This is a genomic window from Frankia sp. AvcI1 (genome assembly GCF_001420875.1).
Taxonomy (GTDB): domain Bacteria; phylum Actinomycetota; class Actinomycetes; order Frankiales; family Frankiaceae; genus Frankia; species Frankia alni.
This window is the reverse complement of record NZ_LJFZ01000014.1, coordinates 115,344-173,014: the sequence shown is the minus strand read 5'-3', so window position 1 is coordinate 173,014 and position 57,671 is coordinate 115,344. Positions and strand designations below refer to the sequence as shown.

Genomic DNA, 57,671 nt, shown 5'->3' with positions numbered 1-57,671 from the left:
CCTTGACCGACAGGAGAACCTCCCTGCCGTCCATCCGGGGCATGTTGAGGTCCAGCAGGATCAGATCCGGCCGGGGTGCCGCGNCATCGCGCAGGAAACNCATCGCCTCGACGCCGTCGGAGGCCACGTGCAGCTCGTGGTCGAACCCCCGGTCCGTCAGCGCCTCGGTGACCATGAGCGTGTCACCGGGGTCGTCCTCGACGAGCAGGATCCGAAAGGAGCGAACGGCGGTGGCGGACACGGCTTCGCCTCTCCTGGCAGTCGTCGGCGTCCCGGGAGGACGGGCGCGAGGTCAGCGCTCCCGCGCCGTCGCCCACGATATCGCCGGGCGCCCGGTTCGACCGGACCTGTCCGCGGGCCGTTGCCGGCCTGGCCCGGGCGGGCGGCGGGCCGTCCGCCTCCCCGCGTCACGCGGTGTAACAATCCCGCCACGACCTCCGCCGCGCGGAGGGGGCTGGTTCGCGCGGCGGGTGCCTGCCCGGCCGGCGCCGCACCAGTTCGGGCCGGTCGGTCGGGAGGAGCCGCGTTCGATGTCCACGAACCAGCGCGCCACCGCCGTCCTGTTGCTGATCTGCGCGGTGTGCGGCGCGGTCGGCCTCACCGAGTTGCGCCATGCGCTCGACTACCCCGAGGTGCTCAGCGCGCCCCCGGCCGACACCCTCGCGGTCGTGCGGGAGCACTGGCTGGCGATCGGCGTCGGTGTCGTGCTTGCCGGCGTCGCCGCCGGACTGCTGCTGCCGATCACCGTGGGGATCGTCCGGCTGCTGCCGCGCGGCCCGCATCGCCCCCTGCTGACCGTGTTGGGCGCGGCGACCGCCGGCGCGCACCTCACCGGCCTGCTGTTCTGGCTGATCACGGTGCCGGCGCTGGCCCGGCGCGCGGCGATCCCCGCCCAGGCGGACCACGCCTCCGCCGTCTTCGACACCGCACGCACCCTGTTCGGAGTCATGATCGGCGAGGTCCTCGCCTGCCTGCTGACCGCGAGCTGGACGGTCGCCCTGCTGACGCGCGCGGCACGGGCCGGCGTGACCCGGCGGCCCGCTACCCGACCGGCGTTGCCGAGAGTGGCCGGCGTCGTTCTCACGGGTTGGGGCGGCCTCGCCGCGGGGGGTGTGCTCGGGGGGGTCCTGCTGCCGTTCGGGGTGGATGCCGCGGTCACCGGGCGCGTCGTCGGAGAGCTGGTGTGGTACCTGTGGCTCGTCGGGCTGGCGGTCGCCGTCGGGCATCTCGATCCCGGGTGGCTCGCGGCGGACCCGACCGCGGCGGCGGCGGCCGACGGCCCTGCGTTGCCCATCGAACGGGTGGGCGGCGACGCGGCCCTGCCCGCCCCGGCCCTGCCCATGGTGGAGCTCCCCGTCGCAGACCTCCCCGTCGCAGACCTCCCCGTCGCAGATCACCCCGTCCCGGCCCTTCCCGTCGCGGACCCAGCCCCCGCCGGGGACCCACGTCCCGCCGCCGCCGTCGCCGGGCGCGACACCCGACTCCGCGAGCCGCAGTCGGCCGACGACGGCTTCTTCGACGCTGCCACCGAGATTTTCTGGGAGGATCCGACCGCCGGTGGTGGCGGGGCCCGTTCGGGCGGGCCGGGCCGTGGAAGCACCCACCGGCAGGAGCCCGACGGCTCCGGCCCGGCTGATCCCGCGCTCGCCGACGCCAGCACCGATCCCGACCGCCGACCACTGCGCGCCGCCGCCCAGCCGGCGGGTCGGCTGCTCGGCGACGACGCACCCACCGACCCGGTGATCGACGTGCCCGCCGGCGAGCGCCCCGACCGGGCCACCGGACCAGCGCCGCGCGATGGCCCGACCTGAGTCGGCGACACGCGCACCGCCCGCGGGAAGGAGACGGATCCGGTAGCCGTCAGTCCGGNCACAGCGCGTCGACGACGGTGCGCGTGTCCGCCCCCGAGGCGGCGGCCCGCGCCCGGCCGGCCTCCCTCGCACCGGGCCCCCACTGCGGGGGGCGCGGCGGCAGGACCTGCTGGGTCCNCCCCGCCTGGTGCACGTTCCAGCCGTCCCGATCGCAACCGGTCACGGTCCACGGCACCGGTCCGGCCGGCCCCACCCCCCGGTCGGCTGGGCCCGTCCCCCCGTCGGGCGGGGCCATCCCCTGGTCGGGCGGGGCAGCCACCCAGGCGGCCACGTCCCGCATGGCGACGTCGAGCAGATGGNCGCCGCCGCGGAGCACGGAGGCGGCCACGGCCACCGCGGCGAACAGACCGGTGAGCGGGTCGGCGATGGCGTCGCCGCAGAACACCGGACTCACGGCGTCCCCGCCGGAGCGGTCCCACGCGACGAGACCACCCGCCACCGCGGCATCGTCGCCGAACGCGACGGGGTCCGGGCCCGGATGGGTGTCGACATAGGCCCGCCCGTAGCCGGTGATGCTCACCCAGGTACGCCCCGGTCGGGCGGCGACGAGCTCCCCGGCGTCGAGCCCGAGCTGGGCCAGTGCCCGCGGCCGCGACGACTCGATGACGACGTCGGCGCGCTCCACCAGGCGCCGCAGCAGGGCCCGGNCGCCCGGGGTGGCGAAGTCCAGGGCGACGCTTTCGTGGCCGGCGTGCAGCCAGTCGTAGAACTCCGGGTCGCCGCCACGTGCCCCGTCCGGTCTGTGCACGCTTTCGACCTTCACCACCCGCATCCCGGCCTCGCCGAGCAGGTGCGCGCACAGCGGACCCGCCCACATGGCGGACAGGTCGACGACCAGCAGTGGTTCGGCGCCGACACCTGCCGCGGCACCCGCGGCACCGATCCGGGGCGATGCCGGTGCCGACGGCGTGGGCCGGGCGGCCCGATGCGGCCGCGAAGCCTCGATCGACCGGCACAGCACTGTCCGAACCGGCCTGGGTCGGCGGGGCCCGCCCAGCTCACCGGCCGGGATGGCGAGCAGCCGGGCGACGTCGACCACGTCCGCGGCCGGCCGGGCGGCCACCGCCACGCTCAGCGCCGTCCACGCCTGCTCGACGGGATGCAGGCACGGGTCGGCCGACACGAGCCCGAGCTGGTCCCCGAGTGCGCCGACGAGGGCGTCCACGGCGTCCACGTCGTGGGGCCGCGCGAGGTTCACGGCGATCCAGCCGTCCGCGGCCGGCAGCAGCCGGCAGCTTCCGTTCGCCGACCAGGTGCCCCGGCGATGCAGTCCCAGCAACGCGGCCCGGCCGCCCAACAGCGTGGCCACATCGGGCCACACAGCCCGGCCGAGCTGGCGGGACAGCTCCCCGAACAGCCGGGCCGCCGCCTCGGCGCGGCCGAGCACCGGCCCGTCGGGAACCAGCGGGGCCCGTCCGGGCGGACCCGTGAGCCACATCAGCCCACTGGCCGCCCACCTCAGCGCGGCCGGCAACCCGGCCGTCCCCTCGGCTCGGGCCGCGTTCGGCGCCGACGGGTCGGCGGCGACCGGCAACCCCTGGCCGGCGAGCATCGACCGCAGCTCGTCGAGCAGCACGTCGGGCCCAGGCTCGACGGAGCCCGCCGGGCGTGTACCCCGCGCGGGCCCTCCGGCTTGTCCGGCCAGGGCGGCATCCGCCGGAGGCGTTGCTGGCGACGACATCTCGGCTCCCTGCACGATCGCGGTTCCCTGCGCGCCGGTCCCTACTCGGCGGTGCATGCACGGCGATGCGTCGCGATGGTCTGTGCGCGGCGCGTACGCGATGGTGCGTGCACGGTTGGTACATGCGCGGTGGTACGTGCGCGGTGGCGCGGACAGGCGGGTCAGTGCCTTTCCTGGGTCGTGCCGGCCGCCGGAGTCTCGCCGCACTGGACGACGACGAAGCCCCCCCGACCGGAGTACTCGATCTGCGCGAGCTCCCCGGAGCTACGCCCCACCAGGTTGCCCATCTTGAAGGTGGACACGACCCGGGTGCGCACGCCCGCCGTCCAGGCGACGGCCGCGTCCCGGTCGACACACACCGGCTCGTCCGTCGGAAGCACCAGCGGGGAGCCCAGGCAGAGNACGGCCACCCCACCCGTGCCCGAGACCTCGGTGTTGAACACCCCACCGGCGATCATCGCGCCGAGGCCACCGGAGGTCGTGGTCACCTTGTAACGCACCCCGGACTCGAGCGCGAGCAGGCTGCGGCCGTTGACCGTCAGGCTGTCGTGGTCGAGGGTGAAGATCGAGATGTGGCTGCCCGACTCGGCGAACCAGACGGTCCCGCGGCCGGTGACCTTCATCAGGTCCTGGCCCTCGCCGGTCACCGCCCGCCGCAGGAAGCCNCCCACGCCCTGGCCCTTGTAAGCGAAGTCGAGCCGCCCCCGGTAGGCCACCATCGACCCCTGCTTGGCGTAGGTCTGCCCACCGTCGAGACGGACCCGCAGCATCCGGTCGCCCTCCTCGAGGGCGAACGGTGGGCCCGCGGGCTGTCCGTTCGCGAAATGTCCCAGCGGGTGTGTCATGCCTCCATTGAACGCCCCGCCACCCCTCCGTTCGGGCGGTACGTCCCGACGCCGGAGGGCTGTGCCGCCGCGGCCGGCCGGAATGCCGCGTCCGTCCCAGGACCCGGACCAGGGTCGCGTTCTCCCTTCGGGCGGCCACGAGTGCGCCCCGCGTCGGAAGGAGGCCTCGGCCCNGCAAGCCGGCAGGACGGCGTCCCCGGNTCCGCGTCGACGGCACCGCACGCGATGGCACGGCACGCGATGGCACCGCACGCGACGAAATCAGTCGCGCGGTGGTGTGTACATCCCGGAACGAGGGGAGAAACGGGATATTGAGTTCCTGCGATGAAACGGTGTGCTATGCGAGCTCTGGGTGCGGTAACCGCGTTCTGTGCCGTCCTGCTCGTCGGGGCCGGCGTCGTCGGCCGGCAGACCGCGGACGGTCGGTGGGGTTACGTGGTGGTGATCGTCCTCGCCGCGTTGGCGGCCGTTCTCGCCGCGCGCCTGATTCCCGGTCGCCACCATGGCGCGGTCGAGCTGGACTGCCCGCGCTGCCGCGGCGAGGGGCAGGCCTTCTACGGCCGGGGCCGCGAGACCTACCGGCGCCGCTGCCGCGTCTGCCACGGCCGGGGCTCGGTGCGACACGGCCAGGCGAGTGCGATCCGTTGGCCGGTTCCGGAGACGGCCGGGGACCCGCCCACCCTGCCGCTGGCGGAACCGGAGATGAGCACGTCGGCACGCTGAGCGCTCAGGACGCCCTCAGACCAGCATGAGCAGCATCCCGCAGGCCATGATCAGCCGAGACGCGGCGGGGGTGATCGGGGCGGGGGCGACGTCCCAGGCCGGCCGAACCCGGCGCAGCAGCGGGCCGCCGACGGCCGCGACCGCCGCGACGGAGAAGACGACGGCGAACCAGCCGGACAGGTCACCGAGGTCACCGAGGTCGCCCACCGGCCACCGGCCCGCGCGGGCCATGCACGCCATCGCCAGCGCCTCGACGACGAGCATCGAACAGCACGACCAGCGAGCCGGCTCGCAGCAGGCGGGGTTCGTCAGGACGAGGACGAGGAACACCCCGGCGAGGGCGAGATAGGTCAGCGCGAACGCCCCCGAGGACGCCACCCCGGAGGGACCGACGAACATGATCGCCATTCCCGCCGCGACGATCGTGTGGCCGATCTCGACCGGCACGAACGCGGCCGCCCGACCCCGCNGCACCTGGCGGACGAACGCGGGGACGTGGTGCGCCCGGCCCTCGTCGGTGACGATCCGGGTGGCGTGGAACAACGCGACGATGCCCATGGCGACGGCGGCGACGAGCGCCACGGCCGTCGGAAGCTGTTGCGGGGACAGCGCCGCGGAGTGGTGGTGCGTCACCGCGGCGGTTGGCAGGTGCCGGACGCCCGGCCGCACGCCCGGACGGTGNCCCCGCCCGCGACCCACCCGCTCCCCCTGCGGAGCAGGCCGCCGGGCATCTCAGCCCACGCCCAGGGCGAGTTCCGCGTCGACGAGCTCGGTGATGCGGCCGGCGCGCNCCTCGTCGACGATGACCTGCAGCTGCTCGACGCTCATCTGGATCCGCTGGCCGAAGTCGTCGGTCANCACGATGCGGCGCTCGGCGGGCGCGGCGTGGTCGACGAACAGTTCCGGACAGCCGCAGCTGCACTTTCCGCAGAAGGTCAGGACGTGGCGGGAGTTCTCGGCTGCGGGCATGTCGACTCCTGGATCGGAGGAGGGAGCGATGGCGCCAGTTTAGAGATCCACAGATCCCGTTGTCCCTACGTTCATCAGGTTTCCGGCAGTTGTCGTTTTGTTCACTAACGTTTGCTCATGGACAGCCGCCGCGCGTGTCAGCAGGCGGATCCGCACCGTCCGAGCCGTCCGAGCCGTCCGAGCCGGGAGCGCGGCCCACGCCGCCACCACCGCCAGTACCCGCCCCACCAGCACCCGCCCCACCCGCCGCCGCCACGCGGCCGGCCGCCCGGGCCGTCGCCACGAGACCCGAGGCGACACCGCCGCCGCCCATGTGCGGGTGATCGTGCACGACCGGCGGGCACAGGTTCTCCTTGACCACCCGGGAGCTGACCCAGCGCAGGAGGTTCTGGGCGGAGCCGGCCTTGTCGTCGGTCCCGGAGCGGCGCGCCCCGCCGAACGGCTGGCGCCCGACGACCGCCCCGGTCGGTTTGTCGTTGATGTAGAAGTTGCCGGCGGCGAAGCGCAGCACGTCCTCGGCGCGGGCGATCGCGGCGCGGTCGGTGGCGATGACCGCGCCGGTCAGCGCGTAGGGGGACGTGGCGTCGACCAGGTGCAGGACGTCGTCCCAGGCGCCCGGCCGGGAGTCGTCGTAGACGTGGACCGACAGGATCGGGCCGAACAGCTCGCGGGTGAACCACTCCCGGCCGGGGTCGGTGCCGACGAGGATCGTCGGGCGCACGAACCAGCCGACCGCGTCGTCNCACCGGGCACCCGCGAGCACGGTGACGGTGGCGTCGCTGGCGGCGCGGGTGCAGGCGGCGGCGAGCCGGGTGTAGGCCCGGGCGTCGATGACGGCGCCGGTGAAGTGGTCGAAGTCGTTGACGTCGCCGACGGACAGGGCCTCGGTGGCCGCAGCGAGCTCGGCGTCCATCCGCCGCCACAGGCTCGCCGGCACGTACGCCCGCGACGCCGCCGAGCACTTCTGCCCGCTGTACTCGAACGCGCCGCGGACCAGCGCCGTGCGCAGCACGTCGACGTCGGCCGAGGGATGCGCGACGACGAAGTCCTTGCCGCCGGTCTCCCCCACGATCCGCGGGTAGGACCGGTAGCCGTCGAGGTTGTCCGCGACGGCCCGCCACAGCCGGGTGAATACGGCGGCGGAGCCGGTGAAGTGCACGCCGGCGAGGTCGGGGTCGGAGAACACGACGTCGCTGACCGGCTCCCCAGAGCCGCCGACGAGGTTGATGACCCCGGGCGGCAGGCCGGCCGCCTCCAGCAGCCGCATGAGGAAGTGCGCGGCGAGCGCCTGGGTCGGCGCCGGCTTCCAGACGACGGTGTTGCCCATGAGCGCGGGCGCGGTCGGCAGGTTCCCGGCGATGGCGGTGAAGTTGAACGGCGTGACCGCGTAGACGAACCCCTCCAGCGGACGCAGGTCGAGCCGGTTCCACTCGCCGGCGGCGCTGCGCGGCTGGGCCTCGTGCAGTTCGGCTGCGAACATCACGTTGAACCGCCAGAAGTCGATCAGCTCGCAGGCGGCGTCGATCTCGGCCTGCTGGCAGGTCTTCGACTGGCCGAGCATGGTGGCGGCGTTCAGGGTGTCGCGCCAGGGGCCGGCGAGCGCGTCGGCGGCGCGCAGGAACACCGCGGCCCGGCCGGTGAAGCCCAGGTCGCGCCAGGGCCCCGCGGCCTGTTTCGCCGCGGCGACGGCGGCGGCCGCGTCGGCGTGGGTGCTCTCCCGCAGCGTGCCGAGCACCCGGCGGTACGCGTGCGGCTGGACGACGTCACGCGGCGCCCCGCCACCCGGGCGGCTGTGCCCTCCGATGGTGTTGGTCAGGTCGAGGTGGTCACCACCCAGCCGGAGCAGGGCCCGGCGTAGCCCGGCGCGCTGCGCCGAGCCGGGGGCATAGGTGCGGACCGGTTCGTTGTCGGCCACGGGCACCGACCCTGCGACCACTCCTGCCGCCACGGCTGCCCCTCCTCCCTCCCCGCGCCTGCCGTGCACGGGCCTGTGAACGGTGCCCGGCCGGACGCGGGCCTCACGAACCATGCCCGGCCGGGCGCGGCCTTCAGCAACCGTGCCGGCCACCCAGCGCCCGCACGGCCAGCAGCAGGTTGGCGGGCTTCTCCACGAGCCGCCGCGTCAGGTAGGGCACGCTGTCCGGCCCGTACGGCAGGTACACCCGCACCGTCGCCCCACCCGCCGCGAGCCGCCGCTGCTCGCCCGGCCGCACCCCGTGCAGGAGCTGGTACTCGTACGTCGTCGGCGCCCGCCGCAGCTCGGCGGCCAGCCGACCGGCCACGCCGATCAGCGCCGGGTCATGGGTGGCGATCATCGGGTATCCCGGCCCGGCGAGCAGGATGCCCAGGCAACGCGCGTAGGCGGCGCGGACGGACGGCCGGCCGCGGTGCACGATGTCGGCCGGCTCCCGGTAGGCCCCCTTGCACAGCCGCACCCGCGAACCGGCCCGGGCCAGGTCGCGGCAGTCGCCCTCGGTGCGCAGGAGCTGGGCCTGCAGCACCGCGCCGACCGAGGGGAAGTCCCGGCGCAGCTCGACCACCGTGTCCAGCGTCGCATCGGTGGTGGTGTGGTCCTCCATGTCAACGGTGACGGTGGCGTTCACCGCCGCCGCCCGGGCGCAGACTTCCGCGGCGTTCTCGTAGGACANCTTGCGTCCGTCGCGCGGCACGGCCTGGCCGAGGGCGGACAGCTTGACCGACACGTCGAGCCCCGCGGCGATGCCCGCCCGGTCGGCCAGGTCGAGCAGGCGCAGGTAGGCCAGGACCGTGGCGAGCGCATCGTCCGGCCGGGTCACCCCCTCGCCGAGCAGGTCCACCGACGCCCGCAGGCCGAGATCGGCAAGCCGCGCGGTCGCGGCGACGGCGTCGGCATCCGTAGGGCCGGCGACGAACCGGTCGATGATGCCGGCGGCGAACGGACCGTGGGCGAGTACGGCGCGCACGGGCGGGCTGCCGACCAGACGGGGGGCGAGGCGGCGGATCACCGAGTCCCCTCGCGCGACAGCAGGCAACGATCCAGGCACACCCAGTAGCGTCACGTAGTCGACGAGTCCTGTCNAGCCCGGCACCGCACCGGCACCGGCACCGGCACCGGCACGAGGTTCAGACGACNGAGTCGTAGCCGAATCTCCGCAACGCGGCGAGGATCGTGTCGTCGGACACGCCGGACAGATCCTCAACTCTGCAGAAGAGCAGCACGCCCGCGTCGTCGATCTGCGGCGGCTCCGAGCGACCCCGATAGCGCGCCGCGCCGGTCGGATCCGACAGGACGACCTCGATGCGGCCGGCGTGGACGCGGACGCCGCTGACCTGCTGGTGGGGTAGGACGTGTTCCTCGGCCCCACGGCGGTACCGCAACGACGTCTCGTCGAGCACGAGCACGTCGGGTCGGCAGAGAAGACAGACAAAGGCGGCGGCCCAACATCCGAAGAAACTGGACCAGAGGACGGCCGGTACGTAGGCCCAGGTGGGAAGACCGATGGCCGGTCCGAGGATCCAGGGGATGACGGCAGCCGCGAGNGCGCAGGCCGAGAGAACGCCGCCGACGGCCCGGCGCAGCGGAGCCTCGCGATACCGGATCGACCCCGTCGCCTCGACCGAGTCCGGCTGCACCGNCCGAGCCACCCACGGCTCCCCCGGCCGGTCGTGCACCCCGATGCCCGTCGCGTCGGTCGCCGGCTTTTCCACCTGCGCACGGACGGCGCCGTCCGGTGCTGCGGACGCGCGGGGTGTCGACGGNCCGTCGGTTGTCGACGCGGCGTCGGACTCCTGCGGCGACTGCCGGAGTTCGGTTTCCGCGGCCCGCAGGGCCGCCAACCCCGCATCGTCGGTCAGGCGGCGCTCCGGATCCTTGTTCAGAAATCCCAGGATGGCGCTGGCCAGCGGTTCGGGAGCCCGCACGAGGCGGGGATGTTCGGCGAGAACAGCCTGGATCGTGGCGGCTTCGGTCGAGCGGGAGAACGCTGAGAATCCCTCGACCGCGTAGTAGAGGGTCGCCCCTAGTGAGAAAAGGTCACTCGCCGGCAGCATCCGGGTACCCGCGAACTGTTCCGGCGCCATGTAGGCCAGCGTCCCGATCGGCCCCTCCGTGATGGTCGGTTCGGAGGCATGGACGGCGACCCCGAAATCGACCAGCACCACGCGACCGCCCTCGTCGACCAGAATGTTCGCAGGTTTGACGTCTCGATGGGTGATCCCTGCCTGGTGGGCGGCGACGAGNGCGGCCAGCACCGCGACCCCGATCCGGGCGGCCTCGCCGGGCGGTAATGCGCCGCGTAGGCGGATCGCCTCCGCCAGTGAGACGGACGGAACGAACTCCATGATTATCCAGGGCAGGCCCTCGTGCCGAACCACGTCCAGCACGGTGACGACGTTCGGATGGTCGCGAAGTTTCGCGACCATCCTCGCCTCCCGCTCGACCCTGGCCAGTATGCGCGCCGTGTTTTCACGGGAAGCAGCCGGAGACAGGCGCACCTCCTTGGCCGCCACGGTGACACCGAGAATCTCATCGAATGCCTGCCAGACCGTTCCGTAGGCACCGGCGCCGAGTTGCGCGACGAGCCGATACCNCCCAGCCACCCTGCGGTCGACGGTATCGCCGATACCTGCGGTCACACGCCTTCCCTTCACCACGGTGCTCGGCAGCCCTGGCAGAGCTTTCCACTATAGGCGAGCATCAGCGGAAAGCAGCGGTCGGCCCAGTGGCGATGCAAACAACAGATCCGTGATGCTAGGGTTCCCCGAGGTGCGCGTTCTCGCTTTCACCGGTTCAGGGAAGGGGGCGCGGTGGGAACAGGCAGATCACCGGGCGCACCGAACCTCGCTGGCCGGACGTTGCGCGAGTGCAGGTCCTGGCTACGAAACGGCGCGCGGACCTTGGCGGCGGTGCTCGGCCCGGGCATTCGGCCGTGGCTGACCGGCCTGACGTTGCTGGCCATCACCGCCGCGACCGGGCTGTGGGCAGCGGCCGGCGGCATGGCCGGGTCCGACCGCGCAGGAGGAGCCGCCAGCAAGCCGGCCGGGTCCCGGACGAGCGTCATGCAACACTTCGCACCGTCCACCACACCGTCGTCGTCCCACTCGGCCACGCCCTCGCCGTCCCAGGCTCCGCCGACCGCCTCGGTACCCGTGGCACCGTCGCGCCTCACCGCCACCGGCGGACAGGGCATGGTAAGGCTGTGCTGGACCGCGTCGTCAGGCGCCGACGCCCACACCCTCTACTACCGCGACACGACCGCCGGCCAGGGCTGGGCCGCATGCCATACCCGATCACCGGCACCTGCTACACCGCCGAACAACTGACCGACGGCCACACCTACGAATTCCGCATCACCGGAAGCAACAGCACCGGCGAGTCGGACTCCTCGAACACGGCCGTTGCTACACCGCACGGCTGAGACGCGAGGATCCGCGGCGCCGGGTTTGNATGCGTCTGCCTCCGTCTGCCCGGGCCCACTGGCGTCCCGACGGTTCGACATCGGCTGCTTTCGGCTAGTACGGCACTAATACTAGAGTCGGCGAAGGTTTGTCAGGACGCGGTCGAGCAGCGCCAGCTCGGGCGCGCCGGTGGGCATCGTGAGCTGGGAGATGTCGACGAGGCGGTCGGCCGCCGCGTCGGCGACGAGGACCCGGACGACACCCACCGGTAGGCGCAGCGCCGCAGCGATCTCGATCACCGACTGCGGCTGCACGCACATCGCGACGATCGACTTCTGTTCCAGAAGCAGCGCGGGCAGCCGCGCCCGGCCGAACGGCGTCGTGGTCACCATGGCCTCGAGCGCCAGCAGGCGGGACGGCCGCGCCCGGCCGCGGGTCGCCGTGTACGGCCGGACGAGTTCCCCCGACGGCTCCACCGCGTCCCCGTTCATCCGTTCACCGCCTTTCCCGAGGCCATGGCTGTCATCGACGGACGGTCGGCGTCAGACGCTCTCGCGCGCGTCGGCCCGCCGCGCCGGGGTCAGCGCCTCCCGGGTGCGGGCGACGAGCACCGTCATCTCGTACCCGACCAACCCGATGTCGCAGGTACTCGTGGCGAGCACCGCCAGACAGGAGCCCTCACCGACGGCCATGAGCAGCAACGACCCCTGCACCATCTCGACAACCGTCTGGGTCACCGAACCGCCCTCGACGAAGTCCGCGGCCGCCAACGTCAGGCTGAACAGTCCCGAGGCGATGGAACCGAGCTGCACCGCCCGCTCGCGGGGGAAGCCGCTGCACACCGCGAGCAGGTGACCGTCCGAGGACGCGACGATCGCGTTCGCCACTCCGGGCACGAAGTCGACGAAGTTGTTGACAAGCCAGTCGAGTGAGGGGTTGTCCGGCTCCGCGTCGGTCACGGCTGTCCTCCAGGCTGCGGGTTCGGGGGCAGGGGGAATCGGGGGCAGGGGGAATCGGGGTCGGGGTTCGTTCGGATGGGGCTTCGGCTGTGCTCAGCCGCCTCCTTCGTCGTCCTCGACGGCGGCGGGTCTGGTTCCCCGGGCGTGGTGGACGCCTTCGTAGAGCCTGCTCAGCCGCCCGCGGATCCGCTCGGGTGCGAAGCCCGGGTCCGGCGTCGTCGACGACGGGGAGGCGGAGCCGAGGAACACGCTCGGACCGGTCCCGCCGCCGGCCTGCTCGGTCGGCGGACCGAGCGGGATCCGCCCGGGGATGGGCACGGTCTTCGGGGTGCGGATCGGCAGCCCGGACGCTGTGGTGGTCCGCCGCGGCCCGGCGACCGACCCCGCACCGGATCCTGTCCCGGCACGGCGAGACGACGACCCAGGCGACGAAGGCCCGGGCTTCGACGCGGCGAACGGCCCCGTCCCGGCGGCCTGCTCGGGTGTCGCGACGGGGAACCGCCCCCGATTCGGGGCCGGCGTCGCGTCCGACTCTGACGCCGCGACCGGTCCAGGCACCACCACCCGTCCAGGCACCGCCACCGGTCCGGGTTCCGCGAACGGATCGGCGGCCACGGCCGAGCCGGCCAGCGGCTCGGAGCCGGCATGCGGCCCGGCTGCGTCGAACGCACGGGGCGCGGCGAACGGCTGGGAGGCCCACCGCTCGACTCCGTCCACCCGGGCAGCGGGCGGGATCGCCTGGCCGGGCGCCACNGCAAGCTCGTCCCGGACGAACCAGTTGAACGGCTCAGCCGACTCACCGAAGGGCGGCGGCTGCACCCCGGGGGCAACGGCGAGCTGCGCCCACACCCCGGCGAAGGGCGATCCCGCGGCCGACGTCGCGGCCGCCGCCGTCGCCGTCGCCGCCGAGGGTGCGGGCGCTGCGGCCACGGCCCAGGCCGGATGGTGTGCCGGGGCCGGGAAGGCCGACAGGAGGGTGGGGGGCACGGCGAGGTCGACGTCCACGTCGGAGGTGTCCGTGGTGGACGAATCGGTGCTGGACGAAACGGTGCTGGACGAAACGGTGGGCTCCGCCGCGGCGGGCACGTCGGCGGGGGCGACGGCGGTCGCCCGGATCGGCTCGACCGCGGGCGTCGCGTCCTCGGCGGCGCCCGGGTCGGGCTGCGCCGCGTCGGCACGTGCGCGGCGAGCGGCCCGTGCGCGTCGCCGGTCGAGCGCGGCGACGGCCTGGGCGATCGAGGGCAGCCCCGCCGCCTCCCCGGCCGCGGCCTGGGATGGTGCGGCAGAGCTCGCCTTCGAGCTGCCGGTGGGTCGGTCGACGCCGTCGCGGTCGGCGAGATCCACAGGGTCCGCGAGATCCACAGGGTCCGCGGGATCGGCGGGGTCCGCGGGATCGGCGAGGTCGTCGAGGTCGTCGTCGGTGAGATCGACGCCCCGTGGCCGGAACCATTCGCCGGTCGGCGTGTACGGCGCGAAGCCATCCGACGCGGGCTGCTCGCCGGGCGCGGGCTGCTCGCCGGACGCGGAGACGTGACCGAAGCCGGGGCCAGCACGGAGCGAAGACAAGTCGCCGTGCGAGGACACGTCGCCGAGGGAGGACGGGCCACCGAAGGTGGTGCCGTGGCCGTCGCCGTCGGTGCGGACAGCGCGCCGCGGCAGCGGCTCGGCGGAGCCGTCGGTCATCGTGGCGTCGATCAGCGGGACGCCCGGGTGAGACGCCGGCGCGGCGACGGGACTGCGCCGGGCCGCGACCGGCGGGAGGTCGGCGAGCGGTGCCGCCGGCGCACCGGGCAGGCCGGTACGGGTCAGCTCCGCGCTGGACAGCGCCAACCCGGACGGCGCCGACCCGGGTATCGCCGCCCCGGGTGTCGCCGCCCCGGGTGTCGCAGCCCCGGGTAGCTGCCCGCGCCGCACCGGCGCGGGCGGGCGGGCGGCGGGGGTGGAGCCGGGTGCCACGAGAAGCGCCGCGGGCAGCCGCACGCAGGCCCGCACCCCGCCGGCGTCCGAGCGGCTCAGCCGCACCTCGATGTCGTGGCGGTCGGCCAGGCGGGCGACGACGAACAGGCCCAGGCGCTGGGCGATGGAGAAGTCGAACAGGGGCGGGTCGGCGAGACGCTGGTTGACCGCGGCGAGCTCGCGCTCGGACATCCCGAGCCCGCCGTCGTCGATGGTGATGAGCACCCCGCCGTCGTCGAGGGCGGCCGCGAGGTCGACGGACAGGTACGGCGGCGAGAACTGCGCGGCGTTCTCCAGCAGTTCGGCCACCAGGTGGACGACGTGGTTGACGGAGTCGGCGGCGATCCGCGCGTCCGGCACGTCGACGATCTGGATCCGCTCGTACTGCTCGATCTCGCCGAGGGCGGCCTGCAGCACGTCACCGAGAGGCACCGGCCCGGCGCGGCGCCGCCCCGGCCCGGTGCCGGCGAGGACCAGCAGGTTCTCGCTGTTGCGGCGCATCCGCGTCGCGAGATGGTCGAGCCGGAACAGGTTCTCGAGCTGCAGCGGGTTCTCCTCGGCGGCCTCCAGCCGATCGATGAGGGCGATCTGCCGCTCGATGAGGCTCTGGCTGCGCCGGGAGAGGCTGAGGAACAGGCTGTTGACGTTGCGGCGCAGGCTCGCCTGCTCCGCGGCGAGGCGCACCGCCTCCCGCTGCAGTTCGTCGAAGGTCCGCGCGACCTCGCCGATCTCGTCGCGGGAGTCGATCCCGATCGACCGGATCGTCGTGTCGACCTGCTCTGGGTTCGCCGACTGCAGCTCGGAGATCAGGTGCGGCAGGCGCACCTGGGCGACGTCGAGGGCGCCGCTGCGCAGGCGACGCAGCGGGACCGTCATCGTCCGCGCGATCAGCAACGTCCACACGATCGCGCCGACGGTGATCACGAGAAGAAGCGCACCGATCATGGCGGTGCGCCGCCAGGCGTCGGAACGCAGGTGCCCGGCCGAGTGGCTGACGTTGTCGAGCAGCTCGGACTCGACGGTGCGCAGCAGCTCGATGTGGGTCGTGCTGGCCGCGAACCACTGCTCGGGATCGATGTCGAGGTCGGTCAGCCGCTGACGCTGGACGGCCCGTTCGGAGATGCGCTTGACCGTCAGCACCGCCTGACCGTTGACGATCTGGTCGAAGCGGGCGCGGTCGTCGGGGCGGGCGGCGGCGCGGAAGCCGTCCTGCGCCGCCTGCTCCTGGGCGATCAGCCCGGCGAGCCGGTCGGAGGCGCCGAAGGCGAATCGCTGCGCGAAGCTCGTGGCGAACAGCTCGCCGCGGATCTCGGAGTCGATCTCCTTCAGCGCCGACACGTCGTTGAGGACGGTCGCGGCGTACCGCAGGTCCTCGTCGTCGCGGTCCTGCCCGATGCGGTCGTCGAGGCCGAGCAGGTCGGTGATCGTGGTCGAGTACTGACGGAAGATCGCGTCCGTGGACAGGCCGCCGGTCTGCACGGACCGGCGCAGCGCGGGCAGGCCGGCGAGGTCGCCCTCGGCCCGGTCGGCCACCCGCCCGGTGCCGGTGCCGAGATCGCCGACGGAGGTGCGCAGGGTGCCGCGGAGCCTGCCCATGGCCGCGTCGACAGCCCGCTGCTGGCCGTCGAGCCGACCGGTGAGCGAGGTCTGCGGGTTCGCACCGCGGCCGCTGCTGATGAACCCGACCGCGAGGTCACGTTCCAGCTGGAGCTCGTGCACCGTCGCCGTGACGTCGCGGCCGAGCCTCGCCGCGGTCACGTCGCGGCCGTAGCTGGCGGCGTTGGACAGCCAGGTCGCGCCCGCGAGGATCCCGAGCGCCAGGAACGCCGCCGTGGGCACGGCCAGCGCGGCGAAGAGCTTCCCGCGTACGGGCAGGTCGCGCAGGCTCATCCGCCGGCGCCGGCGCGGCCGGGCGCGTCGGCCACCCGTCCCCGGACCGCCGGAGGCGACCGGCGGCGGCGTGGAGCGAGCCGGGCCCCGACCCCCGTCGAGGCCCCGACCGGCGCCGCGGCCCCGACCTCCACCGCGGCCCTGCCTCGCGCCGAGATCCCGACCCCCGTCGGGGACCCCTCGGGCGGTGTCCGGCGGCTCGCCCGTCACGTCCCGCCCCTTTCTGGCTCGATCACGCGCCCCGTACCTCTCCGCCTCTCGAACGCCCGAATCCCGGCCCCGGAACCCCGGGCGGCGCCTGGTGAGCGCCACCGCCGCACGGGGCCCAGCGCACCCGACCGCGCGACGCCTCGGCATCGCCGCGGTTGACGAACCAAAAGGCTATTTGCGCACCGGACGCGACTGCCAGCGGGGTCACTTGACGAACGGGCGGGCAATCGTCCGGGATGAGCCAACCCCGCTGCGACTGACCGGCGTCAAACCACTAGTGTCGTCGCGGTCGCAGTAGCTTTCACTCCTCACTCCAGCCGGGCGCACGGGGAGCGTGATGATCCACGGTTTTCGAAGGGCGGGCGCGGCGGGTGTCGCGCTGCTCTGCCTCGCCGCACTCGCGGGCTGCGGCGGTGGCGACAATCCCGGGCCGCCGGTGGTTTCCGGCGAGGTCAAGATCGGCCTTCTCGCCCCGTTGACGGGCGGGAACACGGAAGCCGGCCGCGACGCCCAACGGGGAGCGGAACTCGCCAGCCGGCTCATCAACACCGGAGAAGGCTGGTCCGGATACTCGCCCGAGCGAATCTGGGGACTCACCGGTCACGCCCGACTATCGATTGTGACGTTGGACACGAAAAGCGATCGCCAACGCGCGGCGGACGGTGCGTCAACACTGGTGAACGGCAACGGCGTGGCCGGCATCGTCGGAGCGTTCGGCGCCGAGGCCACTCTGGACGCCAGCCAGCGGGCCGAACGGCTGCAGACGCCGTTCCTCAGCGGCGACGCCGCGAACACGGCCCTCACCGAGCGCGGGCTGAGTTGGTTCTTCCGTGCCGGACCCGANGCCGCGGACTACGGCGGCGCCTTCCTGTCCCTGCTACGAAACGCCGAACTGCCTGGTCAGGAGCGTAGACGGGTGGCCGTGCTGTACAGCAACGACGCGACCGGCACCGACCTGAACTCGATCATCGCCGAGTACGGGGAGGAGGCCGGGTACCAGATCGTGGCGAGCGCGCCCTACGAACCAGGCGACGCCGATCCCGCCGCCGCGGTGGGGGCCATCCAGGCCGCGGCGCCCGACGTCGTCCTGCTGGCCACGGCCGCCGGCGCCGGGGAAAGGCTCGGAAACGCGTTCCGGACCAGCGGGTATACGCCGCCCGCCGTCGTCGTTTACGGCGCCCCCGCGGAGGCCGCCCGGCTCGCCGCAATACCCGGGTTCGCGGGCCGGGTGAGCAGGCAGGTCTCGTGGTCGCTACCCATCACCCGCGCCAACCCGCTCGCCGCGGCCGTCACCGAACGTTATCAGCACGACTTCGGGGTGGCGATGACGGCCGAGGCGGCGACCGCCTTCACCGCGGTGACAATCTATGCCCGGGCAATCGAGGACGCGGGCAGTTCGGCCCGGGAACGGATACGCTCCGCGCTTGTCGCGATCGACCTCCCGGGGTCCGCGACCATCATGCCGTGGAACGGCGTCCGTTTCGACGGAACCCACCAGAACACTCTTTCCGCAACGGCCGTCGAACAGGACACCGACGGGAGCTTCGCCACCGTCTATCCACGCGACCTGGCCACAACTTCGGTCAATTGGCCGCCGCCGGGAAGCGCCGCCCCAGCCACCGCCCTGTCCTCGGCCGGATCGGGAACACGGGCGGCATCCACCGGAGCACGGAACGGTTAGGCCCACGGGTCATGCGCCATCCCATTTGGACATACGGCAACGAATCGTGCGAGGCCGGCGCTGTCGGGGAGGCCGGCACCGTCGGACAGACCGTTCAAACCGGGCAGGCCGGGCAGGCCGGGGAGGGGAACGCACCGGCGGACGGCCCCCCGCCGACGCTGGTGACGTTCACCGGCGTCGAGAAGCGCTACCCGGACGGCACCCAGGCCCTCGCCCCGGTCGATCTGGCGGTTCGTGACGGCGAGTTCGTGAGCATCGTCGGCGCCTCCGGCTGCGGCAAGAGCACCCTGCTGCGGCTGGCGTCCGGGCTGACCACGGCCACCGCCGGCGCCGTGTCGCCGGCGACCGGCCGGATCAGCTACGTCTTCCAGGATCCGACCCTGCTGCCCTGGCGCAGCGTGCGGCGCAACGTGGAGACCCTGGCCGAGCTGACCGGGGTGCCCCGCGCCGAGTACCGGCCGCGGGCCGCCGAGGTCATCGACCTGGTGGGGCTCGGCGGGTTCGAGCGGCACCGGCCCCGCTCGCTGTCCGGCGGGATGCGGATGCGGGTGTCGCTGGCCCGCTCGCTGGTGCTCTCCCCCGACCTGTTCCTGCTGGACGAGCCGTTCGGCGCCCTCGACGAGATCTCCCGGGAGCGCCTCGGCGGCGAGCTGCTGCGGCTGTTCGAGCTGCGCCGCTTCGGCGCCGCCCTGTTCGTCACCCACTCCGTCGCGGAGGCGGTGTTCCTCTCGACCCGGGTCCTGGTGATGTCGCCGCGCCCGGGGCGGGTGGTGGCCGAGTTCGCCGTCCCGTTCGGCTACCCGCGTCCGGCGGAGCTGCGCTTCCGGGAGGACTTCACCCGGTTGACCGCCGCGGTCTCGCGCCGCCTGCGCGACGGGGAGGCCGGGTGAGCGTGCCGGGGGGCGTGGGCGGGCGTGCGAGGCCCGGGCAGGGAGGCGGACCCGTGCCCGCACCCGGCGGGCGGCGCGGCGCGGGCCGGATGACGGCCCTGGTCCGCGCCGCGAACCGGGCGTTGCGCACCGGGCGGCCGCGGGCGAGCTGGCGCGACCGCCTCGCCCCGCTTGTCCTGTTCGCGATCCTCATCGGCGTCTGGTACTTCGTCAGCCTCGTGGTCCTCGACCCCGACCGCCGGTTCCTGCTGCCGAGTCCCGACTCGGTCGTGCGCGTCGCCTTCCTCGACGGCGACAACCTCGCGCAGCTGCTGCGGGCGCTGTGGCTGTCGACGTCGGTGGCGCTCATCGGCCTCGGGGTGTCGATCGTGCTGGGGATGGCCGTGGCGATCGCGATGAGCCAGGCCAGGTGGGTCGAGAAGTCGGTGTACCCGTACGCGGTGATCCTGCAGACCATCCCCACCCTGGCGCTGGTACCGCTGATCGGCTTCTGGTTCGACTACGGCTTCCTCAGCCGAGTGATCGTCNGCGTCCTCATCGCCCTGTTCCCGGTGATCAGCAGCACGCTGTTCGGCCTGCAGTCGGTCGACCAGGGCATGCTCGACCTGTTCCGGCTGCACCGGATCCCCCGCTGGCGCCGGCTGGTGTCGTTGCAGCTGCCGGCCGCGATGCCGGCGACGTTCGCCGGATTCCAGGTCTCCGCNGGGCTGTCCGTCGTGGGGGCGGTCGTCGGCGACTTCTTCTTCAAGCAGGGCAGGCCNGGCATCGGCGTCCTGATCGATCTCTACCGGGCGCGGCTGCTCTCCCAACAGCTCTTCGGCGCGGTCCTCCTCGCCTCGCTGCTGGGCGTCGTCGTGTTCACGTTCTTCGGCTGGCTGAGCCGGCTGGTCACCGGCCGCTGGTACGGCGCCGAGACCCCCTGACGGCCGCGGGTGGCCGCGCCCACCGCTCACGGTGGCGCCGGCCGGCCCGCGGGGCTGTGTCACACCCGGGCCGCGGAGGTTCCACGGCCCCGGGGTCTTCACGAGAGGGAGCACCATGGGACGTTTCCGACGAGGAGCCGCCGTCGCCTTCGGCACGGCGCTCGCCCTGACCCTGTCGGCGTGCAGCGGGGACTCCGGCGGGGGGTCCGCCGCCGGATCCCCCGGCGGGGGGTCCACCTCCGCGGCGCCGGCCGTCGCGTCCGGCGGCGCACTCGACCTGACCGGCGCCTGCCCCGCCACCGTCGTGGTCCAGACCGACTGGTTCGCCGAATCCGAGTACGGATTCCTGTACAACCTGCTCGGGCCGGACGCGAAGGTCGACACCGGCAAGAAGCGGATCACCGGCTCCCTCGTCTCCGGCGGCAAGGACACCGGGGTGAACATCGAGGTCCGGTTCGGCGGNCCGGCCATCGGCTCCGAGCAGGTCAGCGCCCAGATGTACCTGGACAAGTCGATCAACCTGGGGATCGTCTCCACGGACGAGGCCATCCAGAACTCGGCCTCCCAGCCGACCAGAGCGGTGTTCGCGCCGTTCGAGGTCAGCCCAGGAATGATCATGTGGGAAAAGAGCAAGCACCCGAACTTCACGACGCTGGTCGACATCGGCCAGACCGACACCAAGGTCCTGTACTACGAGACCGACGCCTACATGCAGTACCTGCTCGGCGCCGGCATCCTGCGCCGGGGCCAGGTCGACGGCAGCTACGACGGCTCGCCGTCACGCTGGGTCGCCGAGGACGGCAANGTCGCCGAGGCCGGCTTCGCCACCTCGGAGCCCTACATCTACAAGAACGAGCTCGGTGACGGGNACAGCTACGACGTCGACCTCCAGCTNGTCAACGACACCGGCTACCCGGTGTACGGCCAGGCGCTGTCGGTCCGTACGGGCGACGAGGCGAAGCTCGCCCCGTGCCTGAAGAAGCTGGTCCCGATCGTCCAGCGCTCACAGGTCGACTTCCTCGCCCACCCGCAGGCGGCGAACGGGCTCATCATCAGGGCGGTCAAGGCGGACAAGGCGTCGGTGTGGAACTACTCGCCGGGGCTCGCCGCGTTCGCCGTCCAGACGATGAAGGACCGCGCGCTGGTCTCCAACGGCTCGAACGCGACGATCGGCGACATGGAGCAGAGCCGTGTCGCGCGGATGATCCAGATTCTGACCCCGATCTACGCCGGCCAGAAGAAGCCGGTGCGCAGCGGCCTCACCCCCGCCAACCTGTTCACCAACCAGTACATCGACAAGAGCATTGGACTTAGGTGACCGATCCCGCCGCCGTCGCCGCACCCGCTCCCGGCGTCCACGGCACCACCGCCACCGCGGCCACCACCGCCATCACCACCACGGCCGCCACCACCGCCACCACGGCCGATCCGACGAGCGCCGGGAGTCCGGCGAGTTTCGTGCTCCGGGCCCGGCATGTGCTGACCATGGGCGCGGNCGGCCATGTGCGCGACGGCGCTGTCGCGGTGGTCGACGGGCGCATCGCCGCGGTGGACGGGTACGCCGCGATCGCGGCGCGGTTCCCGGGCCTGCCGGTCCTCGGCGACGGCGGCGGGATCATCACCCCCGGCTTCGTGAGCTGCCACGGGCACTTCTCGGAGGGCCTGGTCACCGGCATCGGGGAGACCCACACGCTGTGGGAGTGGTTCGTCCACGTGGTCGAGCCGATCGAGGCGCACCTGACCCGCGAGATGGCCTACGTGGGCACCGTGCTGAAGGCGACCGAGATGGCCCTGTCGGGGGTGACGACGGTCGGCGACATGTTCTGCTCCGCGCCGGGCCGCTCGCCGGTCACCCCCGGGATCGTCGACGCACTCGACGTCGTCGGGGTGCGCGGGGACGTCTCGTTCGGCCCGGCGGACGTCCCGCACGACCGCTCGATCGACGCGATCGTCGCCGAACATCACGCGCTGGCGCAGGCCGCGGCGGCCTCGCGGCGCACCCGGTTCCGGGTGGGCCTGGCCACCATCCCGGCCAGCAGCGACGCGCTGCTCGCGGCCACCCGGTCGCTGCTGGCCGAGACGGACCGGCTGCACGTCCACCTGCACGAGGTCCGGGAGGAGGTGACGGCGTCGCGCACGAGCCGCGGGGCCAGCTCCATCGAGGTCNCCGCCCGCCTCGGCCTGCTCGACGCGCAGACGGTCGCCGCGCACTGCGTCTGGCTCTCCGACGACGACGTCGCGCTGCTGCGCCGGCATGCGGTCGCGGTGGCGCACTGCCCGGTGTCGAACATGATCCTGGCCAGCGGGGTGTGCCAGGTGCCGCGGCTGCTGNGGGACGCGGTGCCCGTCGGCCTCGGGGTGGACGGCGCGGCCAGCAACGACAGCCAGAACATGCTCGAGACCGTCAAGGCCGCGGCGCTGCTACAGAAGGTGCACCACCAGCAGGCCGACGTCCTGACCGCGCCGGCGGTGCTGCGGATGGCGACCCTCGGCGGCGCCCGCGCCCTCGGCCTCGACGACACCGTCGGCAGCCTGGACGTGGGCAAGGCCGCCGACCTGGTGCTGTTCGCCGAGGCGAGCCCGTCGATGGCGTTCGTGCACGACCCCTACCAGGCCGTCGTGTACTGCGCGGGCACCCGGGACATCGCCGGGGTCTGGGTCGACGGCGAACGGATCGTCGCCGACGCCCGCATCCTCACCNCCGACCTCCCGGCGATCCTGCCCCGGGCCCGCGAGCTCGCCGTCGAACTCGCCACCCGCGCCGGCCTCGCCTCGGAACTGGCCATCACCTAGATCGTGTATCCGATTGTGATCTGACGGCCTGTCTGTGCCACGAGATCCGGGCCCGTCGAGCGTGGATGCGGGAACACGTCGTGATCATGAAAACCATGATTACCGGAGTTGAGGCTCGTACGGAAGCATTCCCCGCACCCCACCGATCACGCACAGATACGAACATCGGTCACGGTCGTCTCCGTCACCCCGCAGCCANCAGATGCAGGAGGTTTTGGGCNCCGGCGGCGGCGAAGACCGTCACCAACCTCCTGCAATTGCCAACGCAACCACGACCGGCACCAGTCACGGCGCCTTCCACCCACCACCCCATGACCGAAAGTGGGTACGCGCCCTGGTGCTGCGAGGGGTCTCGGAGACGGTCGATCAGGGGATGGGACCTGCAGGCAGATCCTCTCCAGTTGCCACCTTCGCGGTGAAGGCGTTGACGGCATCGATCCGGTTGGTAACACCGAGCTTGCCNTAGATCGACCCCAGGTGCTTTTCCACCGTGCGGTGCGACCTATTCAGCCGGATGCCTATCTGACGACTGGTCAAGCCATCCCGGACCAGGTGCATGATCCTTCCCTCGGTGATTGTCAGTGGGGTTGGCCTCTGCTGCTGGAGTCGCCTCGCCTTGCCATCCATGGCGATCAGAAGCGGGTGGAGAGCGAGTATCAACTCCCGCTCCTGGTCCGTGAACGGGCCATCGTCCCGCCCCAGGGCGAAAGAACGCATCGTACCCGGAGGCGAGTCCAGGGGGATCGCGATGTGATCGTAGAAGTTGACCGCGGCNTAGATATCCGAGCCNGCCTCCGATGATTTCCATTCCCGTAGGGAGATCCAATCCGTCACCGTCAGCGGCCGACGGTCGGAGGTTTTCACGTAGTGTCGGATCAGCGGGTGNCGTCGCATATTGCGCAAGGTAACCGCGGTGATCTCGGATGCATCGATTCGAGTTGTCGGCCAGCCAACACCAAGCGCGCCATCTTTCGACATACCCACCTCGGAGAATACGCACACAGGGCACTCCAGAACGTCCTGCAGGACCTGCGCCATCACCCCGTAGTCGATCTCCGCCGGATGGCGACTGTAGAGCTCGCGAGCAAGATCGAGAACCTGGTGGTACCTGCGAGGACTGATCATCGTGCATCCCCGATCGCTACGTAGTTCTACTCATTCCGTTTTAGCTGGGCGGGACCTAGTGTCNCACCTGAGGCCATGCCTGGCGNCCAGTTTTCCCGGGCCGCTCTCGACTGCGCGCAGCNGTGAACCAACGGACCGGAGCACCCGAGGGACCACGACGGACTGCAACCTCGCGCAGGACTAGGTCCGCTTCTGACGCCGATCAACCGCTGCGCCGACTCCACCAGGCACTCGACGAACCCAGGAGTGAGAGTTGACAAGACTCGGAAGACAGGCGGGGGCCGCGGCAATGCCTCGTCGACCACGGAAACGGATTCCGACCGCATTCGGCCAGGCGGGGTCAGCGGCTCCCCGTCGGTTTCGCGCTACGTCCGGTCCCGCTTCAAGGCTGATAGCTGTCGCCGGGGTCCTGACGGTCGCCCTGCTTGGCGTCGCGGCGGTACCGGCCGGCGCGGCCACCTCGTCTCCGCCTCAGCGACTGCCTGGCAATGCGGACAGCTTCGAGCGGACCTTCCAGCCGGCATACGACTATGACAGCGACGGCTGCTATCCCACCCCTGCGATCGGCCCCACCGGAGTGCTGAACAGCGGGCTCAAGCCAACAGGCTCGCTCGGTGGCAGCTGCCACGACCGCAGTGACCTCGACAACACCAACGGATACTCCCGCCATTACTGCAGCAATGGCTGGTGCGCAATCCTCTACGGGCTCTACTTCGAAAAAGACCAGTTCACCTTTGCCGGAGGCGGCCACTGGCACGACTGGGAACACGTCGTCGTCTGGGTACAGAACAACCAGGCGAAATATGTCGCAACCTCGGCACATGGAGAATTCGACACCTACCCGGCCAGCGCGATCCGCTGGACCGGCACCCATCCGAAGATTGTTTACCACAAGGACGGCGCGTCAACCCACAGCTTCCGTCCCGCAAGATCTGGTGACGAGCCGCCGGAGAACGCCTATCACACGTGGCGCTTCCCGGACCTCGTCGGCTGGAACGGATATCCCGCCGGACTACGCGAGAGACTGTCCGCAGCCGACTGGGGAAAAGCTACCTTCGGNCTGAAGAACGGCGAGTTCTTGAAGAATCTCCTGACAGCCAAGCCGAAAGCCGTCACCTTCAACCCCTTCAGCTCCTGCTCCATATATCAAAACTTTGCCACTATTCTGAAATGCCTGGCGGCAACTGAAACGCGGTCCTGATTCTCCTGGCGATGACCGTCGATGTCAGTGATAGTGGGTCGATCTCAGCCTCGGGGGGTGAGGTCGGCGACGAGGACGGGGTCGAGGCCGCCGGGGGTGCCGTCCGGCTCGGTCTTCGACACGGTCAGCCGGGCGGCGCGGCCGTCGAGCTCCAGCACGGCGAGCTGGCTGTCGAACCAGGGGCCGTCGGTCACCTTCCAGCGCAGCGCCCGCCGCGGCACGCCGGCCAGTCGCGCGACCGCGCCCGAGGCGACGGCGAACGGGGCTCGGCGGGACAACGCGTCGATCCGACGGATCCCGGGGCCGAGCGGGTTGCGGAACGGCGAGCAGACCGCCTGCCAGACCGGCACGCCCGCGCCGCCCGGACTACGCGGATTGGCCGGACCGACCTTCGACAGGTCCGCGCGGGCGAGGTAGGCGTGGTGAACGTCGCCGGACAGCACGACGACGCTGGCCGGGGCGGGGCCGTGCTCGCCGGCGCTGACGGCGCGCAGCAGCTCCGTCATCGCGTCGAAGGACGCGCCGAACGCCGCCCAGTGTTCGAGGTCCAGCGCCTGGCGCAGCCGCTCGGCCGCGGCGGCCGCGCGGTGGCCCCACCGACCCGCCGCGATCTGCTCGTTGGCCGCCTCGACGTTGTGGATCAGTGGGCTGAGCAGGTACGGNACCGACGTGCCGAGCAGCAGGTGGTCGACCTCGCCGGTGTGCTCGGTCTGCCGGCGCACCCAGGCCCACTCGGCGGCGTCGACCATCGCCCGCGTGCCGTCCGCCGCGACGACCCGCGTCGCCCGCGAATCGATCACGACCAGCCGGGTGCGGCCCAGGTCCCAGCGGAAACTCCACCGCACCGCCCGGTCGGCGTCGACGTCCGCCTGGTCGGGGCGGGGCCGGTCGGCGTCGGCGTCCGATCGCCGGGCGAAGGCGCGCAGCAGGTCCTCCGCGGACGGGCCGGGGCCGGCGGTGCCCGTCGGGCCGGTCGGGCCCGGCGTGCCGGCGGCGACGACGGCACGGTGGACCGGGTCCCGGTCACGCTCCCGCGGGCTCAGGTTGCCCAGGTGCTGGTACAGCCAGTAGGCCATGATCCCGCCGGTGATCCGCGCGTCCCACCAGGGCTCGGTCCTGATCCGGGCGCGCCACGCCGCGGAGATGTTCCAGTCGTCGCGCACGTCGTGGTCGTCGAAGATCATGGCCGTGGGGACCGTGGACAGCAGCCAGNGGATCTCCGGCTGCGACCAGGCCTCCTGGTAGAGCCAGGTGTACTCCTCGAAGTCGGCGATCTCCTCCCCCGGCGCGGTGGCGACGTCGCGTCGCCCCCGGATCCGCGCGGCGGTCCGCGGGGAGACGTGGTCGGCGTAGACCTGGTCGCCGAGCAGCAGCAGGGCGCCCGGCCAGCTGGCGGGGTCGCGCGTGGGCAGCTCCAGCGCGAGGGCGTGCAGGGCGTCCGTGCCCAGGCCCTGGCTGTCGTCGTCGGCGTTGAGGGTGAACGGCGGCTCCTGCGGCGCGGTGACGCGGCACGAGCCGAAGACGATCCGCACCGGCGCGTCGCCGCCGACGGGCCGCAGCAGGCTCGGCGGCGCCCCGGGCTCGGGCCAGACCCGCACGGGCGCCGGCTGCGTGGTCCCCGTCAGCCACACCTCGTACGCGACCCGCTCCCCGGGCGCGAGCCCCTCGGCGACGATCAGGCCGTAGTGGTGCCCGGCCACCTCGAACGTCGACGCGCGGCCCGCGACCCGTCCCACGAGGGCCTCGCCCNCCGCGTCGTGGACGGTCTCGCCCCCGCCCTGCGAGGGGATGGCGAGCAGGATCTCGCAGGCGGCATCGGTCTCCACCCAGACGGTGACACCGGAGCCGTCCGGGTGGCGCTGGATGGGACCGAGGACGAGACGAGTCATTCGTCTACTCTCACCCTTCCCACCCCCCGTCCGTCACCCGCCTCGACCGCACGCCCGCCCCCAGGCGTCCGGATCACGGGTGCGCCGGGCAGGTGTGTTTCACCGATGCGACCGGGGGGCGAACGGGGGGCGACCGGGGGGCCGGCGGGCGCAGACAACGGCGCGTCGCGCTGCTAGCGTCGTCAACCGTGAGGTCACACGTCGGACATCCGCNACGGTTTCGCGCCGCCGTGCGATGTTCCGTGGGATGCCCGAACTCCGGCGTCCAGGCCGTCCGGTGGCCGCGCGGCGCCGCCCGCCTCGTGGCGTTCTCCGGTCGCTGACCGGGCTGTTTCGTCGCGACCGTTCGTCGGCATCCCGCCCACCGACCCCGGGCGCGCCGGCGCCGGTGACCGGCCCGGCCGACGTCCCGCCACGGGCCGCGGCACGCTCAGGCCACGTCCGCGTCACAACCACGTCACGTCCCTTGGTGGTGGACGGCGGCCCGGCGAGCCCGGCATCCTGCCGCCCGCACCCGCAACTGTCGCCCCATCACAGCGCAGCCCTCACCACAGCGCAGCCCTCACCACGGCGCAGCCACACCACAGCGCAGCCCTCACCACAGCGCAGCCACACCACACCGACACGGGGAGAGTCACCCACAATGAGTGCCGAGAGCTGGTCGTTCGAAACCCAGCAGATCCACGCGGGCGCGCAGCCCGACCCGGCGACCGGCGCCAGGGCGGTGCCGATCTACCAGACGACGAGCTACGTCTTCCGCGACACCGACCACGCGGCCGCCCTGTTCGCGCTCGGCGAGCCCGGCAACATCTACACCCGGATCATGAACCCGACGCAGGACGTGTTCGAGCAGCGCATCTCCACGCTGGAGGGCGGCGTCGGGGCGCTGGCGACCGCGTCCGGACAGGCCGCCGAGACGCTGGCGATCCTCAACCTCGCCGAGTCCGGCGACCACGTGGTGTCCTCGTCCAGTCTGTACGGCGGGACGTACAACCTGTTCCACTACACGCTGCCGAAGCTCGGCATCGAGGTCACCTTCGTCGCGGACCCGGACGATCTGGAGCAGTGGCGCGACGCCGTCCGCCCGAACACGAAGGCGTTCTACGGCGAGACGATCGGCAACCCGCGCGGCGACATCCTCGACACCGCCGGGGTGTCCGAGGTCGCCCACGCCCACGGCATCCCGCTCATCGTCGACAACACGCTGGCCACCCCGTACCTGTACCGCCCCCTGGAGCACGGCGCGGACATCGTCGTGCACTCGGCGACGAAGTTCATCGGCGGCCACGGCACGGCGATCGGCGGTGTCATCGTCGACGGCGGCCGGTTCGACTTCGGCGCGTCCGGCCGCTTCGCGAACTTCACCACGCCCGACCCGAGCTACCACGGGCTGGTCTACTGGGAGGCGCTCGGCCACGGTTCCTACATCGCCAAGGCCCGCGTGCAGCTCCTGCGCGACATCGGCGCCTCGATCTCGCCGTTCAACTCGTTCCTGCTGCTGCAGGGGCTGGAGACGCTGTCGCTGCGGGTCGAGCGGCACACCGCGAACGCCCAGCGGGTGGCCGAGTGGCTCGAGGCGCGCGACGAGGTGAGCTGGGTGGCCTACCCCGGGCTGCCGTCGTCGAAGTGGTACGACCGGGCGCAGCGGGTGCTGCCCCGCGGCGCGGGGGCCATCCTGTCGTTCGGCATCGCCGGCGGGGCCGCGGCCGGGCGGAAGTTCGTCGAGGGGGTCGAGCTGTTCAGCCACCTGGCCAACGTCGGCGACGCGCGCTCACTGATCATCCATCCGGCGACGACGACGCACTCCCAGCTCACCGAGGCCGAGCAGGCCGCGACCGGGGTCACCCCCGACCTGATCCGGCTGTCGGTCGNCATCGAGGGGATCGACGACATCCTCGCCGACCTCGACGCGGGGTTCCGTGCGGCCAAGAGCTGAGCCGACAGGCGCCGGTCCGGCCGCCGCGCCGACCGGACCGGCGTCGCAGACGGCCTCCCCCGACGGGGCGACCCTCGACCCCCGTGGCGGGACGCCGCAGGACGACCGGATGCTGGCCGTGTCCGGCGCGTGGCGGGCGGGGGTCGACCCGGTCGGGCGGCGCCGCTTCGCCGAGTTGCCCGGCCCGCTGCGCCTGGAGCGCGGCGGCGCGCTGGCGGGCGTGCGGGTGGCGTACGAGACCTGGGGCCGCCTGGACGCCGACGCCGGCAACGCGGTGCTCGTGCTGCACGCCCTCACCGGGGACAGCCACGCGGCCGGTCCCGCCGAACCGGGCCATCCGAGCGCGGGCTGGTGGGATGGGCTGATCGGGCCGGGCCGCGCGCTCGACACCGACCGGCTGTTCGTCGTCAGCCCCAACGTCCTGGGCGGCTGCCAGGGCACGACCGGTCCGGCCACGACCGCGCCGGACGGCCGCCCCTGGGGCGGGCGCTGGCCCGAGATCACCATCGCCGACCAGGTCGCCGCCGAGGTGGCGGTCGCCGACGCCCTGGGCGTGCGGCGCTGGGCGGCCGTCGTCGGCGGGTCGATGGGCGGGATGCGGGCGCTGGAGTGGGCCGTCGGCCATCCGGACCGGGTCGGGCGGGTCGTGGTGCTGGCCTGCGGCGCCACCGCGACGGCGGAACAGATCGGGCTGTACGCGGTGCAGGTTCGCGCGATCACCGATGATCCGGGCTGGCACGGCGGCGACTACTACCGCCTGCCGACGGGGCAGAGACTGACCGCGGAAACGGGGAGAGGGCCGGACGCGGGGACGGGGCCCGCCGCGGGGATGGGCCTGGCCCGCCGGATGGCCCAGATCAGCTACCGCAGCGAGGAGGAGCTGGAGGATCGCTTCGCCGCCCGGACCCGCGCGGANGGCCAGTTCGAGGTGGCCTCCTACCTCGACCACCACGCCGGAAAGCTGGCCCGCCGGTTCGATGCCGGCAGCTACGTCACCCTGACCCGGGCGATGATGACGCAGGACGTCGGGCGGGGCCGCGGGGGGTTCGCCGCGGCGCTGCGCGCCTGCCCGGTGCCGTTCACCGTCGCGGGCGTCGACTCCGACCGGCTCTACCCGCTGCGGCTGCAGCAGGACATCGCCACGCTCACCGGCGTCCCGCTGCGCGTCGTGCACTCCCGCAGCGGCCACGACGGCTTCCTCACCGAGACCGACCAGGTCGCCGCGCTCGTCCACGAGGCCCTCGGCGCGATCTGAACCGGCAGCCCGGGAGGGTCACCCGGCTCGTCACCTTCAGCGTGTAAGACCTCCATCATGGCGACTCCCTTCACCGGGCCGGCCGGTGCAGTCCGTCCGGGCGGGCTGTTCGCGGCCATCCGCGCAACGCTGCCGAGCCTCGTGCCGAGCGAGCAGCGGGTGGCCGAGGTGTGTCTGGCCCGTCCGGGGGAGGTGGTGGAGTGGTCCGCGGCCCAGCTCGCGGAGGCGGCGGGGACCTCGGCGGCCACCGTGGTCCGGGCCTGCCAGTCGCTGGGCTTCCGCGGGTTCCAGCACTTCCGGGTGGAGCTGGCCCGGGAGGCGGGGGCGGCGGCGCTGCGCGGCGAGGTCGGCCGCGCCGGCGCCGGGGATCCGGTCGAGCGCCTGGTCGACACCGTGTTCGAGGCGGCTGCGAAGGTGCTCGCCGACGCGTTGGGGCCGCTGGACCGCGCCAGCCTCACCCCGGCGGTCGACCTGCTGGACTCCGCCGGGCGGCTGCTCATCGTCGGCAACGGCGGCTCGGGACCCGTCGCCCAGGACGCGGCGCTGCGCTTCCTCAGCATCGGCCGCCCCGCGGAGGCGCCGGGTGACTCGATCATCCAGGAGATTGCGGCCCGACTGCTCGCGCCCACCGACGTCTGCCTGGTCATCACCTCCTCCGGCGCGAACGAGCCGACGCTGCGCGCCGCCGAGGCCGCCCGCAGCGCCGGCGCCCCGGTCATCGGGATCACCAGCTACACGTCGGGCCCGCTGGCCGAGATCGCCGACATCACCCTCGTCATCGGCACGCCCGACTGGCCGGTCGGCACGGACACGATCGCCAGCCGGCTGGCGTCCCTGCTGCTGCTCAACGCGCTGCAACTCGCCGTCGGGCTGCGCCGGGAGAACGACCCGCAACGAGCGTCGTCCCTGGTCCCGGACGTCCTCGGCCACTCGGTGCGGGCCGAGCCGGCAGGTCCGCCGGAGCCGTAGGGGGCCGAGCACGGCGACGGGCTCAGGCAGCGATGGACACCTGGCCGCAGGTACACATTCCACCGATCTTCTCACTGTCCGTAGCAGGCAAGGGTGGCACCGTCAGCGCCGTGACCAGGTCGAATCGTGCCCCTCTCGCCAGACGCCAGGCCGAACCGTTGCGATAAGTGACCANCGTCCGTTTCCCGTCCGTCGAANACCGTTCATCTCGGTGTTCGACGCTGCCCAGGTAACAGGAAACCGGGAGCTGTCCTGCTTCCGGAACGGACGTTACCTGGAGTGCTGGTGGNAGAGATCCGGATCGAGGGCCTGACGAGGACCTTCGGCGATGTCCGCGCCGTGGATGACATCNCCCTCGAGGTGGCCGACGGCGACTTCCTCGTGCTGCTGGGCCCGAGCGGGTGCGGGAAGACGACGCTGCTGCGGATGATCGCGGGCCTGCTGGAGCCGAGCGAGGGCCGCATCCTGCTCGGCGAGCGCGACATCACCCACCTGCCGGCCCGCCAGCGTGACCTCGCGATGGTCTTCCAGAGCTACGCGCTCTACCCGCACCTGTCCGTCGAACGCAACATCGGTTTCCCGCTGCGGGCCGCCCGCGTGCCCCGGGCCGAGATCCGCCGCCGCGTCCGCGAGGTCGCCGGGCAGCTCGAACTCGACCACCTGCTCGCCCGCCGACCCCGCGAGCTGTCCGGCGGTCAGCGCCAGCGGGTCGCCCTCGGCCGCGCGCTGGTCCGCGACCCGCAGGCGTTCCTCATGGACGAGCCGCTGTCCAACCTCGACGCCAAGCTGCGCACCGCCACCCGCACCGAGCTCACCGCCCTGCACCGCCGNCTCGGGCGCACCTTCGTCTACGTCACCCACGACCAGGTGGAGGCGATGTCGATGGCCACCCGGGTGGCGCTGCTCAGCGGCGGCCGGGTGGAGCAGGTCGGCACGCCGACGGAGGTGTACGACACCCCGGCGTCCGTGTTCGTCGCGGGCTTCCTCGGCGCGCCGCCGATGAACCTGCTGGCGGCCCGCATCGAGGCGGCCGGCCCGATGCTGACGGTGCAGGCCCCGGGCCTGCGCCTCCCGCTGTGGCCGGGCACGGCGCCGCAGCGCGAGGTGACCCTCGGCATCCGCCCGGAAAGCCTGCGTCGGATCCCGGCCGGCAACCCCACCGCCGAGCACCACCCGGACGCGGAGATCGACGGTGTCGTCACCGCGATCGAGAACCTGGGCAGCGAGGAGGTGGCCTGGTGCGACGTGCACGGGCAGGCGTTGGCGCTGCGCGGGCCGCGGCCGATCGGACTCGCGATCGGTGACCGGACCCGCCTCGGCGTCGACCCGGCCCGCGTCCACCTGTTCGACCGGGCCAGCGGGCGTCGCCTGACCTGGCAGCAGCCGACCGACCAGCCGACGGTGACGGCCGCCGTCGCCGCCGGGACGCCGGTACTCCCCGATCCGACCACCGCGACTCCGGCCGCCGCCGGCGTCTGACCCGCCGCATCCGAGCCACCCGCCACACCCGCCACACCCGAGCCACCCGCCACACCCGAGCCAGGACCCAATCGATCCCCCAGGGAGCATGACCGTGGCCCGACCACGCCTGCTGCGTGCCGCAGCCGGCCTCGTGCTGATCGCCGCGCTGGCCTCCGCGTGCGCGACCTCCTCGTCGACGCCGTCCAGCGCGAACGCCGGTGCCGGCGCGACCGCGACGATCCCCGAACTCGCCGCCGACCAGAAGGTCTCCATCGTCTTCGAGAGCTACAACCTCACCAGCACGGGCACCTGGAAGCCGATCATCGAGGGGCTGCTGCGCGACTTCCAGGCCGCGCATCCCAACATCACCGTCAAGGGCCAGCCGCCGCAGAGCACCACGAACGGCGACTACGTCACCAGCGTCAAGAACCAGGTGCTCGCGGGCAGCCCGCCCGACGTCGCCCAGGTCACGTTCGACGCGCTGCGGTTCGCCGCCGGCAGCCTCGGCGCCCAGCCCCTGGACACCCTGGTCGGACGGGACGCCGTGCAGGCCAACTTCGGCGGCGCCCACCCGTTCGCCCCCACCGCGCGCACCCTCGGCGACGTCAACGGCAGGACCTACGCGGTGCCCTACGTCTTCTCCACCCCGGTGCTCTGGCTGAACAGGACGCTGTTCACCCAGGCCGGGCTGGATCCGGCCAACCCGCCGAAGACCTGGGCCGACGTCAGGACCGCCGCCCTGGCCATCAAGGCCAGGACCGGCAGGGACGGCATCGTCGTCGACTGCCTGACGAAGGCCGCCGTCTGGTGCTTCCAGAGCCTGGTCCGATCCTCGGGGGGTCGGGTGATGTCCGCGGACGGCCGGACCCTGTCGTTCGGCGACGCGCCGGCCGTCGCGGCCGTGTCGACCGCGGCCGACCTGGCCCACAGCGGCGCCATGCCCAACCTGGACCAGCAGCAGGCGTTCAAGGCGTTCAGCGGCGGGCANCTCGGGATGATCCTGGAGACCAGCGCCGTGCAGGGGCTGTTCATGGCCGGGGCCAGGGCGAACAACTGGGAGCTCGGTGCCTCGCAGGAGCCGTCGTTCGGGTCGAAGCCGGTCGTCCCCACCAACTCGGGCTCCGGCCTGGCCGTCTTCAGCAAGGACCCGGCCAAGCAGCGCGCCGCCTGGGAACTGATCAAGTTCCTCACCAGCGACCACGCCTACACCCAGATCTCCTCGAAGATCGGCTACCTGCCGCTGNGCACCGGGCTCATCGACGACCCGAACGGCCTGCAGGCGTGGGCGAAGGCGAACCCGCTCATCAAGCCCAACCTCGACCAGCTCACCCGGCTGCAGCCNTGGGAGTCCTTCCCCGGCGNCAACTACCTGCAGATCAGCGACACGATGATGTCCGCGGTCGAGGGCGCCGTCTTCGGCGGCAAGGACCCCGCCGCCACGATGGCCGCCGCGCAGAAGCAGGCCACCNCCCTCCTGCCGCCCAAGTGACCCCGACGGACATGCTCGCCACGTCCGCGGAAGGGACGCCCGTGCTCTCCCTGCCCGCCTCGAACGCCCCCACGCCCACCCACACCCTGATCCAGATCAGCGACACCCACATCGTCCGACCGGGCGAGCTGCTGTACGACAAGGTCGACACCCACGCCGTGCTGGCGGCCGTCCTCGCCCAGCTCGAGGCGTCCCCGCTGCGGATCGGCGTCCTGCTGCTCACCGGCGACCTCGCCGACAGCGGCGATCCGCTGGCCTACCGGCGGCTGCGGGAGCTGGTCGAGCCGGTCGCCGCCCGGATGGGGGTGCCGGTCCTCTACGGGATGGGCAACCACGACGCGCGGGGCCCGTTCCGGGCGGGGCTGCTCGGCGTGGAGCCGACCACCGAGCCGCACGACTACACGCGCTGGGTCGGCGACCTGCGGGTCGTCGTGCTCGACAGCACCGAGCCGGGCCAGCACGGCGGTCTCCTCAGCACCGCCCAACTGGACTGGCTCGCCGACGAGCTGGCCACCCCGGCGCCCGCCGGGACGGTGCTCGCCCTGCACCACCCGCCCGTGCCCTCCCCGATCGCCGCGGTGAACACGCTGCTGCTCGCCGAGCCGGAACGCCTCGCGGCCGTCCTCGCCGGCAGCGACGTGAAGATCGTGCTGACCGGGCATGCTCATCACGCGTCGGCGGGCGTGCTCGGCGGGGTCCCGGTGTGGGTGGCGGGTGCCACCGCCTACCGGGCCCAGGTGGTGGGGCCCGCCGACCGGATGACGGGGCTGGTGGGCGGCGAGTACACCCGGGTCGACGTCTACCCGACCGGCGCGGTGGCCACCACGGTGCCGATCGGCCCCGCCGACGTGCTCTACGACATGAGCCTGGACGATCTCACCCGCCACGCCGCCGAGTACACCGCCCACGCGGCCCAGGCCACCCACGCCGCCCTCTAACAGCCCAGCGAGAACAGCCCAGCGAGCGCGCGGGAGCGCGTAGCCCCGTGCGTGGCCCGGTCGGGCCCCNCACGGGGGTGGCGTCCGTCTGCCGGAGAGGAAGTTCCAGACCGTGTTTGTCGAAGTCGCGCCGTCCGGCGCCGCGAGGATCTCCGGCGGCGGTGGGGCCGCGGTGGCGCTCCCGGCCCGGCGGATCCAGGCGGCCCGCCCGCCGCTCGCCCGGCGGGCGCTCGGCGCCCTGCCGCCCTATCTCTACCTGCTGCCGGGCCTGGCCTGCCTGGTGCTGTGGACGTACAAACCGATCGTCGAGGCCGTCCAGCTCTCCTTCTACCACTGGAACCTGCTGCCCACCTCGCCGCGGACCTACGTCGGGCTCGAGAACTACCGGCGGGTGTTCACCCTCCCCCAGTTGCGCGGCGCCGCCACGAACACGCTCTGGTACATGCTCGGCCTGATCCCCTTCTCGATCATCCTGCCCACCGCCGTCGCCCTGGGAATCCGGAACCTGGGCGGCCGCTCGCGGTCGACGTACCGTGCACTGATCTTCCTGCCGATGCTCATGGCGCCGGTCNCCACGGCCGCGGTGTGGCGCTGGCTGCTGGACCCCAAGGGAATCGTCAACCACGCGCTCGGACTCGGCTCCTACAACTGGCTGCGGGAGGAGCGGACGGCGCTGCTTTCCATCCTCGCCATCTGTGCCTGGCAGATCCTCGGTTTCGCCACCCTCGTCGTCTCGGCCGGCCTGACCGGCATCAGCGCCGACTACGCCGAGGCGGCCGAGATGGACGGCGCCTCCCGCTGGCAGGTGACCCGCTGGGTGACGTTGCCGCTGCTGCGCTCGACGCTGCTGTTCATGCTGCTCATGACGGTGCTGCTGNCCGGCCAGTGGACGTTTCCGCTCCTCGACGTGCTCACCCAGGGCGGGCCCGCGGACTCCTCCACGAACGTCTACTACCTGCTCTGGGAGTACGGCTTCCGCAGCCTCGACTCCGGGCTCGCCTCGGCCGCCGGCATCGCGTTCTTCGCCATCTTCGCCGTCGTCGCCGCAATTCTGGTGAAACTCGCCGACCGCTACAGCTTCGCCGACAACTGAGCGGCGCCGCGCCGCCCCGACCAACGCCCGTCCGCCGCCCCGACCGACACCCGTCTGCCCCGCCGAGCCGAGGACACGAACACGATGAGCAGCGTGCGGACATCCCGCCTGCGGGCCGCGACCAGCCATTCCATGCTCGCCCTGGTGAGCCTGATCAGCCTCTTCCCGGTGTACTGGATGTTCGCGAGCTCGTTCCGCCGCCGCGGCGACACCTTCGACCAGTCGTTGCTGCCCTGGCCGCTGAGCCTCGGTAACTACCGGCAGGTCTTCGACAGCCTGGACGTCGTGGGCCTGCTCGGCAACACCCTCGTCATCGCCGTCGTCACCGCCGCCGGCCAGCTCGTCGTCTGCCTGCTCGCCGGGTACGCCTTCGCCGCCTGGGAGTTTCGCGGCCGGACGGTGCTGTTCATGGCGTTCGTGGCGACGTGGCTCATCCCGTTCCAGGTGACGATGATCTCCAACTATCTGGTGCTGTCGAACCTGGGCCTGCTGAACACGCTCGCGGGCGTCATCGTGCCGAACCTGTGCTCGGCGCTGGCCGTGCTCATGCTCCGCCAGCACATGCAGGCGTTTCCGCGGGAGCTGCTCGACGCGGCCCGCATCGACGGACGCGGGTCGTGGACGACGCTGTGGACGGTGGTCGTGCCGAACCTCCGCCCGGCGTTGGCGTCGCTGTCGATCCTGCTGTTCATCTCCGCCTGGAACGAGTACTTCTGGCCCGCGCTCGTNCTTCAGCGCGCGAACTCGGTGATCCAGCTCGGCATCCGCGGCTTCCTCACCCAGGAGGGCGACGACTGGGGCGCGGTGATGGCCGCCTCGGGCCTGGCCTGCCTGCCGGTGTTCGCGCTGTACCTCGCCATGCAGCGCCAGGTCATCGACGCCTTCGTCCGCTCCGGGCTGCGCTGAGAACGCCCGGGATCCGCAACGCCCGAAGACCGGAACGCTCGAAAACCTGTGGTGGGCCCGGACGGACTACCGCCATGCTGGCGCCATGCCTGGCACACCCCCCGACTGGACCATGCCGACACTTGCCGGCGGCAGCGTGCGGCTGGAACCGATGCACGCCGGCCACGTCGACGGTCTGGTCCGCGCCGCCACCGAGAACCGGCGGACCTACGGCTTCACCGACGTCCCGGCGACCCCGGAGGCGATGGCCCGGTACGTGGCGACGGCCATCGCGGAACGCGAGCGCGGCCTGGCGGTCCCGTTCGTGCTCCGGGAGCGGCCCGCCGGCCCCGGCACCGCGGGTACCGGCGGCGCCGATTCCGGCAGCGCTGATTCCGGCAGCGCTGATTCCGGCAGCGCTGATTCCGGTAGCGCTGATTCCGGTAGCGCCGGCCGGATCGTGGGCGCCACCCGTTTCCTCGACCTCGGCTTCTGGCGGCCGGCGACGAACCCTGCCGGCGCGAACCCGGCCGGCGCGGACCCGACCGACGGGGCGGAGCGAACGACCTCGTTCCACTGGGCGACGACCTCGGACGGAACCACGGCCGCCCACACCTCGATCACCACCACGACCACCACGACCACCACGACGACGACCGTCACGTCGACGACCCCGGCCGGCGGCGCGGCTGCGGCGAGACCCGCCGGGGCGCCGCCGTCGTCGGACGAGCTGCCGTCGGTGGCGGAGATCGGCTGGACGTGGCTGGCGGCGTCGGCGCAACGCACCGCGGTCAACACCGAGGCGAAGCTGCTGCTTCTCGGCCACGCCTTCGACGCGTGGGCCGCGCTGCGGGTGTGCCTGAAGACCGACGCACGCAACGCCCGCTCNCGCGCGGCGATCGAACGGCTCGGCGCCCGCTTCGAGGGCATCCGCCGCGCCCACGTACTCGCCTCCGACGGCACGGCCCGCGACTCGGCCTACTACTCGATCGTCCGCGCCGAGTGGCCCGTCGTACGAGCCGCCCTGATCGCCCGGCTGACACGCCCCTGATCCCGCAACCCCGNCACCCACCCTTACTGGGGACTACCGAGTGTAGTCAATATCCCACGGAAGGACCGCCTCCCTCCCCGGGGAGGGAGGCGGTTGGACCGGTGCTGTCAGCAGATCGCCACCAGTCGTGTGCACCATCGACGGCCGGCCAGCACTCGGTCCACACAAAGATCGAGGATGCCGCCGAGCAGGAGTTTCCGCGATCCTCGAGCCCCGAGGCGCCCCTCGAATCCCGGTATTCCTCCCGCAGATCCACACAGCCGGCCGGCGCCCGACCCGATGGGCGTGAATGCTTCACGTCCAATGGCGACCGGAGTTACGCAACGGAGTCGCCACCGAGTCTTTGAAGATCGACGACTACGAAGATGACGGTATCGGTTTCTCCGTGCCGCCAAAAGAGTTATGGTCTCCCGGTTGCATCAATGGGCTGATGCTTGCCCCGGGGGAAATGCATGACACTTCCATACTCGGCCAGACCGCCGCGATGACTCCCGCCGAGATCCACCGCGCCGAAAACGCCGCTGAACAGGTAGAGACGGGCGACGCGCCACGTACCCGCGACCAGGACAGGCGCCTGCAGCTCGACCGCAAACTCAGCCTCCTCGATCCGGCTCGTGCGGCCGCTCGTCCAGCCGGTGACGGGCAGCCTGACCAGGCCGCCGCACCAGAGGAGACAACGGAGCGCGGCAATCGAACGCCCGGCGGCGAAAAGCGGCCGCCCGGCAAACATTCAACCGGCGAGAATGCGGACATCGAATCCCGCGGCGGGGCGCCCCCCGCCCAGAGAGACTCGTCCGGCCGCGGAGAGTACTCCGGGACCGCAGCGTCGACCCACACCGATGCCCGTGCCGACACCACACCCCGGGCGCCGACCGAGAGAGCGACGGCCCCGGATGCCCGATCAGCGGTGCGATGGGCGGCACGAGAGGCACCACCAGCACTGGAGCGCGACGATCCGCGCCTGACGCCGCGGGACACCGACAACAGTCCGGAACGCCTCGCACTGCGACAGAAGATCGTGACGGATCTCCTGGGCGACGTCCAGCCCCCGGAACGGGGTCGGCCCGCCCTCTACCTGCTGGGTGGCGGTGGAGGATCCGGNAAGAGCCGGTTGGCCGCGGGACTCACCGAGAAGACCATCCTGCCGGCGGAGAACGTGGTGCGCCTGGACCCCGACGACGTCAAGAGGCGCATTCCGGAGTTCGAGGAGATCAGAAAGCTGCGTGATCCGCGCGCTGCGGACGTCGTCCACGAGGAGAGCAGCACGCTCACCAGGCAGGCATTCGCCGAGGCGCTGGACCGCGGGGTCGACATCATCTTCGACAGCGTTCTCGCCGACGCGGAGAAGGGGATCGCCCGTATCGACGCCGCGAAGGCGCGCGGATACCAGGTTCACCTCTATGGCGCGATCGCGGACGTGGAGACCGCCATCCAACGCGCGATGGCCCGAGGCGAGGAGACCGGCCGGTACGTACCGGTCGACCGGCTCCTCGCGGCGCACCGCGGATTCGCGGAGGCCTTCGACCGGTACATCGACCGCGTGGACACCGCCGTCCTCTTCGACACGAACGGCGACGAGAAGGTCATCGCAGTGAAGGAGCTCGGCGGGGAGTTCACGATCGTCGATCAGACCGGCTGGCAGAACTTTCTTCGCAAGCGGGACATCAACCCGGCCGCCACCGGTCCAGCCTCGTTGTACGGCGACGCCGGTCCGCACTCCACGGCAGCTCATGACCAGCCGCCCCGGGACATCGCAGTCGCGGAACCGAAGACCGTCGTGGAAGGAGATGACCATGCCTGACGAGGAGACCGACGAAGAGTACCAGGCCCGCCTGGACCGTGAGCACAACGAGAAAATTCGGGGATTCACGAAGTTCTCGCCGGAGACCGTCGAGAAGATCCGGGAGCAGGAACGCCAGCAGGACGAGGACGAGCGGCGGCGGCTCTTCGGCGACGACGAACCGGCGGTGTGGATCGACCGTTACATCGACCCGTGACGGGCCCCGCCGGGCGCGGGCCCGACTCCCGCGCGGCCAGCGGACGGGCGCGCCTGCACGGTGATGCACCATCCCGTTCGTCGACCACCCGGTTCGCAGCAGATCCCCACGTCGCCCGGCGTGCCCGTGAGGCGCCGGTGGTGCAAGGTGGAGATGCCGCGTGAGCGGGGACGTTCAGGGTGAACGCGTCGAAGGGATGTGCAGGTGCGCATGGCGTGGATCAACGATGACACGATCGCGGGACCGTCGACGGTGGCCGCATGACCGCCCAGGGTTCCACGGGTCGGCTGCTGGCCAGGCTCGTGTCGTCGGTACCGGCCACCATCAGCCCGGCGGACGCTCGTGCGCGGATCGCCGCGTACTACGCCAGCTACGCGGCGGGTGACGTCGCGGGCCGCGAGGCGCTGTTCAGCGACGACTGCCTCGTGGAGGATCCGGCCGGGTACGTCGTCGCCCGCGGTGCCGACGCCCTGCACCGGTTCTTCGTCGAGGGCATCCCCCCGGACTGGTCGGTCTCGTTCCGGCTCGACCGCGTCGCGGTGGTCGGCAACGAGGCGGTGGCCACGACGCTGTCGGTGATCGACGCCGGCGCCCGAGGCGGGCTCGAGAACGTCGTGACGACGCACTTCGTGTTCGACGACGCCGGTCTCATCCGCAGCCTGCGCACCTTCTTCGACGCCGACTCGATGAACGATCCCCCGACGAGCGGCCTCTCGGGGAGCGTCCCCTCGGCGAACTGACCCCGCACGCGGCGAGGCCGGGCCCGCGGTGCGGACCCGGCCCCATGCCGATCTGGTCAGGCCACGCCGACGGGGGCGCGGCTGTGGGCGACCTGCTCGCCGGCCACGTAGGCCATGGTCATGCCCGTCCACAGCGTGGTGCCGCCGCCGGGGTAGCCCCAGNCGAGCGGGCTCGCCGCGGCGTTGCCCGCCGCGTACAGGCCCTCGATGACCCCGCCGCGCGCGCGGCGGACCTGGCCGTTGACGTCCGTGCGCAGGCCGCCGTTGGTGCCCAGCGTTCCCGGGTAGATGCGCACGGCGTAGTACGGGGCGCGGTCGACGGGACGGATCTTGGAGCCGGTCATGCCGCGCGGCCGGTCGAAGCGCGGGTCGACGCCGTCGGCCGCGTACTTGTTGAACTCGGCGACGGTCTCGGTGAGGTGGTCGGCGTCGATGNCCAGCTTCTCGCCGAGTTCGGCGATGGTCTCGCCGGTGACGACCCAGTCGGGGATGGGGTCGCCGGGCTTGAACGACAGGATCTGCTTGCGCGAGCGGACACCCTCGTCGAAGACCATCCACGCGATCTCGTTCGGGAAGTCGATGGTCGTCGCGTCGAACTCGCCGAAGGCGTGGGCGAAGTCGTGGTACGGCTGGGCCTCGTTGACGAACCGGTCGCCGTGCGAGTTGACGATGATGGTGCCGCCGGCCGCCCGGGCGTCGTCGAAGGTCGGCAGCGGGACGCCAAGNGTGAGGTCGGTCGGGTCCATCATCGCGCCGGAACCCCAGAACGAGTGCATGTTGCCGAGCAGCGCCCCGGCCTCCATGCCCATGATCTGCCCGTCACCGGTCGCGTGCTGGGGGCTGATCGGGTAGAGCTCGAAGCCGATGAACGCGGACACGAGCTCGCGGTTCCACTCGAACCCGCCGCTGGCGAGCACGACGCCGCGCCTGGTCTCGATGGTGGAGGTCGTGCCGTCCGCGGCGGTGACCCGGATCCCGCGCACGACGCCGTCCTCGCCGAGGAGCTGCTCGGCGCGGGTCTGCATGCGCACCTCGACGCCGCGATCGAGGACCCCGCGCAGCAGGCCCGCGACGATGGCGCTGCCCTTCGTGCGGACGTCCTCGCGGTTGCGCCGCTCCAGCTCCTCCGGGGTGCGCTCGCGCTGCCCGATGTCCTCGGCGAGCATGTTGCGGGCCACCTGACCACGCACGGCCACCTTGGTCTGGATGCGGGCGGCCCAGTCCGGGAGCAGCTCACCCACGGGGAAGGGCAGCGGCTCACACGAGCGCCCGCCGTACTTCTTCCCCGGGATGTCGTAGGCGGCGTAGTAGTCGGGGTACTTCGCCATGGTCGTCATCTTCAGCGGGGTGTGCGTCTCGATGTACTCGAGCATCTCCGCGCCCCGGTCCACGCACAGCTCGAGCAGCTCGGGGTCGGCCACCCGGCCGGAGAGGCGGCGGATGTAGGCGAGCGCCTCCTCCCGGGTGTCGGAGATGTCGAACTCGGCCTGGTGGGAGTTCAGCGGCACCCACACGATCCCCGCCGAGACCGACGTGCTGCCCCCGACGACGCCGGTCTTCTCCAGCACCAGCACGCGCGCCCCGGCGTCGGCGGCGCGGACCGCCGCGGTGAGCCCGGCGGCGCCGGTGCCCACCACGACGACATCGGTGGTCTCGTCCCAGGAGGTGGGGGTCGTGTCCATGTAGCTCCTNGTCATCGCGGCTCTGCGTCAGCGTCCTCGTGCGGCGGCGGCGCCGTCGCCGCCCCGTGGCACGCGGATCGTCAGAGGCCCACGAAGGTCCTCGGAGGCACGCAGCCCGGGGNCGGCCGGCGGGGTACGCCCCCGTCGGGGAGAGGAATAGAGCATCCTGAACATAACCGCGCTGTCAGAAGCGGGCAACCCGCGACGACCCAGGCACGTCCGGTCTGCGTGCCGCTGGCGTCGAGTGCCCAGGTGATCAGCGGAGGGCGCGACTCCCCGTGCGTGGCTCGAATGTCAGAAACAGATGACCGGCCTGGCCCGGGCCGGTTCAGGTGGAGCCGGCGGGACGGGAGTTCCACGCCTCACCCGCGAGCGCGACCGCGGCCCGTGGAAGGCGGCGCGCTNATCGCTGCGACGGCCCCCCGGCCACGCAGCAGCCCTGNCCTTCCAGAGGGTTTCATGTCCGATTCGTCCCTCTGGACAGGCAAGGACGTCGGAGGCTACTCGAAGTGGGGGGGCTGGCCGGTGGCTTCGAGGACGGACATCCACAGGTCGCCGGCGGGGTCGACCTGGTTACGCTGGCTGACGGCGAGGGCGATCGGAATGTGGATGAAGCGGCGGCGCCAGCGGCCGACGACCATCTCGGTGCGCCCGGACATCGCGGCGTGCACGGCGGCATGAGCGAGCCGGATCGTGTAGACGTTGTCGTACGGGTTGGCCGGGACGCTGCGGATCAGGTAGCTGGGGTCGATGTACTTCAGGTTCAGCTCGACGCCCTCGTTGGCGAAGTGTTCGGTGATCCGGCGGGAGAGCACCGGACCGACGTCGTGCAGCTTGCGGTTGCCCGACGCGTCGGAGCCCTCGGGCTGGTCGGTGATGAGCTCCTGGCCGGCGCCCTCCGCGACGACGACGACCGCGTGCCCGCGCTCGACCACGCGGCGGCGCAGGTAGTTCAGCAGGCCGCCCTCGCCCTCCAGCTTGAACGGCAGCTCCGGGATGAGCACGACGTCGGCGTTGCTCTTCGCCAGGGTCGCGTAACAGGCGATGAAGCCGGAATGCCGGCCCATCAGGCGGACCACGCCCATGCCACCGGGAGCGGACGTCGCCTCGGCATGCGCAACACGGATCGACTCGGCCGCCTTGCCGAAGGCGGTCTGAAAGCCAAAGCTCTGATCGATGTAGGGGATATCGTTGTCGATCGTCTTCGGGATGCCGACGACGGCGATCTTCTCGCCGCGTTCGGTGGCCACACGGGAGATTTCCTTGGCGCCCCGCAGGGTGCCGTCCCCGCCGATGACGAACAGAATGTTGATGTTCATGCGGGAGAGACAGTCGACGATCTCGCCGGGGTCCTGCTGGCCGCGGGAGCTGCCGAGAATCGTCCCGCCGTCGTCGTCGATGTTCGCGACGCTCTCCGGGGTCAGATCGACGACGTCGTGGCCGTAGCGGGCGATGAAGCCCTGGTATCCGTTGCGGAATCCGAAGATCCGCCGGACGCGGTAGTGCGAGGTCAGCTCCAGCACCAGCCCGCGGATGACGTTGTTCAGCCCGGGNCACAGACCGCCGCAGGTGACGATGCCGACCCGGGTCTTGGACGGGTCGAAGTAGATCTTCCGGCGCGGGCCGGCCGGCTCGAACCCCGGTAGCTCGGCGAGGTCGACCTCCCGGGCGGCGATCATCGACGTGGTGTCGTCGTAGAGGACCTTGTCCGCCTCGTCGATGTAATGCTGTGTCGTCGGCCGTTCCCCCAACAGGGGCATAAGAGGAGAATCTATCCGGCAGGCCCCCAGGGTCTTCACCGACAGATCGGCATTATCCACAAGCAGTGGCGCACCCACCGTTGCCCGGCCCTCACGTCTCACTCGGCGCTTCGTCTCTTGGCGACTTCGCTCCATACATACCCCGGGCGGCCCGGCGACGGACGCCGCCGATCAACCCAGTTCTGCCAGACCGAGACTACCGGGCCAAACCAGCCGTCACGGGGGCATCGCCGGGTCAACCCGGCCACCAGCGGACCGAAACATGCGCTTCATCGCCCGGAAACCGGCGAAACGCCCGCCGAACCCACCCCGTACTTGTCCCCGGCGGACACCTCTGTGCCCGCCTGCGAGCCGGCCGCCCGAGCCGGCGCCGACGGCCGTCCCCCACGGGTGCGAGGGCCGTCCGAGTGGCCGGACCTGCGCGAACCCGGCCCGGCCCCGCGCGCAGGTCGGAGCGCGATCGCCCTGCTCGCGGTGCCCGCCGGGCAGTCGGAGCCGGCGCCACCAGCATCGGCGCAGAACAGCTCGGGCCCGCCTGTCACCCCGTCCGCGGGCCGTCCCGTCTGCCGACTGGCCCGTTCTCCGACCGCCCCGTCGGTGGACCTTCCTGCCCTGCCACCGTTTCGTCCGTCCGATCGGGCCGTACCCGGAATGCCGTGTCTCGAGACCATTCGCTGCAATAGTTGTCTGATTCGCGGTCCGCCGGGCGTCACCGAGGCATGTCAGGAAGATGACGGCGACGACCCGTGGCGATCCGGCTGGCATCTGCCGGACACGGGCGTTCTCCTCGGCCGGCCGCGCCCCCCGTTCCACCGAGCCGCCCGGATCACACCCCACGGTGTCGTCGCCTCACCACCCGTCCGGGCAGCGTCGTCGCCGGACATCAGCACGACAGTCGGACCTCAGAGCGAGGGTCGGACGGCAGAGCGACGTCGCCGAGGAACGGGGTGGTCCCGCTCGGCGACGGGACGTCGGACCCCTCCGCGGGGGTCGATCGGACCGGTGTGGCGGCGGCCTTTCGGCGCCCTGGATGCGGTCCGGTCGCCCCTGCCCCACCGCCGGCCGATCCGGGAAGCTCAAACCACGCTCACGCCGACCACGGGGGCGCCACAGGCTGACACCGGACTCGGGATCGTCGCACCACCGTCGGTCCGCCACGGACCAGCGGTCAAGGATGCGGCGTCACCCGACGCAGACGGCTGCGACCCGCGGAGGGATCGGGTCGGAGCCAACCAGGCACGGCGCGGCGGCCACCGACGCGATGGCGAGCGTGTCGGTGGGGACCGACCGCCGCGCCGTGCCCGGACCTCATCTCGCGAAGAGCGGCGGGCAGGGAACTACTCCGCCTTTCCACCGCCCTCGGCGCCGCCTCCTCCCACGCCGCGACATGTAGTGGATCATGGTGTTCCGCGGAACCAGCACGACCTCGATCCCAACAATCCTGGCGTGTCCAAGGCCCGCAGCCGGGCCCTCAGCCCGGTCCATCGAGACGCCACAGACGCAGGCCGCCCTGGCCAAACGTCCACACACTGCGCACCCCGGACTCGCCGAGCCAGCCGCAGGCATCGACCCGCCCCTGGACTCGCAGGGCGGCGACCCACTCGGCCGAGCGCAGATCGAACACCCGCACCACGTTCGCCCCGTCCACGGACGCGAGCATCGTCTGATCACCACTGACCGCNAACGCCGTCACCCCGCCCNCATGCCCGTCGAACGACCCCGTCCNCGCCCCGCTCCGCAGATCCCAGACCGTGATGGACGCCAGCGGGCTCTCGTCGCCGGGCTCGCGATCCCCGATGGTGAGCAGTCCCAGAATCGGACCTCCCCGATCGCGCTCCCCAGAAATCCGAGCCCGGACGCGTGGTGCAGTGTTCCGCGGAAAACCTGGATCATTGAGGCCGGGACCGACGTGCTCGTCCAGGACGACCGTCTCACCGGGAGTCGGCCCGCTCGGCGAAACACGAGGTCGGCCTGGGAATCGCAGCGGTACGGCGGGAGGTGATGCCGCCTCGGCGATCGGGAAACCGGCGGTGTTGTCGGACGCAGGCCGTAGTGTCGCCTCAGGCGGAGGCACAGACCTACAGCCGGCCCGTGGCCGCCGCGCCCTGACCCCGCTTGTCCGCCCGAGGAGCCGATGTCCGTTGTCCGCCCGTGACCAGGTGCGCAGCCGGTCGCTTCGGCTGTTGGACTATCTTGCCGCGCTCGCCGCCGAACGGCGTGGCGCCCCCCGCCGCCAGCTCGCCGACTACTCCCCCGCCCCGATCGGCCCGGCCGCCGTGCCCACGCACGCGGACGTCCGCCTCGGCCCGACGGCCCGGCGCGACTCCTGGCTGGACATCGACCGGACGGCGCCGCCCCGGCCACCGGCCTGGCCACGCGCGCTCGACGCCATCCTCACGTCCACCGGGGTGAATCCGGACGCGCCACCCACGCTCCCCTCCCCCGCTCCCCCCGCCAGGCCCAGCAGGCCCGACGGCACCGGCCCGAACGTCGCGACCGGCGTCGATACAGGCGCCGGTGTCCCGGTGCAGGCGGCGGTGCTCGCGGAGCCGGCCACGCGGCACGGCGATGCCGCGGCCTCGCTGACGGATCCGACGCCCGAATCTGAGCCGCCCGATCCGCGGGCCGCGTTGCTGGACGCCTGGGTGCGTGACGTCTGGCGGCCCTGGGCGCCGGGGGCGCGGGCGGCGCGGGATGCCCGCGCGCTCTACCAGCGCCTGTTCGACCTGCGGCTGGCCCTGCAGCGCGACGACGCCACCACCGAGCTCGTGTGGGGGCACGGCGTGCTGTGCTGGCGGGTCGGCGACGCCGTGATCAGCCATCCGCTGCTCGTCACGCGGATGGTGGCGACGCTCGATCCCGACTCCGGCGTCATCCGCCTGCATCCCGACGGGCCGACGAGCCTGGAGACCGAGCCGCTGCACGGCCTCGGGCTGCCCGGCCTCGACGAACTCTCCGCCCTGCGCGACCGGCTGCGCGGCGCGCCGGTGGATCCATGGGACGCCCCCGGCCGCGCGGAGGTGTTCCGCCAGATCATCGCGCCGCTCGGGCTGGACGCCCGCCTCGTCGAGGGGCCGGTCCTGCCGTCGCCCGGTGCGGCGCCCGTCCTCGTCGACACCTGGGTGCTGTACGCGCGGCCGCGGCCCGCCCTGCAGGCGCAGTTCTACGGTGACCTGCGCACCGCCCTCACCGAACGCGACGTCATTCCCGAGGCGATCGCGGCGGTCGTCGCCGAGGAGGCGCTCGTCGCCGAGGCCCTCGGCGGCGACGGCGCTGGCGCTGGTGACGGGCCACCGTCCGGCCCGGGTCGCTGGGACCGCGGCGGTCCGGGCGCGGCGCCGGGCCTCGGTGTCGACGCCTCCGGTGGCCTGGGCGAGCGGCTGCTCATGCCGCTGACGGCCAACGCCGACCAGGAACGGATCGCCCGCCAGCTCGCGGTTTCCCGCGGCGTGACCGTGCAGGGCCCGCCGGGCACCGGCAAGAGCCACACCATCGCGAACCTGATCTGCCATCTCGTCGCGCACGGGCAGCGCGTGCTCGTCACCGCGCAGGACGAGCAGGCCCTCGGCGTCCTGCGCGCCAAGATTCCGCCGGAGCTGCGCGACCTGAGCGTCGCCGTGCTGGGGTCAAGCCGCGCCGACCTCGACGAGCTGCGTGCCGCCGTGGTGGAGATCTCCGGGGCGCTCAGCGACGTCGACCCCGCGCGGGAGACCGCGGCCGTCAAGGCGCTCGCCGAGGAGCTCGACGCGGCCCGCGCCCACGCCCGCACTCTCGAACTGCGCATGATCGACCTGCTGGCGGCCCAGGCCCGCGAGTTCGAGCTGCCGCACGGGCGGGAACGGGCCCCCGCGGTGGCGGCGTGGCTCGCCGAGCGGGACGGCGAACTGTCGTTCATCCCCGACCGGCTCGACCCGACCCGGGCGCTGCCGCTGGACCCGGCGGAGCTCGCGCTGCTCTACCGCACGGCGCGCGAGATCGGCCCCGCCGACGCCCGCGCGCTCGCCCAGGAGCAGCCCGACGCCGCCGCGCTGCCGGACGCGGTCGCCCTGGCGCGGCTGTATGCCGAACTCGACGAGGTCCGCGACGGCCTCGCCGACCTGGAGCTGGCGGGCCTGTCGGTCACCGCACTCGACGCCCTCGGCGACGCCGGGGCGCAGGCGCTGGTGGACGACGCCCGCGATGGCGCCGAGCGGGCGCGGCGGCTTTCGGCCGGCTGGCTCACCGCCGCGCGGGCGCAGTGCGCCGACTCCGACGCGCAGGCCGAGTTCTGGGCCGCGCAGGCCGCGGAGCTGGCGGCCGAGGTCACGCGGCTGCGCGGGCTCACCGCGCGGACCTTCGGCCGCCCGGTCGAGGTGCCCGACGGCGACCCGCGGGTGCACCTGCGCCTGCTCGGGGAGCTGCGCGAGCGTTACGCCGCCGGGCGCGGGGTGCCGCGGCTCGGCGGGCGGGAGCTGCGGGAGCTGCGCGACGCGGTCCGCGTCGACGGGCTCGTCCCGCACACCGCGGACGACGTGGCCGTCGCCGAAGCCGAGGTGCGCCGCCGTCAGGCGCTGGCCGCCACGGTGTCCCGCCAGGGCGCGATCGCCGCCGCCCTCGGCGGCGAACCCGTGCAGGCCGGTGCACTCGACGTCCTGACCCGGCTGGACGCAGTTGCCCGAGACCTCGCCGACGCCGTCGACTGGGAACGGCGGGGTCGCCCGGAGCTCGCCGCACGGCTGCGCGCCGTGGCCCCCGGCGCCGGTGACGGCAGTGATCCGGCCGCGCTGTCCCGGCTGGCCGACCTGCTCGCCGCCGCGGCCGGCCGCCGCCGCGAACAGGAGGTCACCGAGCGGCTCGCGGCGCTCGCACGGACCCTCGACGACGGTGGCCGCAGCCCACGGGCCGGCCGGCTGTGGGGCGAGCTGCAGCAGGCGCTGACCCGCCGCGACCTCGCCGCCTGGGATGCGCTGCTCGGCGCGGCCACCCGGCTGGCCGCGCTGCGTCCCGACGCGGCCGCGCGCACGCGCCTGGCGGAGCGGTTGCGTGCGGTCGCGCCGCTGTGGACCGACGCCATCCTCGACCGCCCCGGCGACGCGGCCGCCGCGGCCGGTGGTGACCCGGCGCGGGCCGCGGCGGCGTGGCGCTGGCGGCAGGCCCAGACCTGGCTCGACGACCTGCATGCCGACGGCGATCTCGCGCTGCTCGGCCGCCAGCTCGGCGACGCCTCCGAGCAGGCCCGCCGGCTCGTGCTCGACACCGCCCGCCGGGCCGCCCGCCTCGGGCTCGCGACCCGGCTCGGGGATCCGCAGCGCCGCGCGCTCACCGGCTGGGTGCAGGCCCTCGACCGGCTGGGGAAGGGCACCGGGAAGTACGCCCCGCACTGGCGGGCGCAGGCCCGCGCCCACATGCGCGCCGCGATGGGCGCCGTACCCGTGTGGATCATGCCGACGTATCGGGTGATGGAGAGCTTCGACCCGGGATCCGACGACCTCTTCGACGTCGTCATCGTCGACGAGTCCAGCCAGTGCGACATCCTCTCCCTCGGCGTGCTCAGCCTGGGCCGGCGCGCCGTGGTCGTCNGCGACGACGCCCAGACGAGCCCGGAGGCCGTCGGCATCGACCGGGCCCGGGTCGGGGCGCTGATCGACGCCCACCTGCCCGACGTGGCCCAGCGGTCCCTGCTCGACGTGGAGGCGAGCCTCTACGACACCGCCGCCCGGGTGTTCCCGCGGACCGTGGTGCTCAAGGAGCACTTCCGCTGCCTGCCCGACATCATCGGATTCTCCAACCGCTTCTACGACCATCAGATCCTGCCGCTGCGGGAGGATCCGGAGCTCGCGATCGGCGCCGCGCTGCGCCCCGTGCGCGTCACCGACGGCGCCCGGACGCAGACCCGCTTCGGCGACGCCAACCCGGCGGAGGCACAGGCGATCGTCGAGCAGGTCCTCGCCTGCTGCGCCGACCCCGCCTACGACGGGATGACGATGGGCGTGGTCACCCTGCTCGGCGCCGGGCAGCCCCGGCTCATCGAACACGCCCTGGTCGAGCGGCTCGGCGAGCGGGAGTTCTCCCGGCGGGCGCTGCGCGTCGGCGACCCGTACCAGTTCCAGGGCGACGAGCGCGACGTCGTGTTCGTCTCCGTCGTCGCCGATGACAACCGTTCCGCGGCCACTCGCCGCCGTGACCTGCAGCGCGTCAACGTCGCCGCGAGCCGCGCCCGCAACCAGATGTGGGTGTTCCACACCGTCGACCCGGCGACGCTGCGCGAGGACGACATCCGCCGCCAGCTCATCGAATACACCTACGCCGGCGCGACGCCGCAGGCCACCGGCCGCCTCGTCGACCGCTGCGAGAGCGAGTTCGAACGCGCCGTCCTGCGCGAGATCCTCGGCCGCGGCTACCGGGTCCGCCCCCAGCACCCCGTCGGCCGCTACCGCATCGACCTCGTCGTCGAAGGAGCACCCCGTCCGCCGGCACCCGACGGCACGGGCGCCGGGCGCGTCCGCGGCCCCCGGCTCGCCGTCGAATGCGACGGCGACCGGTTCCACGGCCCCGACCAGTGGGAGGCGGACCTGCGCCGCCAGCGAATCCTGGAGCGGCTCGGCTGGACGTTCATCCGCATCCGCGGCTCCGAGTTCTACCGCCATCCCACCCGCACGCTCGACGGCCTGTGGCGCCGGCTCGCCGAGCTCGACATCCACCCGGATGTGGGCGACTGAACGTCACCGCCCGGTCACCACTCGGTCAGCGGTCCGCGCCGGGCATGCCCGCCCGCGGGGCGATCTCGTCGACGAGCCCCCAGGCCAACGCCTGCTCGGCGTCGATGGGATGCCCGCGCAGGATCAGGTAGGCGGCCCGCTGCGGGCCGATCCGCCGCGGGATGCTCGCCGTTCCCCCGGCACCGGGGACGAGCCCCATCGCCACCTCGGGCAGCCGGAACGTGGCGTCAGGGGTGGCGACGACCCGGCCGCAGAACGCGGGCAGTTCCGCCCCCGCGCCGATGCAGAGCCCGTGGACGTAGGCGGTCACCGGCAGCCCGGTGGCCAGCAGCCCCAGCGGGATGCTGCGGGTGGTGCGCACGGCGTGCGCGCCGACCGGATCGAGCATCGTGCCGAACTCCGTCAGGTCGCCGCCGCTGGAGAACGACGGCCCCNTACCGGCCAGCCGGATCTCGGCGAGCTCGCTGTCGGNGGCGGCCAGCCCGAAGGCGGCGACCAACCCGTCACGCAGGCTGATGCTCACGGCGTTGTGCACCCGCGGCCGGTTGAGGATGACCGTGAGCACCGCACCGTCCCGCTCGACCAACACGGCTGGTGCCGCCGTCGACCCCGGTGCCGCCGAGGCCGCCGGTGTCCCCGGAGTGCCGGGAGTGCCCGGAGTGCCCAGAGTTCCGGGAGTTCCGGGAGTTCCCGGTGTCGCGGTCCCGGCGGTCGCCGTCGGGGTCGGGTCCGTCGTCACGTCGGCCGCGGGCGCACTGTCGGCGGGCGGGACCGCGGCGGCGGAGGCCGCGGCGGCCGGGTCCAACCCCGGCCGGGCCGCCGCGCGCGCACTCTGCCGGGCCCGTCGCCGGGCCAGCCAGCCGGCGAACTCCGGGCCGGCCTGCAACGCCGAGTAGGCGAACGACTCGGCGACGACCGCGTCGCGCACGTCGATACCGGTGCTCACGCGCAGCAACTGCACCAGCGCGACGGCGGCGTAGGGGTTCGCCGCGGTCGCGGCGGCCAGCGCGTCCACCGCGGCGTCGATCCCGTCCGGCGCGGTCACCCACGGTCGCGGCGCACCCGGCTCGTCGGTGAGCAGGATGTCGAAGCCGCAGGTGGCGATGCCGTCGGGCACCCACCGCAGATCCTCGGCCACGGCGACGCAGACGCAGGGCAGCCGGCGGCCGAGTGCGCCGACCCTGATCGCCGCGGGGGAGGCGGCGTCGACGATCAGGATGGGCCGGCCCCCGAGCGGGCTGAAGGCCTCCGGATCGGACTGCAGGTCCGCGAGCACTGCCTCGGGGTCGGTGACCCGCCGCCCACCCACGCCGTCCAGACCGTCGAGCAGGTCTGGCCCCACCGGGCTGGGGCTGACGACAAGCGGGTCGGCGTCGACCGGTTGCGCGGCCGGCCCGGGCACAGGAGTGTTCACGGACGATGACGCTAGTGCCCCGGCGCCGCGGATTCGCGCAGTCCACCTCGCCGGACCGCCGGCGGCGGGGCACCGCTACGGCGTGACCGCAGCCGGAGCCCGCACTCGCCTCGGGCGAGGCCGTCGGGTGAAGCCGTCGGGTGACGCCGTCAGGCGGGATGGCCCGGCTGCATGTCCCGGACCTGTTGGAAGCCGAGCTGGGTGAACGGCCTGCCGGCCGCACCGTCGACCGGTTCGAGAACGAACGCCGTGTGGTCACCGACGCCGACCCGGGTGTGCACGGGGCCGGCGAACCACGCGCGCGGCTGCATGAGGACGGGCAGTCCGAACGGGCCCTGTCGCCAGGCGCAGCGCGCGAACTTGTCGATCTCGTCCCCGGTCTGTTCGCCGAACAGCGTCGCGAGCCCCTCGTCGGCCTCGTCGAGGAGGTGGACGGCGAGGTGACTGGCCGCCAGGGCGATCCGGTGGGTGTGGTTGGCCTGCGAGATGCACAGCAGGTACCGCGCCGGCTCGATGCTNCACTGGGTGTGGAAGCCGACGAGGCAGCCGCTGNGCTCCCCGTCCGGCGCCGCCGCGGTCACGATCACCATCGGGTAGCTGATCGCACTCACGGCCTCGTGAAACACGCTGGGCTCGGTCATCGACTGTCACGTTCCTCCCATCGGGCGGCCTGGTCAACGCCCACGCGGACTACCCGACCTTGCCCCGCCCGGACCACCGGCGACCCGCGACCCGGCCGCCCGTGCGGTCAGCCGCTGGTGGCCGACCGCGGCTTCGGCCCGGCGGCGCGCATGTTGACCAGCCGGCCCAGCAGCTCGAACCAGAAGGGGGCACCGGCGGTGAGGGCAAAGCAGGAGATCGCCAGTCCGGCGATCTTCAGCGCCCAGCCGCCGACCGTGTGGCGAACCTCCCTCGGGTCGTCGCGGTCGTCGCTCGCCCGGACCCACCCGATGGGCAGGGCGAGGCCGGAGGCATCCCGCACCGACCTGATCGCGATCTCGACGGCGTCGCCCCCACCGGCGTCGCTCCCACCGGAGTCGGAGGTGCCGCCGGTCGCCTGGTCGCCGGACCGCGTGGCGTCCTTCGTGTCACCGGACCCGGCACCGCTGGACCCCGCGTCGCCCGAACCTGCATCGCCCGTGGAGCCGGCGTCGGCGGGCTGGCCGAGCTGGCTCTGGCTCGCGGTCACCGCCGCGTCGCGCACGGTCCCGTCCTGCCACAGCGTGCGGGAGATGGACACCGCGTCGAGGTTGAACACAGCGGCCAGAACGATCGCGTAGGCGAGCAGGAACACGGCGACCCGCCGCTTGTACCACCCGGACAGGCGGTCCATCGCCTCGTCGTACCACTGCGCCAGCTCGGTGACGATCTTCTCGCGGTCACCGCNCGTTCGGACCACCNCCGCGGTCAGCGCCTCCTTCGCCAGGGAGGGCGGCAACGCGGCCAGNCCGTCCTCCAGCGTGCCGACCGTCCCGCCGCCGACAGCGGACACCAGGGCGGCGGCCACGACCCGCCCGGTCGGGTGGTCCGCCGGCATCGCGGCGTACAGCGCCCGGGCGGTCCCCTCGTCCAGCGAGCGCCGGGCGGCCTCGTACGCGGCCCGGTAGGCCTCGCGGGTCTCCTCGGCGATGTGCGCGGGCAGCCCGTCCGGGCGTAGCTGAGCGAGCATGGCCCGGGCGGGTGGGTCGACCCGATCAAGCAGGGCCCGGGCGAACGCGGTGGACGGCACGTAGGAGGGCAGCCGCAGCCGGCGCGCTCGGCTCACCGCGGCCCAGGTGCGCTGTACGGGCGGATGATCGGCCATGTTCGCCGAGGCCTCGTCCCGGCCGGCGATACGCATGGCCCGCAGGGGCCCGTCGAGCATCTCCGCGGCGACGTCCACGGGCGGCGGGGCCCCCGGATCGGGCGGTGCGCTGCCCGGCGGCCGGCCGCCGAGCAGCCTGCGCAGCTCCGACTCGAGGCGGNGGCCCCGGTAGCGCACGAGGCCGAGCACAGCCTCGTTGATCCGCGAGACGGCGAGGCTGAACGCGGCGAACAGCAGCGCGAGGCCGATCAGAACGTCCAACGCGGACGAGTCAGGCATCCGATTCCCCCGATCCCACCGCGCCGACGACGGCCGGTTCGCCACCCGCGACCACGAACCCCGCCCGGAGCTGCGCGGATGCCAGCCGGCCGCGGGGTGCATCCGGGCACCGCGGGTGCATTCGGGCCGGACCGCGCATTTCTACACCGAGAGGCAGGATCGCCACCCAGCGGCGCCGGCCAATCCCACAGCCGACACGATCCGTCACAGCAGGACGAGGTCGGACGTGGGCACGGGGCCGCAGCCTTGAGGTGCCCCTGGCGGCCGCGGTGCCGGGGAGGCGGTGAAGTCGGCGAACAGCGAGGTCGGCGAACCCAGACCTCGGCGAACCCAGACCTCGGCGAACGGGGACGTCACGGAACCTGNCCGGGAGGGTCACCGTCCTGCGCAACGCGGTCGCGGGCGGGTACACCGCCCGGATGGGCAGTGACGACGCCGGTGGCGACCACGCGCGAGGGTCTCGGCTGGCCGAGTACCGGTCTCGCCGGCACAGCGGGCGCACCCCCGAACCGGACGTGTCACCCCTCGCCGATGCGGGCGACGATGGCGCCCGGCATACCCCCCGTTCGCAGGAGCGCCCGACCTCCCCCGCACCCCCGCCGCCCGATCACACGGGAGACGACCAGAACGGCCGCGGCGACCGGTTCGTGATCCACGAGCACCACGCCCGCCGGCTGCACTGGGATGTCCGCCTGGAACGGGATGGGGTCCTGGTCAGTTGGGCGGTGCCCCGCGGATTGCCGACGGATTCCCGCAGGAACCATCTGGCCGTCCNCACCGAGGATCATCCCCTCGCCTACGCCGACTTCGCCGGGACCATCCCGAAGGGGGAGTACGGCGCCGGTGAGGTGAGTGTCTGGGACCGTGGCCGCTACCGGCTGGAGTCCTGGTCGGCGGAGAAGGTCAAGGTGACGCTGCTCGGCGAGCGGGTCCAGGGACGTTACGCGTTCTTCGCCACCGGACGCGCCCACGGCGGGGGGACCGGATCGGACCAGAGGTCGGACCGGGGGGACCGAAACTGGATGGTTCACCGGATGGACCCGCGGGGCGACACGGACCCAGGCGACACGGATCCAGACGGCACGGGCCAGCCACGCCGCGCGGGCCGGCCGGCCCGCACAGACCCGGCGCGCAGCCCGGACCTGCCGGGGGGTACGGAATCGCGGGACAGCATGGACCCGCCGGGCGACCCCGAACGCACGCCGATGCCGGGCCGGATGGCACCGATGCTCGCCGTTCCCGCCGCCGCACCGCCGGAGGGGGACGACTGGGCCTACGAGGTCAAGTGGGACGGGGTACGGGCACTCGCCTTCGTCGACGGCGGCCGGCCCAGGCTGCGCAGCCGCTCGGGGCACGACGTCACCGACGTCTTCCCCGAGCTGCACACGCTCGGCCCGGCGTTCGGCGCCACCCAGGTGATCCTCGACGGGGAGATCGTCGCCTTCGGCCCGGCGGGTACGCCCGACTTCGAGTTGCTCAGCCACCGGGTACACATCGCGACGCCGNCCATCGCGCGTCGTGCCGCGGCGACGATTCCCGTCCGGTACCTGGTGTTCGACCTGCTGTTCCTCGACGGGCACTCGCTCCTCGCATGGCCCTACTCCGGGCGGCGGGCGCTGCTGGCCGACCTCGCCGACCGCGGGCGGCTGCGCATCTCCGAGGAACTGGTCGGTACGGGCGACGAGGTCGTGGCGGCGAGCGCCGCCGCCGGCCTGGAGGGGGTCGTGGCCAAACGGCGCAGTTCCCCCTACCAGCCCGGTCGGCGGTCGGTGGACTGGGTGAAGGTGCGGCATGTCCGACGGCAGAGTGTGCTCGTCGGCGGGTGGGAGCCCGGCACCGGTCGGCGCGCCGACCGGATAGGGGCCCTGCTCGTCGGTGTCGCCACGCCGGCCGGCCCCCGCTACGCCGGGCAGGTCGGCACCGGCTTCAGCGAAGCGACGCTCGACCGGCTGGCCGCGTTGCTGGCGCCGTTGCGCCGCTCGGACCCTCCGCTTCGGGATGTCCCCGCCGAGGTCGCTCGCGGCGCCGTCTGGGTGGATCCCGAGTTGATCGCCGAGGTCGAGTTCACCTCGTGGACGACGGACGGCCGGCTACGTCACCCGTCCTTCCAAGGGCTGCGCATCGACATCTCCCCCGCCGACACCGCCCGTATGGAGGAGACCTGACCAGCCGACCGACCCACACTCGCGACCAGCACGCACTCGGACCAGCCACCCATCCGGCGACTGAGGCTGACCAGGCGAGCCCGTTCGGGCCCTGACTCCCGTTCGGACCAGACGCGCTCCACGGGGGCGGGCACGGGGGCGGGGGCGGGGGATGGCATGGCGTCGGCCGCGCCGCCTGCCCCAGACGGTGCGGCCGACGCCATGCGACTGTGGTGCCCCCGGGCGGTGGGTCCGGCCCGCGGGCAGCCGGGGGTCAGNCCGCGGGTGCCTCGCTGAACGGCCCCTGCGGGCCATACGCGNCGACCTCGGTGTAGATCGCCGGGCGGCGCTCGGGATCCTGCAGCGGCCGCAGCGGGGAGGTCGTCCCGCGGTGGTTCGCCCCCTGCTCCCAGGCGCTGAACTCGGTCACGCCCGACCAGACGCTCACCACGACGTACCGGGACGGGTCCGCCGCCGAACGCTGCAGCGTGTTGCCGAGNAGTCCCGGAGTGCCGACCAGCTTGGAGCTGATCGCATGGTAGGCGCGTTCCACCGCCCCGGGGTCGTCGGGCGGATCGACCGCCCAGAGCATCACCCGGACCGCCGCCTCGCCGGCTCCCACGGCTAGCCGGCCGCCGGCACCGGCAGGGACGCCGCGCCGGCCAGGTGGGTCAGGACGCTGCCGGTGGCCATCGAGCCGCTGGCGCGCAGCGGGTGCAGCGCCTTGCGGTGCTCCAGGTGCCGCTCGCTCGTCTCGAACTCGCGGAACTGCGCCTCGTCGACCCAGTCGCTGGTGATGAAGTACGTGCTCGGCTCGTCCTCCGAACGGATCAGCCACTGGCCCAGATTGGCGGGGNGAGAGGTCACCGCGTCGCCGATGCGCAGCCAGGTCTGCTCGAACTCGGCCTCGCGGCCGGGGTGGATCCGCATGGTCAGCATGATCCGGAAGGGCGGGGTCGATGCCATCAGATTCCTCCGTCGACCGTGAAGGTGGCGCCGTTGACGTAGGACGACACGTCGCTGGCCAGGAACAGGACGACCGCGGCGACCTCGTCGGCCTCGCCGAGACGGCCGAGCGGGATGCGGTTGGTGTA

General features: G+C 72.8%; 21 protein-coding genes and 56 pseudogenes (2 of these 77 cut by a window edge). 41 read left to right on the top strand and 36 right to left on the bottom strand.

Features of this window, described 5'->3' with window-relative positions; genetic code table 11:
• Together UK94_RS54550 and UK94_RS54540 are read right to left on the bottom strand one after the other, a co-directional pair.
• Window positions 1–83: pseudogene (locus UK94_RS54550) on the bottom strand (response regulator); its annotated part reaches 191 nt to the left of the window's first position; the annotation flags it as partial.
• A gap of 17 nt (window positions 84–100) precedes the next feature.
• Window positions 101–241 (bottom strand): annotated as a pseudogene (locus UK94_RS54540) (response regulator); the annotation flags it as partial.
• Window positions 242–530: 289 nt separating this feature from the next.
• Between UK94_RS54540 and UK94_RS16345 the strand changes: the two are divergent.
• Window positions 531–1,811, top strand: coding sequence for a hypothetical protein (locus UK94_RS16345; RefSeq protein WP_055750550.1), 1,281 nt, complete (start codon window positions 531–533; stop codon window positions 1,809–1,811).
• 178 nt (window positions 1,812–1,989) lie between these two features.
• Here UK94_RS16345 and UK94_RS54535 read toward each other — a convergent pair.
• The 6 genes and pseudogenes from UK94_RS54535 to UK94_RS76140 all read right to left on the bottom strand — a co-directional run.
• Window positions 1,990–2,170, bottom strand: a pseudogene (locus UK94_RS54535) (CoA transferase); the annotation flags it as partial.
• A 1-nt stretch (window position 2,171) separates the two neighbouring features.
• Window positions 2,172–2,518 (bottom strand): annotated as a pseudogene (locus UK94_RS54530) (CoA transferase); the annotation flags it as partial.
• A gap of 1 nt (window position 2,519) precedes the next feature.
• On the bottom strand, window positions 2,520–3,309 hold a 790-nt coding region (locus tag UK94_RS74105; protein WP_268761402.1), incomplete at its 3' end, for a CoA transferase.
• A 404-nt stretch (window positions 3,310–3,713) separates the two neighbouring features.
• A pseudogene (locus tag UK94_RS54520) lies at window positions 3,714–3,953 on the bottom strand (AIM24 family protein); the annotation flags it as partial.
• Between the two features lies 1 nt (window position 3,954).
• Window positions 3,955–4,217, bottom strand: a pseudogene (locus UK94_RS54515) (AIM24 family protein); the annotation flags it as partial.
• Between the two features lies 1 nt (window position 4,218).
• Window positions 4,219–4,397: pseudogene (locus tag UK94_RS76140) on the bottom strand (AIM24 family protein); the annotation flags it as partial.
• 339 nt (window positions 4,398–4,736) lie between these two features.
• On the opposite strand from UK94_RS76140, the gene UK94_RS16330 reads away from it, so the two are divergent.
• On the top strand, window positions 4,737–5,120 hold the full coding sequence (locus UK94_RS16330) for a cytochrome C (protein WP_231861099.1): 384 nt from the start codon (window positions 4,737–4,739) through the stop codon (window positions 5,118–5,120).
• A gap of 15 nt (window positions 5,121–5,135) precedes the next feature.
• On the opposite strand, the gene UK94_RS54505 is transcribed toward UK94_RS16330, so the two are convergent.
• The 7 genes and pseudogenes from UK94_RS54505 to UK94_RS54475 form a co-directional block, all read right to left on the bottom strand.
• Window positions 5,136–5,567, bottom strand: coding sequence for a DUF5134 domain-containing protein (locus UK94_RS54505; protein ID WP_268761401.1), 432 nt, complete (start codon window positions 5,565–5,567; stop codon window positions 5,136–5,138).
• Window positions 5,568–6,204: 637 nt separating this feature from the next.
• Window positions 6,205–6,831 (bottom strand): annotated as a pseudogene (locus UK94_RS54500) (aldehyde dehydrogenase family protein); the annotation flags it as partial.
• Between the two features lies 1 nt (window position 6,832).
• Window positions 6,833–8,118, bottom strand: a 1,286-nt coding sequence (locus tag UK94_RS54495) for an aldehyde dehydrogenase family protein (protein WP_235488237.1), incomplete at its 3' end; no start/stop codon positions are given.
• A gap of 19 nt (window positions 8,119–8,137) precedes the next feature.
• Window positions 8,138–8,736, bottom strand: a pseudogene (locus UK94_RS54490) (proline dehydrogenase family protein); the annotation flags it as partial.
• 1 nt (window position 8,737) lies between these two features.
• Window positions 8,738–9,073 (bottom strand): annotated as a pseudogene (locus UK94_RS54485) (proline dehydrogenase); the annotation flags it as partial.
• A 755-nt stretch (window positions 9,074–9,828) separates the two neighbouring features.
• Window positions 9,829–10,307: pseudogene (locus UK94_RS54480) on the bottom strand (serine/threonine-protein kinase); the annotation flags it as partial.
• Between the two features lies 1 nt (window position 10,308).
• Window positions 10,309–10,657: pseudogene (locus UK94_RS54475) on the bottom strand (protein kinase); the annotation flags it as partial.
• 687 nt (window positions 10,658–11,344) lie between these two features.
• Here UK94_RS54475 and UK94_RS33830 point away from each other — a divergent pair.
• Window positions 11,345–11,485 carry a fibronectin type III domain-containing protein gene (locus UK94_RS33830; RefSeq protein ID WP_157734302.1) on the top strand — a complete coding sequence of 47 codons (141 nt, stop codon included), beginning with the start codon at window positions 11,345–11,347 and terminating at the stop codon, window positions 11,483–11,485.
• 111 nt (window positions 11,486–11,596) lie between these two features.
• On the opposite strand, the gene UK94_RS16295 is transcribed toward UK94_RS33830, so the two are convergent.
• The 3 genes from UK94_RS16295 to UK94_RS16285 all read right to left on the bottom strand — a co-directional run.
• Window positions 11,597–11,956: a DUF742 domain-containing protein gene (locus UK94_RS16295; protein WP_011605473.1), complete on the bottom strand. Its 360-nt coding sequence runs from the start codon at window positions 11,954–11,956 to the stop codon at window positions 11,597–11,599.
• A gap of 51 nt (window positions 11,957–12,007) precedes the next feature.
• A complete protein-coding gene (locus tag UK94_RS16290; protein ID WP_011605474.1) occupies window positions 12,008–12,424 on the bottom strand; it encodes a roadblock/LC7 domain-containing protein in 417 nt (138 codons plus the stop codon).
• Window positions 12,425–13,178: 754 nt separating this feature from the next.
• A partial coding sequence (locus tag UK94_RS16285) for a nitrate- and nitrite sensing domain-containing protein (RefSeq protein WP_235488235.1) occupies window positions 13,179–16,270 on the bottom strand: 3,092 nt, incomplete at its 3' end.
• A 547-nt stretch (window positions 16,271–16,817) separates the two neighbouring features.
• Here UK94_RS16285 and UK94_RS54470 point away from each other — a divergent pair.
• The 13 genes and pseudogenes from UK94_RS54470 to UK94_RS74095 all read left to right on the top strand — a co-directional run.
• Window positions 16,818–17,323 (top strand): annotated as a pseudogene (locus tag UK94_RS54470) (ABC transporter substrate-binding protein); the annotation flags it as partial.
• Between the two features lies 1 nt (window position 17,324).
• Window positions 17,325–18,161: ABC transporter substrate-binding protein (locus UK94_RS54465; protein WP_235488233.1), on the top strand; the 837-nt coding region annotated here is incomplete at its 5' end.
• Between the two features lie 11 nt (window positions 18,162–18,172).
• Window positions 18,173–19,051 carry an ABC transporter ATP-binding protein gene (locus tag UK94_RS16275; RefSeq protein WP_157734301.1) on the top strand — a complete coding sequence of 293 codons (879 nt, stop codon included), beginning with the start codon at window positions 18,173–18,175 and terminating at the stop codon, window positions 19,049–19,051.
• Between the two features lie 89 nt (window positions 19,052–19,140).
• Window positions 19,141–19,578: pseudogene (locus UK94_RS76135) on the top strand (ABC transporter permease); the annotation flags it as partial.
• A 1-nt stretch (window position 19,579) separates the two neighbouring features.
• A pseudogene (locus tag UK94_RS54455) lies at window positions 19,580–19,754 on the top strand (ABC transporter permease); the annotation flags it as partial.
• Between the two features lies 1 nt (window position 19,755).
• Window positions 19,756–19,811, top strand: a pseudogene (locus UK94_RS54450) (hypothetical protein); the annotation flags it as partial.
• Window position 19,812: 1 nt separating this feature from the next.
• Window positions 19,813–19,974 (top strand): annotated as a pseudogene (locus UK94_RS54445) (ABC transporter permease); the annotation flags it as partial.
• Window positions 19,975–20,869: 895 nt separating this feature from the next.
• A pseudogene (locus UK94_RS54440) lies at window positions 20,870–21,292 on the top strand (hypothetical protein); the annotation flags it as partial.
• A gap of 185 nt (window positions 21,293–21,477) precedes the next feature.
• Window positions 21,478–22,140 (top strand): annotated as a pseudogene (locus tag UK94_RS54435) (amidohydrolase family protein); the annotation flags it as partial.
• Window position 22,141: 1 nt separating this feature from the next.
• Window positions 22,142–22,305: pseudogene (locus UK94_RS54430) on the top strand (amidohydrolase family protein); the annotation flags it as partial.
• Window position 22,306: 1 nt separating this feature from the next.
• Window positions 22,307–22,674: pseudogene (locus UK94_RS54425) on the top strand (amidohydrolase family protein); the annotation flags it as partial.
• A 1,507-nt stretch (window positions 22,675–24,181) separates the two neighbouring features.
• Window positions 24,182–24,951: pseudogene (locus UK94_RS32720) on the top strand (NPP1 family protein); the annotation flags it as partial.
• 1 nt (window position 24,952) lies between these two features.
• Entirely contained in the window at window positions 24,953–25,093 is a 141-nt protein-coding gene (locus UK94_RS74095) for a hypothetical protein (RefSeq protein ID WP_268761400.1), read from the top strand.
• A 44-nt stretch (window positions 25,094–25,137) separates the two neighbouring features.
• Here the strand turns inward: UK94_RS74095 and UK94_RS54420 are convergent.
• The 3 pseudogenes from UK94_RS54420 to UK94_RS76130 all read right to left on the bottom strand — a co-directional run.
• Window positions 25,138–25,755, bottom strand: a pseudogene (locus UK94_RS54420) (alkaline phosphatase family protein); the annotation flags it as partial.
• A 1-nt stretch (window position 25,756) separates the two neighbouring features.
• A pseudogene (locus UK94_RS54415) lies at window positions 25,757–26,305 on the bottom strand (alkaline phosphatase family protein); the annotation flags it as partial.
• 1 nt (window position 26,306) lies between these two features.
• A pseudogene (locus UK94_RS76130) lies at window positions 26,307–26,625 on the bottom strand (alkaline phosphatase family protein); the annotation flags it as partial.
• Window positions 26,626–27,625: 1,000 nt separating this feature from the next.
• On the opposite strand from UK94_RS76130, the pseudogene UK94_RS16245 reads away from it, so the two are divergent.
• From UK94_RS16245 to UK94_RS16185, 20 genes and pseudogenes are all read left to right on the top strand, one after another.
• A pseudogene (locus tag UK94_RS16245) lies at window positions 27,626–28,853 on the top strand (bifunctional o-acetylhomoserine/o-acetylserine sulfhydrylase); the annotation flags it as partial.
• A 174-nt stretch (window positions 28,854–29,027) separates the two neighbouring features.
• A pseudogene (locus tag UK94_RS54405) lies at window positions 29,028–29,833 on the top strand (alpha/beta fold hydrolase); the annotation flags it as partial.
• A 1-nt stretch (window position 29,834) separates the two neighbouring features.
• Window positions 29,835–30,173, top strand: a pseudogene (locus UK94_RS54400) (homoserine O-acetyltransferase); the annotation flags it as partial.
• Window positions 30,174–30,230: 57 nt separating this feature from the next.
• Window positions 30,231–31,142 (top strand): MurR/RpiR family transcriptional regulator, encoded by a 912-nt coding sequence (locus UK94_RS16235; RefSeq protein ID WP_011605486.1) that lies wholly within the window; start codon window positions 30,231–30,233, stop codon window positions 31,140–31,142.
• Window positions 31,143–31,494: 352 nt separating this feature from the next.
• A pseudogene (locus tag UK94_RS54395) lies at window positions 31,495–31,972 on the top strand (ABC transporter ATP-binding protein); the annotation flags it as partial.
• A 1-nt stretch (window position 31,973) separates the two neighbouring features.
• On the top strand, window positions 31,974–32,621 hold a 648-nt coding region (locus tag UK94_RS54390), incomplete at its 5' end, for a TOBE domain-containing protein (RefSeq protein WP_235488231.1).
• Window positions 32,622–32,709: 88 nt separating this feature from the next.
• Window positions 32,710–33,590, top strand: a pseudogene (locus tag UK94_RS54385) (extracellular solute-binding protein); the annotation flags it as partial.
• Between the two features lies 1 nt (window position 33,591).
• Window positions 33,592–33,846 (top strand): annotated as a pseudogene (locus UK94_RS54380) (extracellular solute-binding protein); the annotation flags it as partial.
• Window position 33,847: 1 nt separating this feature from the next.
• Window positions 33,848–33,944: pseudogene (locus UK94_RS74090) on the top strand (hypothetical protein); the annotation flags it as partial.
• Window positions 33,945–34,103: 159 nt separating this feature from the next.
• The gene (locus UK94_RS16220; RefSeq protein ID WP_055750545.1) at window positions 34,104–35,030 is read left to right on the top strand and encodes a metallophosphoesterase; all 927 of its coding nucleotides are present in this window, start codon (window positions 34,104–34,106) and stop codon (window positions 35,028–35,030) included.
• Window positions 35,031–35,202: 172 nt separating this feature from the next.
• Window positions 35,203–35,601: pseudogene (locus UK94_RS54375) on the top strand (sugar ABC transporter permease); the annotation flags it as partial.
• 1 nt (window position 35,602) lies between these two features.
• A pseudogene (locus UK94_RS54370) lies at window positions 35,603–35,907 on the top strand (ABC transporter permease subunit); the annotation flags it as partial.
• 1 nt (window position 35,908) lies between these two features.
• A pseudogene (locus UK94_RS54365) lies at window positions 35,909–36,123 on the top strand (sugar ABC transporter permease); the annotation flags it as partial.
• Window positions 36,124–36,207: 84 nt separating this feature from the next.
• Window positions 36,208–36,851 (top strand): annotated as a pseudogene (locus UK94_RS16210) (carbohydrate ABC transporter permease); the annotation flags it as partial.
• Between the two features lies 1 nt (window position 36,852).
• Window positions 36,853–37,029: pseudogene (locus UK94_RS54360) on the top strand (carbohydrate ABC transporter permease); the annotation flags it as partial.
• Between the two features lie 85 nt (window positions 37,030–37,114).
• A pseudogene (locus UK94_RS16205) lies at window positions 37,115–37,896 on the top strand (GNAT family protein); the annotation flags it as partial.
• Window position 37,897: 1 nt separating this feature from the next.
• Window positions 37,898–38,059 (top strand): annotated as a pseudogene (locus UK94_RS74085) (N-acetyltransferase); the annotation flags it as partial.
• A 1,102-nt stretch (window positions 38,060–39,161) separates the two neighbouring features.
• The coding region (locus tag UK94_RS54355) for a zeta toxin family protein (protein ID WP_235488229.1) at window positions 39,162–39,860 on the top strand (699 nt) is incomplete at its 5' end.
• Window positions 39,853–40,056, top strand: coding sequence for a hypothetical protein (locus UK94_RS16190; RefSeq protein ID WP_011605494.1), 204 nt, complete (start codon window positions 39,853–39,855; stop codon window positions 40,054–40,056). The genes UK94_RS54355 and UK94_RS16190, both read left to right, overlap by 8 nt.
• A gap of 260 nt (window positions 40,057–40,316) precedes the next feature.
• Complete coding sequence (locus UK94_RS16185; RefSeq protein ID WP_011605495.1) at window positions 40,317–40,796, top strand: nuclear transport factor 2 family protein; 480 nt, start codon at window positions 40,317–40,319, stop codon at window positions 40,794–40,796.
• 56 nt (window positions 40,797–40,852) lie between these two features.
• Here the strand turns inward: UK94_RS16185 and UK94_RS74080 are convergent.
• The 6 pseudogenes from UK94_RS74080 to UK94_RS54335 form a co-directional block, all read right to left on the bottom strand.
• Window positions 40,853–40,958, bottom strand: a pseudogene (locus tag UK94_RS74080) (hypothetical protein); the annotation flags it as partial.
• A gap of 1 nt (window position 40,959) precedes the next feature.
• Window positions 40,960–41,231, bottom strand: a pseudogene (locus tag UK94_RS54350) (FAD-binding protein); the annotation flags it as partial.
• Window position 41,232: 1 nt separating this feature from the next.
• Window positions 41,233–41,521, bottom strand: a pseudogene (locus UK94_RS54345) (FAD-binding protein); the annotation flags it as partial.
• A gap of 1 nt (window position 41,522) precedes the next feature.
• Window positions 41,523–42,487, bottom strand: a pseudogene (locus tag UK94_RS54340) (FAD-dependent oxidoreductase); the annotation flags it as partial.
• A 491-nt stretch (window positions 42,488–42,978) separates the two neighbouring features.
• Window positions 42,979–44,031 (bottom strand): annotated as a pseudogene (locus UK94_RS16175) (ATP-dependent 6-phosphofructokinase); the annotation flags it as partial.
• A gap of 1 nt (window position 44,032) precedes the next feature.
• Window positions 44,033–44,316: pseudogene (locus UK94_RS54335) on the bottom strand (ATP-dependent 6-phosphofructokinase); the annotation flags it as partial.
• A gap of 1,676 nt (window positions 44,317–45,992) precedes the next feature.
• On the opposite strand from UK94_RS54335, the pseudogene UK94_RS76125 reads away from it, so the two are divergent.
• Window positions 45,993–49,796 (top strand): annotated as a pseudogene (locus UK94_RS76125) (AAA domain-containing protein); the annotation flags it as partial.
• An 84-nt stretch (window positions 49,797–49,880) separates the two neighbouring features.
• Window positions 49,881–50,936 carry an AAA domain-containing protein gene (locus tag UK94_RS54325; protein ID WP_313949520.1) on the top strand — a complete coding sequence of 352 codons (1,056 nt, stop codon included), beginning with the start codon at window positions 49,881–49,883 and terminating at the stop codon, window positions 50,934–50,936.
• Window positions 50,937–50,961: 25 nt separating this feature from the next.
• On the opposite strand, the pseudogene UK94_RS54320 reads toward UK94_RS54325, so the two are convergent.
• From UK94_RS54320 to UK94_RS74075, 4 genes and pseudogenes are all read right to left on the bottom strand, one after another.
• Window positions 50,962–51,370: pseudogene (locus UK94_RS54320) on the bottom strand (enoyl-CoA hydratase/isomerase family protein); the annotation flags it as partial.
• A gap of 38 nt (window positions 51,371–51,408) precedes the next feature.
• A partial coding sequence (locus tag UK94_RS16160; protein WP_235488225.1) for an enoyl-CoA hydratase/isomerase family protein occupies window positions 51,409–52,350 on the bottom strand: 942 nt, incomplete at its 3' end.
• Between the two features lie 149 nt (window positions 52,351–52,499).
• Window positions 52,500–52,868, bottom strand: a pseudogene (locus UK94_RS16155) (flavin reductase family protein); the annotation flags it as partial.
• Between the two features lie 35 nt (window positions 52,869–52,903).
• Window positions 52,904–52,991 (bottom strand): annotated as a pseudogene (locus tag UK94_RS74075) (oxidoreductase); the annotation flags it as partial.
• 1,861 nt (window positions 52,992–54,852) lie between these two features.
• Between UK94_RS74075 and UK94_RS54305 the strand changes: the two are divergent.
• The 3 pseudogenes from UK94_RS54305 to UK94_RS54295 all read left to right on the top strand — a co-directional run.
• Window positions 54,853–55,207, top strand: a pseudogene (locus UK94_RS54305) (DNA polymerase ligase N-terminal domain-containing protein); the annotation flags it as partial.
• Window position 55,208: 1 nt separating this feature from the next.
• Window positions 55,209–55,938: pseudogene (locus tag UK94_RS54300) on the top strand (DNA polymerase ligase N-terminal domain-containing protein); the annotation flags it as partial.
• Between the two features lies 1 nt (window position 55,939).
• Window positions 55,940–56,598, top strand: a pseudogene (locus UK94_RS54295) (ATP-dependent DNA ligase); the annotation flags it as partial.
• Window positions 56,599–56,898: 300 nt separating this feature from the next.
• Here the strand turns inward: UK94_RS54295 and UK94_RS54290 are convergent.
• The 5 genes and pseudogenes from UK94_RS54290 to UK94_RS16130 all read right to left on the bottom strand — a co-directional run.
• A pseudogene (locus UK94_RS54290) lies at window positions 56,899–57,076 on the bottom strand (antibiotic biosynthesis monooxygenase); the annotation flags it as partial.
• A gap of 1 nt (window position 57,077) precedes the next feature.
• Window positions 57,078–57,169 (bottom strand): annotated as a pseudogene (locus UK94_RS54285) (antibiotic biosynthesis monooxygenase); the annotation flags it as partial.
• A 32-nt stretch (window positions 57,170–57,201) separates the two neighbouring features.
• A pseudogene (locus UK94_RS16135) lies at window positions 57,202–57,433 on the bottom strand (antibiotic biosynthesis monooxygenase); the annotation flags it as partial.
• A gap of 1 nt (window position 57,434) precedes the next feature.
• Window positions 57,435–57,543 (bottom strand): annotated as a pseudogene (locus UK94_RS54280) (antibiotic biosynthesis monooxygenase); the annotation flags it as partial.
• Window positions 57,543–57,671 carry the 3' end of an SDR family NAD(P)-dependent oxidoreductase gene (locus UK94_RS16130; RefSeq protein WP_041939495.1) on the bottom strand. The gene runs 609 nt beyond the window's last position, so the window shows 129 of its 738 coding nt (coding positions 610–738); the start codon falls outside the window, past its right edge; the stop codon is at window positions 57,543–57,545. The pseudogene UK94_RS54280 and the gene UK94_RS16130, both read right to left, overlap by 1 nt.

Bases quoted from the DNA above. Each gene is read 5' to 3' on its own strand.
- UK94_RS16345 (WP_055750550.1), top strand. From the start codon at position 531: ATGTCCACGAACCAGCGCGCCACCGCCGTCCTGTTGCTGATCTGCGCG.
- UK94_RS16330 (WP_231861099.1), top strand. From the start codon at position 4,737: ATGCGAGCTCTGGGTGCGGTAACCGCGTTCTGTGCCGTCCTGCTCGTC.
- UK94_RS33830 (WP_157734302.1), top strand. From the start codon at position 11,345: ATGCCATACCCGATCACCGGCACCTGCTACACCGCCGAACAACTGACC.
- UK94_RS16295 (WP_011605473.1), bottom strand. From the start codon at position 11,956: ATGAACGGGGACGCGGTGGAGCCGTCGGGGGAACTCGTCCGGCCGTAC.
- UK94_RS16275 (WP_157734301.1), top strand. From the start codon at position 18,173: ATGCGCCATCCCATTTGGACATACGGCAACGAATCGTGCGAGGCCGGC.
- UK94_RS16235 (WP_011605486.1), top strand. From the start codon at position 30,231: ATGGCGACTCCCTTCACCGGGCCGGCCGGTGCAGTCCGTCCGGGCGGG.
- UK94_RS16220 (WP_055750545.1), top strand. From the start codon at position 34,104: ATGCTCGCCACGTCCGCGGAAGGGACGCCCGTGCTCTCCCTGCCCGCC.
- UK94_RS16190 (WP_011605494.1), top strand. From the start codon at position 39,853: ATGCCTGACGAGGAGACCGACGAAGAGTACCAGGCCCGCCTGGACCGT.
- UK94_RS16185 (WP_011605495.1), top strand. From the start codon at position 40,317: ATGACCGCCCAGGGTTCCACGGGTCGGCTGCTGGCCAGGCTCGTGTCG.